The organism is Vibrio sp. SCSIO 43137 (assembly GCF_028201475.1).
In the GTDB taxonomy this organism is placed as follows: domain Bacteria; phylum Pseudomonadota; class Gammaproteobacteria; order Enterobacterales; family Vibrionaceae; genus Vibrio.
The window spans coordinates 230,686-288,356 of record NZ_CP116384.1 but is presented as its reverse complement, the minus strand read 5'-3'; the positions used below and the strand labels follow the sequence as shown (position 1 = coordinate 288,356).

The window sequence follows — 57,671 nt, the reverse complement described above, 5'->3', positions numbered from 1 at the left end:
ACCTGCTGCAAACACTCCAAAAGGTAGCAGTCCGGTAAGAGCCGCTACAGATAGCATTGTCTTTTTCATATTAATACTCTTTTGTTGATAATATCATTTGTGGAATTTATTGAATTCACTTTCTCATTCGCTCCACAAAATAATCCTATTATCTTTATTTTTAGCAAAATTAGCATCGACAACCTAAATTTAAACAATAATGCAAATATTGCTATTAACTTAAATTAGGATTGATACACTTCAAATATCAAAAAACAACAAAACCAAACAAAACACATTCAAATATCAAGCACTTAGACGTTTGAATTTAAAAGAAGACAAAGTGTAAGAATATATTTTCTCTTTATTATAATTTGCGACTGATTTATCAAAAAATATTACAATATCAGCATTTAGTAGTTACTTTATTATTGGTAACTTTTATTTACGTCAATTATTTATATTGTAAAACCAATTTATCAATCAAACAAAATCGTCTGAGCAATGCTCAGACTTTCTATACTGTATACAATACGCTAGGTTCCGATATATTCCAGGCCGAAATAAACCGTTTCACCAACCTGAATCATGTCGTTATTATCAACAGGAGTTCCGTCATTATGATAGAGCACCCAGCCGGCGGGGGTGAACATTCTCTTGAGATCTTTTCCCAGAATACTTTTTCCGACAACGGTGACTTTTCTCAAAGCGTCATGGCCGTCAAATACTGCCGCTTCAACCCTATTTATTGCTCCGGATAACGTCACGCTCACAAGTTCGTTTTTGTTGAAAGCCCCCCGACGAATAATTGAAACGGTTTTCGGAATGGTTATATCGGTTAACTTGTTAAGCCGAAATGCAGCGGCTCCGATGGTGTTTAAACCTTCGTTCAGTTCTACACCTTCCAATTGATTACTCTGGAATGCGCCATCATCAATCTTTTTAACGCTTGCGGGGATGGTAACATCCGTTAACTGATTCACATTAAAAGCATATTTGCCAATAGTCTCCAGACCATCATTAAAAGTCACCTTGGCCAACTTGTTGTTTGTAAATGCCCCCGACCCAATCGTTTTAGCGTCTTTAGGTATACTCAGGCTGGTTAACTGGTTGTTCGCAAAAGCCCCTTCGCCAATAGTGGTTAAGCTATTGGGGAGTACTAGGTTCTTCAGGTCGTTGCTGGCAAATGTATAATACCCGATTGATGTTATACCTTCTTCAATCACCAGACTGGTTAAGTCTTTACCATATTGGCTTGTGTTGGCAAATGCCTGACTTCCGATACTTTTAACCTCTACCCCATTGATACTACTGGGAATATAGATTTCCGTTCCGATTACTTGGGTGTCAGATAAAAGCTTGGTGATCATGTTGCCACTCATCAGGACGTCGCTTGCCTGAAGTATGTAGCCAACTTTTTTCATGCAAGTGACATAGTAGCCTTTACCGTCGCTAGCGAGATCCTGACCATTCGATAAACTGACCACGCCAAAAGTGTCATCAGTCACTTGAACAAGATAGCCTCTGGATAAAGGCCAGTTTTTCTGGTTATTCTTATCACTTTGCCAGACGGACTTCAGAAGTTCAGCGGTAGGCAGGGAACCCTTATCGGCACAGTAGGACTTAGCATTATTATTTTTAAACACGGCTACTGCGGGGATTGCCGGATGAGCGAAGTCAATAATGAAACCATCATGAGCAACGTTTGCCTGACTGGCCTCTTGTTCTGTCAGCGGGGCGGAATAAGCATAACCGTTATGATAATAAGGCTCCCATAGGCTCGCAGCATCCTGCCCAACGGTTATCCGTATCAACCCGGCATCAAAGCCGCCTTTATGATCGGTTACCACCGCGTTGACATAGTAATGCCCGGGACGTTCAGCTTTAAAGGTAAATTTTTTATTCTCAGGGTTAAATTTATCAGCGAGTGCCACTATTGCATCAAATGAGACCACCTGAATAAGCTGAAAACCGCTACTGTTCTCAACAGTAACATAAGGAGTAATGTCGATATTGGTACCATCAAGGGCAACCGGCTTACTGATAACAATTTTGTCCTGAATAGTGATACCTTGTGCACTTTTCTTTGATACTGCGACCACTGCAGAACCAGCCTTAACGCTACCACCACCGTTTTTCAGCGTATATAAGATACGCTTGTTACCTTCGAAATTTACATCCGGTTTGTATGTAATCGTTTTATTGTCTATATCCAGCGTTATATCTGAGGAGCTGTCTTCGGGAATCAGAACATAATCGTTCGTAAGGGTATAGTCCGTTAGATCAGTTTTGTCACCGGCAGCGGCCAGTTGTTCAGCAATTTTGATCACCAAAGTTTCGCCCTGATAACCTGATACTCCAAAAGGCACCAGCTCCGCCTGATTGGCATCTTTGGCCATCACAACACGGCTGATACCACTCTGTTTACCAACCAGTTGCCGCTTAACAAAAGCTTCATCCAGTCCCACGGTATATTGGTAGTCGCACACCATTGCTCGGTCAGGAACAATGTTAAAGCCTGCTTTATCCCTGTTCAGAGGACGGCAACTTGGATCGGAAGAGAGCACCTCAATATCTATAACTTCGATCGGCTCCCCACCCGATCGCATTACCTTTTCAGTAATATCGACCCGCACTTCTTGCTGCTCATCGCTCTGAACCACTTTATAAAAGTCCTCTGCATAAACAGAGACATACTTATTAGCCTGATTTTCATGCTCGTGCTGTATACCGGAAGAGTCCGTTCCGGACTCACCGCCACCGCATGCAGTTAAAGCAAAAAGTAGACATGGAACGACGAGAGTTTGACTCCATCTTTTTAACGTATTCGCTTTTAAATCAGGCATAAAACCACCACTTATCAATTAAGGCCGTCAGTGTGAAATGAGCAAAAGCACACAATCAGGCTTTGGATACATGGCTGCCTATTATCTTTTTTTGGCCAGTCGATTGATTAGCAAGAAGGAAGTAATACAGTTCAACTTGCTAACACGCGGGAATAATGTATTTGAAAATGCTCTTTGCTGAGCACAGCTCACTTTGCAGTGAAACCAGATACCCTGATATGTATGAAATGCACGATTTGGTGTATCAGTGGAACAGCACGCTATCCTTGCCTGCCATATAATTTTTCATCTGATACTTTAAATTTATCCGGATAAAAAAATGAAAAGAACCTCGAGTTTATGGCTTATTCTAATGTATTGTTTTTTCTCAGTTACATCTAGCTATGCTGCCGATACAAAGAGTGATCGCAGATTTACCTATTATGAAAATGACGGTGTATTTCTATACTATGAAACGAAAAATTCTGAAGCTTACCGGGAACTGCTCCCAAGTGAGTTTGATATGCCCGACAACCTCTATATCAACGCATTTATTGCCGATTTCTACAAAATGGACGCCCGGACAGAGCCCTATAAAGAAGCTTCCATCTTTTTATTAGCAAAGTATCAGGGCAGAGAGATATGGCACTGTATTTTTATGCCGGTAACAAGTGAACAGTCACGCAGAGCAGGGATCCGCAGGTTAGGGTTCCCTAAAACGATGGGAGAAATCTCTTTTTCAAGAAACGTTGCGAAATATGAAGGTAAAGCGATTACTGAAGATAACAGGGAAATGATTTTATCTGTCGACACTGATGGATATCAGATGAGCGAAGAAGAAAGAGTACTTATAGATCAACTCTCTGTATTACCAAGAATGAATATTCTTTCTGGCAATGTTATTGAGATGAAGAGAAACCGAAGAAAAAGCATACTTACTCTGGCAAACCGGGCTCCGGATAAAATCAACTTAATCGCGGGAAAAGGAAGTATAGAGTTTAAAAGCGAGAGTTCAGGCACCTCTTTTCATGCCTTGGATTTAGCAGCGGATAAGGTTCTTGCAGCTTACTATCTGAAAAACTCAATACCGTTCAGGTTAGGTAAAAAATAACGAATTATGTACGGTAGATCGCCTGTAAAATCGGGCGAACTACTATAAATTAATACGTGATTTAAGGTTAGGGAACTGGGACCTGGATACAGGAAGCTTTAAATCATTAAAACTCTTTAACGTAATATACGTTTGTCTATTAATAACTTCCGTCATTACAATATCGCTGATGTTAACGATATAACTACGGTGAATTCTGATGAAATAGTTCCCGGGTAACTTCTGGCAAAAATCATCCAGAGACATATCCGTTACGATCGTTTCAACTTGGTGCTCTTCTACTCCAATCCTAGTTAAATGTAACCGCCTGTAGCGCCCGATACCTTCAATATAAGCAATACTCTTCCAGCTTAATAGATAGTTTTTTGAGCCGTCAGATACAGTAAGGCTTTCGTTATTAAGCTGAGCTTCATTCAATAGAGTCTGTCTGATATTAGCTATTTTATTCAGGCATTGCTGAAGCCGTTCCGGGCGGACAGGTTTCATCAGGTAATCAACCGCTCTTGTAGAAAATGCATTCAATGCATACTGCTGATAGGCCGTGCAAAATACCAGATGATAGGGGTAATCGTCTGTTGAATCAGCGACAGAAAAGCCATCAGCCCCCGGCATTTCAATATCAAGAAAAACAATATCCGGCCTTTTATTATTAATCAGCTGAATCGCACTATGTGCATCACCCGCTTCTCCGACTATTTCCATCCCTCCTGTTTGCTTAACTACAGCAGAAAGTTGTCTTCGCGCAGCAGGCTCATCATCTACAATAATTACTTTTCTGACCATAAATTTAACTGTTTCTGTATCTCTTGAGGGCTGTACACTTTCGCAGGCAATTTCACTGTTACGCACCCACCTGAAGGCAGAGATTCTAACATAAAATAACTATTATCAGGATAATAGACCCTAAGGGTTTCCGTTACTATTTTAAGCCCTGTACCTAACCGTATATTTTTATCATCAAAAGATGGGCCGTTATCAGAAACCTTAATATACAAGTCATCATCAATTTTTTTAATTGAAACCCAAATCTTTCCGTCATTTACATAAGGTGCTATTCCATGAGTTATGGCATTTTCGATAATTGGAAGCAATATTAACGGTGGTACTGCCATCGTATTACAAGATGAGTCACACTCTACTTTATAGTGTAACTTATCTTCATACCTGCTTTGCTGTAAGGTCATATAGAGTTGAACTATTTCTAACTCTTCGCACAACGGAACGAGTGTATCTGTCGACATATCAACGGTTTTTCTTAGCAGGTCTGATAAGTCATAAATAAGCTGCTGACTTCTCTGTGGTGAGGTTACCGCGTCGGCCGCTATTACATTCAGGGTATTAAATAGAAAATGCGGATTACTCTGCGCTCTTAAGGCTTCACTCTCTATCAGCTTTATGTTCATTCGCATAGCAAGTTGCTTTTCTCTCTCAACCATCACATAAAGAATAGTGAGATATAGAACCACCTGTAACATCAAAAACAGTAATAAACCGACCCGAAACTCCGGATATTCCTGATTTTTCAAAAGGTATATGGTTAAATCTGACAGTAAGACTGAACATATAATCAGCATCAGATATATCATCAAATTAGAAATAAACTTATTAAATACTACCCTTCCTTGTAATAGCTTTTCAGTTATTGTTGTAAGGATAAAGAAAACAATAAATATCGACCAAATTTTAATCGCAGCGGAAACAATAAAAATAATGGAGATCTGGGTAGCCGATGCAGTAACAATTGAAATATTAACCAGATTAAAAAGTGGCCAGATCAATAGATATAGCAAAAACCTGACTTTTATATTAACACCAAGAATCGAACGTCTTTTTGAGAGAAAACTAGCCATATAAGGTGCCGTGTCATGAAAATTAACATGCTCATAATGATAGTCTGGCTATTATTGAGCTCATATTTTACCCGTTAGAATATCATTCTGTTTTTCAGATGAATACCGTAATAGCATCAGGCAAAGAGACAGATGTAAACCTGTGCTCCTTTGCACAAAATGTGACCCACCCCTGCCTCAGCGTTTATCTAATTAAAAATGGCTGGAAAATATTTATAACAAGGGCATTATCAAAGAGTTAGCATTTTTTCTAGCCGATTCTGATAGGGGTTACCGGCCAGGTTTTACTCAATAGGGGGAGTAACAAGTGATATACAAGCAGATCAAAAACCTTAACGCATCCGCTGTCGGCTTTGGTTGTTGGGCTATTGGCGGCACCTGGAATAATGTTTCCGATCAACAGTCAAAACGGGCAATAAAGGCTGCTATCGAAACGGGCATTAACTTCTTTGATGTTGCCCCTGTTTACGGCAAAGGCCACGCTGAAAGCGTATTGGGACAGGCACTGCAAGGAGAGAAGCGGGAAGAGATCATTATCGCCTCTAAGTTTGGCCTGCCATGGTCACAAGATGAACGACAAGAAGTGCGCAATGACACCAGCAGAGCCAATATTTTTAAAGAAATTGATGACTCCCTTCGCCGCCTGCAGACAGACTATATCGATCTGTATCAAATCCATTGGCCGGATCCGGACACACCTATAGCAGAAACGGCAGATGCGCTTTCAGAACTGAAAAAACAAGGCAAGATCAGGCATGTTGGTGTCTCAAACTATTCTCTGGAAATGACCAGTGAAATGATGGAGGGCGTAGAAGTGGCAAGCTTTCAGGGACTCTATAACCTGTTAGAGCAAAACCCTGAGCACTACCATAATATTCCCCTTCAATACCGTGCACGAGACGAAGCGCTGCCCTTCTGTAAACAGCATGATCTGAAGTACTTACCCTACTCACCACTGATGCAGGGCTTACTGACCGGCACACTTATGCGCTCTGGCAACTGGGATAAAAATGATGACCGCAGCAACAACCCCAAACTAAACGGAGACGCCTTCGAACCTTACTTTAACTGTGTTGAAGAGCTGAAAAGTCTGGCAAATGACGCAGGTATACCATTGGCACATCTTGCCATTCACTGGCTGGTTGCCCAGCAAGAGGTTGGCCCGGTCATCGCCGGTGCTTACACTGTAGAGCAGGTGCAGGACAATGCTGCCTTTATTCAATCATCCGCCGGCACTGAACTGCTGCAACGTGCAGAACAAATCGTTGCGAAATGGGATTTGAAATAACCTGAATAGGGGCACCAACAGGTAAAATAGAAAAAGGTCTGACCCAAAAGCCAGACCTTTAAATTTTTTGTAACAAAGATTAACTATTCACTTCTGTCAGCTTCCTGTTCTCTTTGCTGGTCATCTTAAGGCCGATAGTTAACACCATTGAAACCGCGATACCAACTAAGAAGTAAGCCAGCCACTCCATCGGGTTACCGATTACCGGCAGCATAAATACTGCGCCACCCGCGACGGTACCAATGGTTATTTTTGAAGACAAAATCAGGCCGGCAGCAATACCACCACCAATCATTTGAGCAGGGATAATACGCATTGGATCTTTTACAGCGTAAGGAATTGCACCTTCAGTGATACCACAGAAGCCCAGAATCGCAGTTGAAGGCCCCGCAAGGCGATCTTCTTTATCGAAGAAGCGTTTAAACACAACAGACATAATACCCAGAGACATACCCGGAATACATTTAGCCGCAGTAAAGGCCGCATAGAAGATAGAAGCATCACCGGCAAACTCGCCACTGGTACCCACACCAATACAGAACAGATAAGCCGCTTTGTTTACCGGGCCGCCCATATCGAAACACGCCATTGCACCAAGGATAAAGCCAAGAACTAACAGGTTACCGGTACCCATAGAAGTCAGCCAGTCAACCAAACCTGTGTTTAGTACCGCGAAGAACTTACCCGGGCCTGCGTACATAAAGATAAGGGTGGCAATACCAGCCAATAGCGGAGTGATAATAATCATCTTGACAGACTCAAGTACCTGCGGAACTTTAATCTGACGTACCAGCATAACAAACAGCGCTGCGGCTGCACCGGCAACCAGGCCACCAAGGAAACCGCCTGTCATTATTGAAATCTTGCCAAAACCACCACCGACAGCAACATAACCACCGACAAAGCCGGGAGCTAAACCAGGTTTACCCACCATACCGTAGGCAGTGAATGCCGCAAGCACACATATCAGTAACGGGTTAAAGGCTTTTAATGTACCGTAGTAAAGGAAGTGGACAATGCCCTGAAAAGAGGATTCAAATTTCGCTTTCGCCTCAGGTTCTGCAATCGCTGCGTAAACCTCTTTCTTAATGGCTCCGATTTCACTGTTCGCCAGACCTTCAGAGGCATTCAAAATACCAAGGTCAGCATAGGTTTTTCCGGTGTATTCCGTCAGTATGGCTTCATCATAAAGGTGGGTGTAATCGTAGCCAAAGAACAGGTTAAGCAAACCCACACAAAGACCACCAATAATAACAAGAGGAATGATGTGCGATACGCCGGAAAGAGCGCCTTTGTACCAGGTTTTCAGGAAGTTAACCACGATGTTATCGTTGCTCTCCTCACTTTCAGAAAACTGGTTTACGCTGGCAATCGCTTTTGCTGTAGAGCCTCCCGCTTTTACTTTCTCTTCAAGGGCATCAAGCATATCATCGGCGTTTTTAATGCCGTCTTTTACCTTACCCTGAACGGAGATGAGACCCTCAAATCGTTCAGCTTCAATCACACCAACATCAGTAGCGAAGATAATACCGTCCGCTTCCGCAACGTCTTGTGCTGTGATTTTACCATCAAGGCCGTTAGCTCCTTGCTTTTCCACTTTGATTTGCCAACCGCGGGCCGCGGCTTTCTTCTCTAGATTTTTGGCCGCCATATAGGTGTGGGCTACACCGGCGGTACAGGCTGTAATCGCTAAGATCTTCATCTGATGTTCCTTTGCGTCGTCTTGTGTCAATCGATGACTATATTGTTACCCAATTTGTTTTATTTGATCTGTGACACCCATCTCATTTGCTAGCATTCGTATTAAATTAGTATCAAAGCAAAAATTAAAATCAACAAATACAAATTAGCCCATTATTTTAGTTTGTAGTAGCCACAACAGGATAATTCCACTCATTTTTCCACATACACAAGGGAAGCATTAGTGTTAAATCTATCTTGCAGCCTTTTATTTACCAACATTACAACGAATTAACTAAGCTCTACATACTCAACTCCATCAGACGATCATTAATTCATACCTATACCAGCCATCATCATAACTCCCTCAAAAACAAAGAGAATACAAATAATAATACATATTTAATTATAAAGGCGATCAAGATCACAGATTAATTGTATTGGATTGGTATCATTTAGCCATTACTGAACAGGTACTACTCACTAATGTATTAACGGGATAAGATTATGAACCTTACCACTCTGACTAACCCTGCACTGATTAACCTGCAAACCAGCTTTGAGAGCCGCGATGAAGCCATTGAAGCTCTGGCTGATCAACTGAACCAACAAGGCAAACTTCATAGTAAAGCGGAATATCTGCAAGCCGTTTTTGCCCGTGAAGCTCAGGGGCCTACAGCATTGGGAGAAGGTCTTGCTGTTCCTCACGGCAAAACCGATGCAGTGAAAGAAGCAGCGTTCGCAGTCGCTACCCTGAAGCAAGACCTTAAATGGCAAGGACTGGATGAAGAAGAAGATGTAAACCTGATTTTCCTGATTGCCATACCGAATGCAGAAGCTGGTTCAACCCATATGCAGCTACTAACAGAACTTACCAGCACGCTAGTCGATGATGATGTTCGTGAGGCGGTGCTTAAAGCAACGACTACAGATCAAATTCTTTCCCTGTTAAATGATGAAGAGCCAGAACCTGTCGTTACTGACGAACCCGCTCCTGTAACTGAGGAAGTGATTCAGGGTACTGAGAAAAAAGGCTTTTTCGGCTCAATCGCATCCAAGATATTCGGGTAACGCCTTTTTGCCTAACCCACTAATTCAATTTAAGCCGTATAGCCAACAGTCTTTAAAAGGTACAAAACAATGACAATATCACGCGTTCATATCACTCCACACATGCACTGGGATCGCGAATGGTACTTCACAACAGAAGAGTCCCGTATTCTGCTTGTAAACAACATGGAAGAGATCATGCAGCGTCTGGAGAAGGATCCAGAGTACAAATATTACGTTCTTGATGGTCAGGCCGCCGTTCTTGAAGACTACTTCGCCATCAAGCCGGAGAACAAACAGCGCGTTAAAGCGTTGGCAGAAGCGGGCAAACTGATTGTCGGCCCATGGTACTCACAGACAGATACCATGCAGGTTTCAGGCGAGTCAATTGTACGTAATATGATGTACGGGCTACGTGACTGTCTGGAACTTGGCGAACCAATGAGAATTGGCTATCTACCCGACTCCTTCTCTATGAGCTCTCAGTTGCCGATGATCTATAACGGCTTTGGCATTGATACCGCCATGTTCTGGCGTGGCTGCTCAGAACGTCACGGCACAGACAAAACTGAGTTTTTGTGGCAGTCGAACGACGGCTCCGAAGTCATGGCACAGGTGCTGCCCCTTGGTTACGCTATTGGTAAATACCTGCCACAAGATGAAGAAGGCCTGCGCGCCCGTCTGGATAAATACTTCCCTGTTCTGGAAAAGCCATCGGTGACTAAAGACATTCTGCTGCCAAATGGTCATGACCAGATGCCTATCCAGAAAGATATCTTTGAGGTAATGGATAAACTGCGTGAAGTTTACCCAGATCGCGAATTTGTAATGAGCCGCTTTGAAGAGGTATTTAAACGCATTAGCGAAGAGCGTGACAAACTAGACACGGTAAAAGGTGAGTTCAATGACGGTAAATATATGCGTGTTCACCGCACCATCTCTTCAACCCGTATGGACATCAAGCTAATCCATGCCGAAGTTGAGAATAAAATCGTCAACATTCTTGAGCCCCTTGCCTCTATCGCATGGTCTCTTGGCTTTGAATATCACCACGGCCTGATAGAGAAAATGTGGAAAGAGAGCATGAAAAACCACGCTCACGACTCCATTGGTTGTTGTTGCAGCGATAAAGTACACGCAGAGATCCTCAACCGCTATATTCTGGCGGATGATATGGCCACCAACCTTATCAACTTCTATAAGCGTAAGATCGTTGATCATATGCCGGCGCGGGAAGATTGCGACAAACTGGCTCTGTTTAATCTCTCTCCTTATCAGCGTGAAGAGGTGATAAATACCACCATTACTATCCGTGCAGAGCAGTTCAATATCTTTGATGATAACGGCAATCCCGTTGAGTACTTTATACAAGACCAGCGCATTATCGACCCGGGTAAAATTGACCGCCAAATTGTTCACTACGGCAACTACGACCCGTTTATTGAGTACGATATTCAGCTTAACTACGCAGTGCCGGCCATGGGCTTTACCACTCTGCATATTCAGGTTAACGAAAAGGGTCGTCTGAAGTTTGCCGAGCAGAAAGAGTATCTTCTGGAGAATGAGTTCTACCGCATCAATGTGAACGACAACGGCACGCTGACGATATTTGATAAAGAGACAGAACATACTTTTGATCAGGTTCTTCGTGTGGAAGACGGTTCAGATGATGGTGACGAGTACGACTACTCGCCATCCCGAAAAGAGTGGCTAATTTATTCAGACCAGTTTACAGCGGAAACCAATATTACCCATGAAGGCTATCAATCTGTTGCCAGTATTAAGCTGCGAATGAATGTTCCAGCAAATCTGCGAGAGCGTGAAGAACGCACAGGCCAGAATGGCTATGTAGATGTAGATTGCAAAGTAGTACTTAAACAAGGTTCACGCCGTATTGAAGTGCGTATGGAGCTGGATAATCAGGCCGATGATCACCGCCTGCGTCTGCTTGTGCCTACTCCCTTTGTATCTGAGTACGTGGTGGCTGACAATCAGTTCGGCCTGATCACCCGCCCGGTTAACGACCCTGCAATGGCCGTGTGGGAAGAGGAAAAATGGAAAGAGGCGCCGGTTCCTGTTTATCAGTTAATGAACTTTGCCGCACTGGAAAACAGAACTGGTGGTATGGCACTGATGACCAATGGTCTGCGTGAGTTTGAAATCATCTCATCCAAAGGTAATGAACAGCGCGATACCTTTGCATTAACCCTACTACGTGGTGTGGGTGTACTGGGTAAAGAGAACTTGCTGCTTCGTCCGGGTCGTCCGTCTGGTATTAAGATCCCGACACCGGATTCCCAGACCCGCGGTAAGATCGCCTGTGAGTTCAGCCTGTTTGGATTCGCCGGAAATCACATCGAAGCAAACATCATGGCGGAAGCCCGCGACAATGTGACGCCAATTCAGTGCTATAACAAGATTCCATACAACGCCATGAAGCTGAATGTCGCCGAACAAGACAAGCCACTCAGCTACTCTCTGCTGCAAAAAGAGCAGAAAGGCACGGTACTGAGTGTGCTGAAGAAAGCAGAAGACGATGAAGCGCTTATTGTGCGTGTCTACAATCCGGCAGAACAAGGCATGATTGAAGACCATATCGAGTTTACTCAGCCAGTTACCGTATGGAAACAGGTGAGATTGGACGAGAAGGAACTGGATACAGAAGAAACATCACAATCATTTGGTCAGCTAAAACCCTGTCAGGCCAAGTCATTTAAAGCGAGATTTTAGGGACAGACACTTAAAGACGTTTTAAGGACAGTCACCTTTAAGGAAGTTTTAAGGACAGGCACTTTCAGAGAGCACTTTCAGAGACAACTAAACCAACTCAGCACACCCGTTACTGGTGTGCTGAGCTATTTCTGAATCATTTGCAGATCCCGCGATATTAACTGGAGCTGTTACGCAGCTTGGGGTCATCGCTAAAACCACCAACCAGTAGTAGAAATAGTTATGAAATTGAAAATGTACAATACATTATAGAAATGGAACTTGTTTATTGGTACGAACCTTCGCAAAAAGACAAGTGCAAGGTACTTAGCTTAATCTTATTGAAATTATACTAACTAATTATCCAACTGATTGATTATACGGTAACAAAATAGCACTTTTGATAATAGATCCATCCGGACAAAACTAGCGTTCTAATGCCTTAAACTCAACAATGCAACCTATCGCACATCACAATTTAACTTACGGAATAACAACTAGATATATTTACTGACATACAATCGACTGAGTCAAGTTCATGCCCATTACCAACGATAAATTAAAAAGAAGAGCTAATTCATGAAATCAAAGCTAGTGATGAGATGGTTTATTTCTCTGTTTTTCCTTTGTTACTCGGCTTTATCTATTGCCAGTTTTGCAGACATTAGATACCGAACTATCATTTACTTTTACCCACAGGAAAATGCTCCATCCATTCCCACTTCGGGCTTAATCCCAAACGGATTTACAAAGGTGAAAAAGCTGCCTGAAACAGTAGACAAGCCTTACGTTGTTCTTGATCATATAACAGATTTTTCTGAAACCTATCCGGTACCTGGCCCAAGTTACTTAGCTTATTTTGGCCGCGGTTTAACAAGCCAGCAAACTGAGCAGATTCAATCGTCAAACAAAGCACTAATGGTTGACATTGCCGTACCAATACAATCTGCGTTTGAAAGCAATAAAAAGCTAAATAACTGGATGTTCGAGTTAGCTTCAAAATACGATGCAACAATATGGGATTCTGAGACCAGAGAACTATTTTCAGCAAACGCCTGGAAAGTTAAAAGAATGGACTCTTGGTCAGAGTTTCTGCCCGTCATTAAAGACAACATTGTTATTCACTCTTATGAAGATAATGGCTCGACAAGAGCAATTACATTGGGTATGGCGAAGTTCGGACTACCTGATGTTGTTGTAAACGATTTTACCTGGTCATATTCAGACAATATAGGACGATTAGTAAATCTGACTACCCAACTCTTAGCTGAAAACCAGAAAATTGCAGACCAAAAACTAAATATAGATATCAGTAAACTCAAAGAGTCCCACTACAAAGAAGCGCTATTAGATAGCTTGTATGAAAATGCTAAAGGTCACGCCGTAATAGGTATAGGTGAAGCTAAGTGGGAAGAGGGTGACCCATATAATGAATTGATTGAGCTTGTATTCGATGATGCTGAAGGAGAAACTCTCAGTGAAAAGCATGAATCTTTCCTTACCTCAGTGTTTGGCCGTCACGATCCTCTACTTCAGGTAAAACACAATGAAGAAATCCTCGCGGCGAGCAAACGGGCAAAAACTCAGTTAAATCAATTGAGAACCAGTTTTAACGCCGGACTTGAACCTGGTGAATATATTCAGGTTAAGGCTCCCTTTTTGACGGCTGATGGTGGAAATGAATGGATGTGGATAGAAGTAGTTAAATGGGACAATCAAACGATTGAGGGGCTATTGCGGAATGAACCCTATAATGTTCCTGAACTAAAAAGAGGCTCGAAGGTTACCGTCAATCAGGGTGATGTATTCGATTATTTCCATACCTTTCCTGACGGTACCTCAAAAGGAGATGAAACTGGTGACTTGATTATGAAGTATAAAAATTAAAACAAGTACTTATTTCCTGAACAATTTCTTAAAAGAAACACCTAAAGCAAACTCAGCACATCATATTATTATTTTGATGTGCTGAGCCTAACCAACAGCAGATGTAAGAAATCAAACCTGCCGATAGTTAAATTAGTCTGCCTCACCAGTCGGCCCAACTAATCTCGGTTGCCAGTTTTCTACTACACCTTTTTCCAGACGATTGATAACAAGTCTGTGCCATGACTCTTCAAGAGGGATATCAGCTAGTTGGCTTAACTCATCATTGTCTAAGCAACCCGTAAAGATAGCACTCATAATGCGGGATAATGACCACTTCGGATAAGGTCTTTCACATAAAAAGATCTCATCACCGGAGCCTATCTCTCCTTCTTCAAGCACCCTGAAATACCAGCCGGTTCTTAACGTGTCCTGTAGCCTTTGAGCCATATCGTTCTGCTCAAACCGGACGTTAAGTTTCCAGCAAGGCATTCGTCCCTGAGAAACTTCAAGTAAGGTTGAGCCAATACGAATTTTATCTTTCAGGCACACTGCTGACTCGGTAATACCAGAACAACTCAGGTTTTCCCCGAATGCGCCTACTGATTTAAGAGCTGATTTTTCACCTATCTCATTTTGCCAGTCTGCATAATGTTCAGAAGGATAAATATGAATAGCCTTATGAACACCACCATGAAACCGAGGATCGCCCTGTTCATCATAGATAAAACCAAGGGAGTCAGCCTGCTGTCGTCCTGAAGCTACTTTCTTGTTAATGGCACTTTGGGAACCGTGAGCAAACGACTCTGTTTTTCCGGTTAAAACGGCATTGATCACACCTATTTTCTTCATATTTTATGTCTCTTTGTGTTAGCAAACGAGCTGTCATGCTCGTTAATGCCGGTTTAGAAATACCAGTGCAGATAAGCCTAATCAATCTGCTCAGTTTTTAACAGCCATTAAAACCTCTGCTATCTGGTATTTTTCCCAGTTCAACCGAAAATATGAAGAGATGTATTAACTTGATTGGTTACGCAGCTTGGGATCATCACTAAGGTACTCCACAAACTCCACTTCAAAGCCAGCCGGATCAATAAAATAGATATTCTTACGATAAGGTTCTTCAGCACCATCTTTGGCTATGGGGAAACCAGCCTGAGTCAGCCTTTCAATAACACCGTCAATGTTATGAGTGACATAAGCAAAGTGAGCCAGACCAACCTGATGGCCGGATAAATCACGGTTTTCTCCTTCACCATGATCACTCATGGCGATGTACTGATACTCATCACCAAAATGGAGCCAGTTACGTGCTTTACCGTACCACTCTCCTTTTCCTTCATCGCGCACATACCAATGGGGAAATGCCGCCTGATAAAACGTCAGCATTTCAGGGATATTCTTTACCACTAAGTTCACATGTTCTAACTGGATCATTCTTCTCTCCTTAAAGTATTTTTGTAATCCACGTCGTACATGCTAATACCTCAAGTTAACATGAGGTAAAGAGTTTTTTTAAATTAATTGAAAGTACTTTAGAAGCTTTGCCTGACTACTTATACAAACTAAACTTCTTTGTGATTGCTCTTAGTGCTTCCGTCTCTCCGAACAGGCAGATCCCCAGATAATTTAAATCAACTTCTGGCGTAGATGCGGTTACCTCTTGCTGTACGGTTGAACCACCCTCTGTCATTGTGTCGGTAAAGTCGGTGAACGTAATACCTTGCGCAATAGCCTCTTCTCTTACCTTTCTGATTTTATTGGAATTATCAGCCTTTAAAACGATAAACGGATAGTGGGATATGTTTTTATGCTGGTTTTTATCCTGATCGATATAGTCAACGTAAACGGCATCACCTTCCGGCAGAAAATCAGACAAACCAACACTAAGATGACCAAGAACATTTACCGTACGGCCAATGTCCATTTTCTTGTTTAATACGGCAACAAATCTTTTCGAAGTTTCATCCGGCAACGGCTTCATAGCTAACTCTTCCTTTGAATAAATAATCACGTAAATAGGAAAGAACACTATATACGGCTTTACGCGCAATAAAATTTATTTATATTGTTACCACAATACAAAATTCACAACATACTTTAATCATGAATAGACTTAACGACAGAATATTGCAGGAGTTAGCTAAGAGCGGCAGAATCACCAACGCAGAACTGGCACAGAAGATTGGCCTCTCTCCTTCCGCTTGTTTGCGCCGAGTTCAGGATTTAGAAAGCAAAGGGATCATCAAAGGCTATAAAGCCATCATTGATTACGCCGCACTTGGTCGCAATTTCGTTGCTTACGTAACAGTGGGGCTAGATTCCCATACCAGTGAAGCTCAGAAACAGTTTGAAAACGCTATTTCGATTTCAGATGAGATAGTGGAATGCCACAACCTGACGGGAGAATTTGAATACCTGCTTCGAGTGGAAACAGCAGACCTGAAAAGCTATAAAGCCTTTCATGCGGATACACTCGGAAAGCTTCCACATATCGCAAAAATAACAACGCACGTGGTTATGGATTCTCCTAAAGACCAGCGTGCGTAAGTTCTCCGGTTACTCTCCTGCTATGGCATGTTTATTAGTACGAATACTGGCGATAAACATGTAAATAGCTGTCGCCATCATAATGGCAAGCAGGTAAGTCATTAAGCCTTGTGTGCTCTCCATAAACCAGCCTGCGATCACGGGGCCAATAACAGAGCCAAGACTATAGCAAAACAGCATTATCTGACTCGCAGAAACTATTAAGCTCTTGTCTAACTTATCGCAGCCTAAGTTGATGGCGATGGGGTAAAGGGCATAGCTTGCCATACCAATTAACAGTAAGCTGATAGCCAATACATTATGGTGGCTATTTAAAATAACCAGACCAATTGCGAACACTCCAAGAAGACAAAACATTCCCATTAAAGGCGTGCGTCCGACAACTCTGATCAATAAGGGAATAACTGCCTGAACCAACATCCCGCCAACAATGATCAATGCCATTAACAAGCTCAGATGAGTCTGAGATACATCACGATGGGTTAATTCAAGCGGCATTAGTCCGTAAATTGCGCTCTGTATTAACCCCGCAACCGTACAGCCGATGATAGCTGCATGGCTTAGTTTAGAAATTTGCCTGAATGACAAGGTGGCAGAGTTGTGACTTTGAGGTGGCTGAGTCGGAATAAACATCATGACCACAAGTGCTGCACTCAATAAAGAGAGTATGACTACAAACGGAATCAGCCCCTGAATGCCGACAAAACCTATTCCCAGCTGACCCAATGCCACGCCACCGGTGATGGAGCACATATATAAGCCAAATCGTTTCGCCCGGCTTGCTTCATCTCCGGCAAGCAACCACGATTCAACAACAACGAAAAGACCGGCCACCGCTATGCCACCGACAAAGCGGGCAATAAACCATACCCACGCCACGGGTGCTAACGGAAGTACTACAATGGTCGCGATAAATAGTGATAAGCAGACAATAAAAGCCATGCGGTGGCCGATAAATTTCACTACAGGTTTAATGGCAGACGTTCCTACAAACAGACCGGCAAAAAACACACTAGCTAACCAACTCGCGTTATTAGCATCAATCCCATATTCACCCAGTAACAGTGGTATTAGCGTCATCAGGTAGGCTGACGCAATGGCATAAAGTGATAGCGCGGCAACGGGTACTTTAAATCCTGTTTTTACAGCGAAATCAGTTGTGCTTTCCACTCGCGTTACCTCCTTTGATGAACGTGCGAAAATAGAGTGAACTATGGGATTAGATAAGTAATTTCCGGCGAATATGAGGCTTTCAGAGGTGGTAGTAAAACGAAAAAATTTTATCTTCACGATAAAGAAAATCTATCGAATAAAAATTCGATATTCGTCCTTTAAAACAGCGCAGAAAAATCGATTGATTGGGTAGGTAACACTTTGATTTAAAGCGATTACATCACGATAAATGCAACCGCTTTTTAGAAGCATTTTTGCCTGTAGTTGACTTAGTTAAAAGAGGCTATCTGTTACGCAGGGTTCTGATTAAATAATCCAGAATCGGCGGGTTCTCTTCTTCGGTAGTATCAAACCCGTGAAACGGAGGTTTTAACCATTGCCGGTGAACCAGCTCATCGATTAAATCATGATATTTAACGCTGCATTTACCGATCAATAAATTATCTAACGTTCGGCTTTCAGATAAATGCAGCAGTTCCACAAAACCTGCCAGATATAAATGGTCTTTGGTAAAACCGCCACCGCGATAGACACGTGTCGTTATATTGAAGGCAAGCTGACTTTCAATCTCAAGCTCTTCTGTGAGGTAAGAGTAAGTCTGGAAAAAGTCCTGCTCTTTCAGCATAGAGTCCACAGCCAAAACTCGTGCCGCAAGTATCTTAAGCCGGTCCAAAGACATAAAACCCGCTTTAAACTCCGCAAGTATGGCCAGCCCTTCCTGAGTAAAGGTTGATCCCGGTAAACCCAGCCTGAATATTGAGATTGGCTGCATTCTGGCATTAAGTGTTGTTGCCATATGCACACCAAGTTCATGCTGGATAAGTCGTGCTATCTCTTTCTCCCCGTATGTCGCTCCGCTATTGAAAAAAAGCGTCGGCGGATTGGAAGAGACCATAGCTTTAGCAGCAAGGGATGCCGTTTCAGTAATCTTGCACTTCATTCCCCACCGGCTAGCCGCCTCAGAAAGCAAAGTTTTGGCGTAGGATGCCTCTTTTTCCGGTTGAGCATCGTCATCCAGTTCCTGCGCATAGAGTAAAAAGCGGGCATTCTTTAAGGCGGCAGTATCTGGCCTGCCGTGGTATTTAAGCGAGCTGTATAAGAATGAGTCTTGCCCCACTGATGTCAGCAGATCGACCTTTTCACTCAGTTTATCGATCATGTCACTGTAAAGTCCTTTCAGATCAGGGTCAGCAATCCGATCAATAGGCAACTTATAGAGCTGATGCTTAAACTCGTTTGCATTAACAGGCAACTGGCGATAGCGATAGTTGGGTTTGTAGCGTCTCGGGGCAGCAAAAAAGCGCGCCCGTTCCCGGACTAAGTTGGTCGGGTTAACGTACTTCAGCGTCTCTATTTTTTTCGCAAGCCGGAACAACGATTTGTCGACACTCAGGACAGAAGTATCGATCTGTGAGCTCAGCATATCTGCCCGTCGCACACGGGATTTAGCACTAACTTTGCGCTGAAAGTAGGCACTGGTGGCACTAAAAGCCTGTTTGAGACCAATTTGAACGGATTCCAGCACAAGGGGGAAAAGCGCTCCGCTCTGTTCATCCATAAACACCTTTTTCACTTCTGTGGGAAGCACAAGGGTTCTGTCGAAATGAGCATTGGTATGAGCAATAAGGTATCCTCTTCCCTCAAAAACAGCATCAACTTCTGCGGTGGTGCTGATGTTCGGTAAAGGGATTTTCTTCAGTTCTGAAGTAAAACGCTCAACAATCGGCCCCCAACGTTCCATATCAATCTGAGTACTGCCGATGTTAAAAACAGGCGAGGCTTTTTCAATGCGCTGATGGTTATAGGAGTGCATATCAAAAACGATAACATGGCGAAACATTGATTCCAGCTTAGTGATCAAGGCTTCATAAAGCAGATAGAACAACTCATGTTTAGAGTGGCTGATCTTACGCTGGTTTTCCGACAGTGCCTTTTTCCATACTTGTTTGTTCCATGCCGATTTGTGGTAAGTACTCAGAGCTTTGGGACGGTTAAGATCGTATTCAAACCGGGAGTCCAGACCAATAAGCGTGATGGGCTGAGACATAATCATCTGGTCGGTATACGGATCTTCCTCGAAATATCTCTCTTCCGTACTTAACTCGCACTGCTTTATCAGCTCAGGCCGCATCTGGCTGCCGGCATGGATAGCTGTACAGACTACAGGCAGATCTTCATCGATTTTAATAAAACAGCCACTGCCGGCCAGCAACCCCTGAAAGGGTTGCTCCCGGTCTATCATGCGGATCATTTCATCCAGGGTAAAAGAGGCATCAAGGTTCAATGTGAGCATCTTCCACAGCACGACGGAACACATTCTTCCTTTGTAAGATCAAATCTTTAGAAAGAACGATGTTTTCCACAAAATCAATAACCTGACGTTGTAGTCGGGTGCGGTTCAGCTTGTTAATTCGGGTAATTCCGCCCGGGCTGAGGACATTTACCTCTACCAGTTTATTGCCAATGACATCAAGGCCGGTGAAATACAGTCCGTCACGCACCAGTTTAGGACCAATGGCGGCACACAATCTTTTCTCTTCCTTAGTGATGCTGTGTTTAACAACGGTTCCTCCGGCATGGATATTCGAGCGAATCTCTCCCTGTGCAGGAACGCGCCGCATAGCCCCGATAGGTTCTCCATTTAGCATTAAAATGCGTTTATCACCCTCTTCAGCGCCTTCAATGTAGTCCTGCAGAATAACGTAGTTGCTCCGGTCACCTTCACCAATGTAAAAATCGAGCAATGAACGGAAGTTCTGGCGGGCATTCTTTTCGATAACAATAACGCCGTGACCACCGAAACCATTTAAAGGCTTCAGAATCATTTTTTCGCTCTCACTCTCTTCCAGTACCCGCTGAAGATAATCGCGGTTTTTTGACACGTGAGTCGCCGGGATAAAATCGCTGGCAATCCCCTCCATGCTGGCAGTGTAAAGCTTGTTATTGGCAATACGCAGACCTTCCAGATCATTGACAATCAGAGTGTCGTTTTTAATGGAATCAAGAAAGTTCAGGGCAAGGTTATCCAGTGGCGGATTTGCCCTCATAAAGATGACATCAAAGCCGGCCATTGGCAGTCTGGCTTTCTGAAAATCAACCTGCTTGTAGAATCTCGGTATGTTGTCCGAAATCTTTTGACCTTTTTTGATGATTTGGCAAAAACCGTAAACCGTACTGTCTCGAATGGTCAGGCCGCTGGTTGTGGTAATAGCCACTGTATGGCCGCGAACAGCGCATTCATGTACTAATCTCAGGGTGGTATCGGATTCTGGGGAAACACGCTCCCATGGATACATCAGGAAACAGATGTTCAATGATTAGCCCTCAAAGTCGGAACTGCTCTCTTCCGTTAAATCAATCAGTGACTGACTAACAGAAGGCTTTTTGCTGCTTAACGTATGGAAGTGCTTTCTTCCACGGGCATATTTAATGTACTTCAGCCAGGTTGTTTCCAGCTTGGTATTGGCTTTTTTAGGATCTTTTAGTGCCTTTAAAAAGTGCTTCTCTTCAGCATTCTCCGGTTCAAGCCGTCCTGTTTCTAAGCCATCCATAGTGTCGCCGTAATAGATCAACAGCTCTTCCTCCAGAATGGTAAAGTTTCCTGATTTCGCAAAACCACGGGGAAATGCTTTGTCGTCGTAGAAGCGTTTTTCGCCCATCCGAAGTAGAATTTCAGCCATGTCGACCTCATTGTTTTTTGTCATTGGATTGAAGCGAAAGTTAGTGGGAAACCGGGGGTTTGAAAATCAAAATATTTTTGTCGTCTCGACAATTAATTGTTGTTATGCTTCGCTGGAAATAACGTGAGATAAGAATATGGACGTAAAAGTATTCCAGACATTTCTGGAAGTGGCGAAAGAGAAGCACTTTGGCCGCGCAGCAGAAAACCTCTATATCACTCAGGCTGCGGTTAGCGCCAGAATAAAACAACTAGAATCTTTCTTTGATACCACGCTGTTTACGCGGGACAGAAATGCCATCAAGCTAACATCGGCAGGGGAGCGTTTAATTGGCTATGCCGAAGTGATGGTCTCTTCCCTTGAGCAGGCAAAATTTGAGCTGTCGCTGGAAAAAGGTAAAGCACTTCAGCTTACCCTTGGCGGAACTCCAAATATCTGGGATGCCTATCTGCAAAACTGTCTGAGTATCGTAACCGATGCGTTTGAAGGTTATGGTTTTATTGCTGAAACACTATCGCGGGAGCAGATTAACCGCAATTTGCTGGAACGTACCCTTGATATGGCGTTCGCCCTTGATCCGATCAAGTCAGACGAACTCTCCTGCAAGCATGTTGCTGATCTTGTACTGACTCTGGTATCAACAGAGCCCTGTCTGGAGCAGCAAGCGTTTGAACAGAAGTACATTTATGTTGACTGGGGTACCCGTTTTGCTTCAGAGCATGCAGAAAGGCACCCCTCAGTGCCAGCCCCATATTTGCGAACCTCTACCGCCAGAATCGCATTGGATTTTGTTTTGGAAAAAGGGGGGACGGCTTACCTCCCCACCTCGGTAGTCGAACCCTTTCTGGCGAGCGAACAACTGTTTAAAGTGGAAGACAGCGAAGACTGGTGCAGGCCTATCTATCTCAGCTACCGGAAATCAAGTACGTCAATTGAGGCAATTAAACAGGTAGAACATCTGGTCGCAGAAATCGATCCTCTTACCGGCTATAGTCTTCAACAAGCTGGCGAAGGGGGAGTGTAAAGGGCTCCAGACAGAGCCCTATAAAATACAAATTACGCATCCTTAGGTGGAGTAAATGCCGTTAGCTCTAACGCCGGGCCTGTATATTTCTCTAGCTTCACCAGCGCAGAGTTTGCTGCGCAGCCATTAGCTAAACGGGAAGTAGGAATATCCAGAGTCAGGACATTTGCTCCTCCGTTTTTGCACAAGCCCGTCTCTTTATCGAGATCTGGCCATCCGCCTTCATGAATACAAACAGCGCCTTTCTTAATTCCATCAGTCACTAAAGCCCCTGCAAGCACTTGCCCCCGGTCGTTATATACCCGAACCAAATCACCGCTTTTAATGCCTCGTGCTTTGGCATCGTCTGTATTGATGGAAATAGGTTCACGATTTGCAATCGCATACTGTTCCCTTAACCCGGCATAGTTAAACTGGCTATGCAGGCGATGGGCAGCATGTGCCGTCATCAGTTGCAGTTCATCACCCGTTGTTTTCAGGTAAAACTCGGTAGGCTCTAACCAGGTAGGGTGCGCAGGACAATCTTTTAATCGGTAACCTTCAATGGTTTTAGAGTAAATCTCAATCTTACCGCTGGGTGTACCTAAAGGATTGAGAATAGGATCATTTCTGAAGTCAGCATGGCGGACAAACTGAGCCGCTTTGTTATTGAACTTCATTTCTATCAGTTGATTGTCGTTCCAGAACTTACCGAACTTAGGCATTCTGATCCGCGCTGATTTCGCAGCTTTCTGCGCAGCATCATAAAACCCTTTCAGCCAGCCCATTTCATCTTTGCCTTCGGTAAAGACGTCGCGTCCGCCGGCTTTTAATAGTTCAGCCATGTCAGCAAAAACATCAAAGTCATTTCGGGCTTCGCCCTGAGGTTTCACGACTTGTTTCATCGGTACTAAATGCTGGTTGCTGTAGTCACCTGTCATGGTCATATCATTGCGTTCAAATGACGTAGTGATCGGCAGTACAACATCTGCGTGTTTGGCTGCGGCAGTCCAGTAGATCTCAGAGATTACAATGAGCTCCGGTTTTTGCCATGCGCTGATTAACCGGTTAGTGTCCTGATGATGAGTGAAGTTACCGCCGCCGGCCCACCAAATCATCTTCACATCCGGGAAAGTTAACTCGTGGCCGTTATGCATATACTTCTTACCCGGATTTTCGAGGGCTTCAACAATTCTGGCTACCGGGAAACTGTTTACTGCCCCCGAGATTGCCCAGTCGTTACCAGCGGAAGAACCTCCGCCAATAGAGGCAGAAATAGCAGGTAATACACCAGCATCTCTGGTCGGGTTACCACCATTTGAATAGTGATAAGAGAGGCCAAATCCTCCGCCCGGCAAACCAATTTGCCCCAGCATTGCCGCCAGAGTAGCCAGCATCCAGTGGCGCTGCTCACCATATTGCTGTCGTTGTATCCCCCAGCCGGACATTAGCATGGTTCTGTTTTCGCTGAATATTTTAGCCAGTGTTTCCAGTTGTTCGGCTGGCACACCACATATTTTCTCCGCCCATTGAGGGGTTTTCTCTACTCCGTCAGATTTGCCAAACAGATAGTCTTCAAACTTTTCATAACCGGTAGTGTACTTATCGAGAAAGGCCTTATCATGTTTTCCCTTACTCACCAGAGCATGTGCGATGCCAAGCATCATCGCGACATCGGTCATTGGATGTGGGGCAATCCATTGAACAGTTTTTCCTAAAAATTCGACCGTTTCTGAGCGCATAGGATCAATAGCAATAATGGTTTTGCCCGATTGTTTCAGTTGATGGAAGAACTCAAGCCCGGAGCAGTCAGTCGATGTCCACGCTATTTTCAGAGTGTTAAGTGGGTTCATTCCCCACAACACCACTACCTGTGAGTTTTCCAGCACCATGGGATAGGTTGTCTGCTGTTCATAAACCTCAATAGAGCCCATCACGTGAGGCATGATCACCTGAGCGGCTCCAGTCGAATAGTCACCGAGATGACCAGAATAGCCCCCCGCCATACTCATGTATCGCTGCAATAGTGTCTGCGCTTTATGTAATACGCCACTGGAGCGCCAACCATAAGAACCGGCAAAGATTGACTCCGCACCATTTTCATTACGAATACGCATATGTTGCTGGTGTATCAGCTTATAAGCTTCATCCCAGGAAACACGCACAAAATCATCGTCGCCACGCTTACCTTGCGGGTTGGAAGGATTTTCAAGGTATCCTTTACGAACCATAGGAAATTTTACCCGCGCCTTTGTATAAACCTGATCTGGCCCGGTGGTTTGCAGGCTGTTGGCAACGGTTTGCGCCAAAGCATTGGTTGAGGAAACCAATTTACCGTCTTTAACTTGACACAGTAGCGGCCCCATACGTCCGGCCGTTAACACACCTTTGCCTCTTTTGTTATCCGCAAAAGCCGGTATCGGTGTCAGTGATGTCATTGCCAGAGTGCCGGTTGCCATACCTGTGCCTTTTAAAAAACCTCTACGCGTTATCTCATTCATGGTGTTTCCCTTCTATTAGTGATTGACCACATCTTTCGCGTGGTGCTGGAAATACTTGGTTAGCAGCTCTAAATCTTCTTCAGTAATATCTGTTCTCTCTCCCATTCCTTTTGCCACTGGCCCCCACGCGTTCACTGTGTAGTGGCTGGCAGCGATTTTTGCGTGACAGGTAGAGCAATAAACGTTATCCAGTTGTTCTGCGTACTGCCAAAGTGGCTGCAGGCTATCCAACACCGGGGCGTTGACTGATGCCTTCAACATTGCACTACGCCACTCATTGCCATACTCGTCTTGCTGATAATTGCCGGTTTCAAGCATCGAAATACCCTGCTCTGACAAGGTTGCAACAATAGCCCGCTTACCTTTATCCAGATAAAGAACCTGTTCCGCCCCCTTCATTTGAAAAGCGTTGATTTGAATTTGACGTCTGCCGTCATTTTCAGAAATAACCGTTAATTTTGTAGCCGGGTTGATAAAGCCGAGATCGCCCATTGCAGTCCGTTGAATTGGATAGACAAGTTCACTGTTTTCGGGGGTGGCATTTGCTGTGCTTAACAGCTTGTCGAATGCTGCGCTGTCCAGTTCAGGTTCGGGAGCAAAATGGGCAACGCCTTTGTGACAGTCGATACAGGTTTGATTGTTCTCCTGAGCGTATTGATGCATTTTTGCGGCATCAGAAGACTGCTCAAATGTGTCCATTGCCTCGAATGTATGACAAGAGCGACAGGTGGCGGAATCATTAGCCCTGAACTGCGTCCAAACCCTTTCCGCCATCGCCATACGTTGCTGTTCATATTTTTCTTCGCTGGCTATTTTTCCGCTTACATATTCGTGGTAGATGTCTTTGCTTGCTTTGATCTTGGTGAGAATGTAACCGGGAACATCTTCAGGAATATGGCAATCAGAGCACTCAGCTCGTATCCCCTTGGCATTGCTATAGTGAATGGAACCTTGGTACTCCTCATAGGGTATCGACATGGAATGGCATGAGGTACAAAACTCACTGCCGGATGTGTAATGCATTATTGCTGCTGTACCAGCTAAAGAGAGCCAGCCTATAAAGATCCCGGCGGCAGCAATAAACATAATTGAACGTTTATTAATGACCATACATTGCTTCTTTTTTCTGAATTACTCACAGCGCAATAATAATGCTTTAGGGTCAGTGAATAGTGAGGCAGGTCTTTTGTTTACATTTTCGCCAGTTGCAGGCTAATTTTTTGGAAAAGTAATCACAATAATCTTTGCGGGAATATAAATCAGGTGATTAGCAAATGGATTAATCATCATTAATTACAATAAGTTATACTGATTTAGCTTGGGAGGGACTAGTAAAAACCTACTGAGTAATTATTTGTCAGGGGGAGTAGTAATTTTGCGTGACGTAGGCATTACCACGCAGAGCATGATAACGAGCGACATATGCACCCATACGCACAACTTAACAACAGGTGGTAAGGCCAAACAGAACATAAACAAGTACAAAAAAAGCGAGTAGCCTTTACCACTCGCTTTTTTATTTGCCTGAACAAGCCTGTTAAGTCATAAACAACCAGACACCGACGCCCATCATCAGGGTTCCGGATATGCGGTTCATAAAGCGGACATTTTGTGAGTGTCCCAGTACCCGTTTCAGGCCCTTACCGCCGGTAGCGTATAAGGTCATGCAGACAAATTCAGAGATCATAATAATGGAGACCAGCAAAACTAGCTGTAGCGGCAGGGGCTGGCTCTGATCGATAAACGGCGGCAGCAGAGAGATCATAAACGCCCAGCCTTTCGGATTAGCAATGGCGGTAATAAAGCCCTGAGCCACTAAGTCCCAGTTTTTGCCCACTTCCATCTCAACAGACTCGCCGGTTAAGGCCAGCTTTCCTTTAGAACGCCACATCTGGATACCGAGATAGAACAGGTAACTTGCACCGGCTACTTTAAAACCGACAAACAGCCAAGGGTAGTTAAGCATAACGGCGGCAATACCCACCACAGCAGAAATAGCCACAACAGCCACGCCCACCACTTCACCAGCCATCATCCACAGCGTACGTTTATAACCAATACTCATGCCCATTGAGAGCGCGAGGGTCATACACATTCCCGGTGTAATAGAAACAAAGAAAAAAGTCGGGATAAATACGCTAAGCAGAGCCAGATTCATTGGTCAACGTCCTTTTCGCTGTATTGAAGGCAAGGAGTCAAAGCTCGCATATTCAGCTATATGAAGTCAAGAGAAGTGTGCTGTAGCTCATATTTTTTCTTAATCGGAAATTACTAATCTATCATTTTCGTAAATTGGTTCCTTGCCCTCCGGCAGCAGAGCCTATGCTTATAGATATGCCGTTCTGTATCAGCAGTTTATAGTCAGTATCTAAGGAGCGTTTTATATTATGCCCGTTACTCTTCGTCTTTCTGCCTGTCGATTTCTCTCCCTTATTGTTGTTCTGCTTGTCGCCCCTCAAACAGTTCTGGCCGCAGAAAATGGTACTGATATCAGCTATCTGCCAATGAGTATCGGATTACTCGGCGGGTTAGCTATCTTTCTATACGGTATGGATAAGATGTCCAACGCCCTGAAAAGAGCCGCGGGCGACAAGATGAAGATGCTGCTGGCTAAGCTTACTTCTAACCGGATTGCGGCTGTTATTACCGGTACAGGTATTACCGCTATTATTCAGTCCTCTTCTGTCACTACCGTTCTGTTGGTGGGCTTTATTTCTGCCGGTCTGATGTCCCTTACTCAGGCTGTTGGCGTAATTATGGGTGCCAATATCGGTACTACAGTAACGGCTCAAATTATTGCCTTTAAAGTCACCAAGGCAGCGCTGGCTATGGTAGCGATCGGTTTTATGGTTCAGTTTACCTCCAAAAGAGAGGTAACTAAGCAGTACGGTAATATGCTGTTTGGCTTAGGTTTGATTTTTCTGGGTATGAACCTGATGAGCGAAGCTATGTCGCCACTGCGTACCTATCAGCCCTTTATTGATGCCATGGCACATATGGATAACATACTGTTGGCCATTTTGCTGGCGGCTTCGTTTACTGCTCTGGTTCAGTCCTCTTCGGCCACAACAGGTATTGTGATTGTGCTGGCCGGTCAGGGGTTTATCTCACTGGAAACGGGTATCGCCCTCGCCATGGGGGCCAATATTGGTACTTGTGTTACCGCCATTCTGGCTGCTATCGGTAAATCGCGCGAGGCAATGCAAACCGCTGCGGTGCATATCTGCTTTAATGTGCTTGGTGTACTTATCTGGCTACCATTGATCGGTTTTCTCAGCCAGATGAGTGTGGCTATCTCCCCCTTATATCCGGAGCTGACGGGTATTGAGAGGCTGGCTGCTGAATTGCCGCGCCAGATAGCCAACGCCAACACCCTGTTTAATGTCGCCAATACCCTGATTATGGTGCCGTTTGCCGGCAGCTTTGTCTGGTTTGTACGTAAAATCATTCCCCACCAGCCAAAGCCAGCAAAATCTGCCACCACCAAGAAATCCATAAAGTCTAAATATCTGGGTAAAGAGTTTCTCGCAACACCGGATATCGCTCTGGATCAGGCGCAGCTTGAACTGGGGCGGGTCGGACGAAGGGTATGTAATATGATGAACCTGCTACCGCCTCTGGCAAAAAACGTCAAAAATGAGCAGGAGAAAAAGCAGTTGCTGGATCAGTTGAATGAGATTGAAGCCATAGAAGATGAAGTCGACCGCCTGCATGGCCATATTCTCTCTTATCTCGGCCGGTTAAGAATGGAGCCTCTGTCCGACAATCAGAGCAGTCGCCAAATAACCCTAATTAGTATCACCGATCAGTTAGAAAGTGTGGCCGATCTGGTGGTAAATGCCATGCTGCCCCTCTCTTATAAGGCGCTCAACTCAGACATAACCCTGAGCCCTAAAATGAGAAAAACCTTAGATCAGGCGCAGGATAAGGTGACCCGTTCTATGCTTGATTGTGTAAACGCAATTCGTCGCGGAGATGAGTCCCTTGCCAAGCAGGTACTGCATGCTAAGCGTGAGCTTAACGGCCTGCTGGAAACGGTACTAAACCATCAGGCAGAGAGATTAATAGAACAGGATCCCGACAGACTTCAGATCTTCCGCTTTGAAATGGAATGGATTGAATCGCTGAAACATATCTACACCTTCAGCAAGCGCATTGCCAAGCTACAACTAAGAAAGCGTTCTGTGCTGCCTAAAGTGAAAGAGTAGCTGTTCTTTCTCAGCTACTCTTTTTCATCTATTTACTTTCAGCTATTCTTTTTCATCTATTTTTTTCGAGAAAGCCAGCCACCGTCTGCACAGGTTTAAAGCCGTCTACTCTGGTCAGCCAGACGGCTACGGCATCAGCATTTTCTGGAATACTGCTCAGATTAAAATGCCAGTTATTCTGCGAGGTCATCTGCTGTTTTTCCAGTACGATAAAGTCATGCTTCAGCGATTTACCCCTGTTCTCGCCAGAGCGGACTTGTGTGGTTTCATCCATCGCCAACAGTGCCAGATGGGCACTGTATTTCCCCTCTCCTTCATAGGCAAGGTCAAACAGAGAACCGTTTCTGGTCAGAGTCAGCTTATCAGCCGGTTTCTCACTAGCCTTAGGAAGATTCTGCCGGTAAAAGTAGCCCTGCCACTCTTTACCGTCAACAAAGAACCCCGGAGTGTAAACCGACGAGGCAGCACCATAGCTTTGATAGATTCTCTGCCTTTGGGAAAACGAAGGGTGAGAAAATTTATCCTTCCAGCCAAGGTAGTTCCAATAATCGACATGAAAGGCCAACGGAATCACCTCTTTCCACAGCTCGGTGTTATCCTGAAGTTTGCTCAGATACTTGTCTGCCGGAGGGCAGCTTGAACAGCCTTCCGAAGTAAACAGTTCAACCAGTTGCGCCGGTTTCCCTTCATGCTGCCAGCTTTGTCCGGCATTAACGGATGAAGCTGTTGCTGTCAGCAGCAACAGAGGGAGAGCTGTTACCAGCCGGGAGAGTTGAGGCATTGAGAAAATCCGCTTCATCATTCAGTTCCTTTTTTGTTCACTTACCATCCAGACCCGAACACTGATGTATAAATTTCAATGCATTTTGCCTGCGCTTCAGGCACATTACCCTCTTAAGCCCCATAATTGGTCAATAGATAGAATCAACACCGATAGCCAGCAGATGAAAATAGCCAACAGCCCGGTAACCCGACATACCTTCAACAATGTCAGCTTTTTCCTGAAACGGGACGATCAGTTGCACCCGCAGTTTGCCGGTAACAAGGCCCGAAAACTGATGTCGCTGTTAACCGGAGATTTCCCCGCTATAAAACATGTGATAGGCCATGGCTCTGCGCAGGCAAACTCACTTTACTCTCTGGCGGCACTCTGCTCACTGAGAGGCTGGAAACTGACTTTCTATGTCGACCATATTGCCGGTTACCTGAAACAAAATCCGGCAGGAAACTATCTCGGTGCTCTGGAACTGGGCGCCAATATTATTGACCTATCAGAACAAGAAAACCGACAAGGTTTACATGCAAAAGAGTATATAGCCCGAAATCATCCCCCACAGGAAGATACGCTGTTAGTTCCGGAAGGCGGCTGGTACTCTCTTGCGGAACAGGGAGTAAAACAGCTGGCCGATGAAATCCTTGAATGGCAGTCGACGTTAAATCGGCATGAGTCTGAAATTGACATTAAAGAAAAGCAAGCACTTACTATCGCACTACCTTCCGGTACGGGAACAACGGCGCTTTATCTGCAAAAGCACCTTGCCGATGCCGGTATTGAAGTACTTACCTGTGCCTGCGTAGCAGACAAGGCTTACCTGACTCAGCAGTTCAATGAGCTGGATTCAGAAGCCGCTAAGCCAACCATCCTCAGCACCACATCCGGCAGCGATAACAAGCACCACTTCGGCAAGCTTTACCGGCAGGAGTATCAGATCTGGCAGGATTTAATGCAGCAAACCGGTGTTGAATTTGAACTGCTTTACGACCCTTATATGTGGCTCTGCCTGCAAGAGTGGTTACCCCAGAACAGGGATAAAACCCTGCTCTATATCCATCAGGGTGGCGTACTGGGTAACCCAAGTATGCAAAACAGATACAGACGGAAGTTTAAAGACTAGCAACAAACAAAGTTGCTTCTTGCTAGTCTGCTTTGGCTTATCTTCTTACTCTGCCAACGGCTTAAAGTGACCACTTTTTTCTATTGCCCTTTTATAGGCCGGGCGCTGACGCATCCGCTCAATAAAGGCCTGAACATGCGGGTATTTTTCTCCGATACCCGTGCGCACTTCAGCCACCTCAAGGCAATAACCCATCACGATATCAGCGGCGGTGAGCTCCTCTCCCGTCAGCCATGTTGTTCGATGATCTGACAGTAGAAACCAGCCGCTACCGGCAAAATATCATCGTTGTAGTCGTAGTTAGGGTTGTGCAGGAAGTAACCATTCGCACCTTCTGTGCCGTTGCCGATAAATACGTAGCAACCGGATACTTTTTCAGCGAAGAAACCAAAGTCTTCAGAGAAGCTCTTTTTCTCACCGTTTGTATTTACCTTGTCTTCACCCAATAAAGTGATTGCAGCTTTTGCAGCAGCTTGTGTCTGCTCTTCTGAGTTGAAAGAAACTACAAATTCTCTGGATACCTCTACTTCACCTTTCAGCTTGTAGGCTTCGCAGGCACCTTTAACGATCTCGTTCATACGTTTTTCAACAAGATCCGTGTTTTCCGTGGTGTAAGTACGGTAATCACCCTTAATGGTGATCTCAGTTGGAACGACATTTCTCGCACCGTCTGTCAGAATTTCTGTTACTGAACAAACTACAGTTTCCATCGGGTTAATGGTGCGTGAAACAATCGACTGAATACCATGAATGACTTGTGCAAGGGCAACTACCGGATCTGCCAGCATATGTGGAGAAGAGGCGTGACCGCCTTCACCAATCAACTTAATAGTGAACAGGTTCTCACTGGCCATAACACCGCCAGAGCACATATGAATTGAGCCAGCTTCAAAGCCCGGAACATTGTGATAACCGTATACTTCATCGGTAGGGAATCTTTCAAACAAGCCATCGTTAATCATGGCCGTTGCACCCAAACCGTGCTCTTCGTCTGGCTGGAACAGGAAGTGCACCGTTCCGTTGAAGTCACCTTCAGTCGCTAAATATTTAGCAGCACCTAACAGAGAAGCAGTGTGACCATCGTGGCCACAGCCATGCATCTTACCCGGAACGCAAGATTTATAAGGGACATCGCCGGTTTCCTGAAGATCGATACAGTCCATATCCGCACGAAGAGCAATGGCTTTTTTACCTTGCCAGTCGCCCTTGCACAGCACACCAACCACACCTGATTTGCCAATTCCATGGTGAACTTCGATGCCCCACTCCCCTAACTTTTCAGCTACAAATGCAGAGGTAACCGGCAAATCGAACATAAATTCAGGATGTTCATGAATTTTATGTCTCCATTCCGCCATCTCTTTTGCCAGGTCTGAAGAAATCTTGACCATTGGATATTCCTTTTGAGTTATTAGATTTATGGTAAAACCTGACCGTATCGCCTACAAAACAGAGGCAACATAGTCGATTGTTTAATGTTTTTATGATTACGGTCTGCCGGGCTTTCTGTTGAAAAGATCAACAGACCTTAGAGTCTTCTGTTATTAAGAAGGGTAAGCACCTTCCCAGATAACTTTCTGGTAGTTAACAGGGTCGGTATTACCTTCTGTGCTCAGGATGTACACCACTGAGTTTTCGTCGAAAGCAAACTGATTCATCAATGCTTTTGCATCAGAGTTGGTTGCCAATGCGTGCAGGGCACCTACACCGATTGCACCAGACTCACCGGAAACCACTTTAGGGTCATGGGCCAGAGGGTTTGCCAGAATACGCATACCTGTTGCGGCTAAGGAGTCATTACAGGAGAGGAAGCCGGAGGCATTGTCTTTCAGGATATCCCAGCCGATAGTGCAAGGCTCACCGCAGGCAAGGCCCGCCATAATGGTATCCAGATCGTCGTTAACAAAAACAATGTCACCAGTAAGGCCGGAGCGGTAGATACAATCGGCTTTTTCCGGCTCTACGATCAGGCTGACAAGGCGTTCGATGCCGTAGTGGTTTACAAATGAACCCAGAATGGCACCCGCCATTGAACCAACACCAGCCTGAAGAATAATATGAGTCGGAACTTCACCCATCTCTTCCATCTGCTCGATACTTTCGCTCACAATGGTGGCGTAGCCCTGCATAATCCACAGCGGGATATCGGTATAGCCTTCCCATGCCGTATCCTGAACAAACTCCCAGCCATTCTTCTGAGAAGTCTCGTAAGCGATGCGAACGGTATCATCGTAGTTGCAGTCAGTAACAATAACTTCAGCGCCGAGTTTCTGGATGTTTCTGACACGCTCTTCTGCGGTACCGACAGGCATATAAATTACCGCATTCTGGCCTAGCTTCTCAGCCGACCATGCAATGCCACGGCCGTGGTTTCCGTCGGTAGCAGAGGTAAAAGTCATTGGCTCAGTAATTTGAGCTTTCAGGTTTTCAAGGCTCAGTTCACTGGCTGATAATCCATACTTGTTTCCCAGCAAGCGGGCAATGGCGTAAGATCCACCAAGAACTTTAAAAGCATTTAAATCAAAACGGTAATCTTCGTCCTTTAATAAAACTTTACGTACACCCAGTTTTTCTGCCAGCGCATCCAGAGAGTGAAGAGGTGTTTTACAATAGCCCGGTAACTGGCTGTGAAAATTGCGCACATTAAGTAAATCTTCTGCTTCAAATCCTTTACTTAAAGACGGTGCATAAGATTTATTTTCGATACTCTTTAATACGTTAGGTATTATTTTTTCAGGTAAACTCATTTTCTTACTCAATATGCGTTATTTCACAAAAGCGATAGCTTCAATTTCAACCAGCGCATCTTTTGGAAGACGGGCAACTTCAACACAAGAACGTGCTGGTGCAGCGTCTGTTCCGAAAATTTCTGTATACACTTCGTTAAAGGTAACAAAGTCATTCATGTCAGAAAGGAAACAACAGGTTTTAAGCACAGAATCCAGCGATGCACCCGCCTCTTCCAATACGGCTTTCAGGTTCAATAGAGACTGAAGTGCCTGCTCTTTAATACCACCTTCTACAAATTCCATTGTTTTAGGATCAAGAGGAAGTTGCCCTGAGGTAAATACCAGATTTTCCAGACCAGTACCCTGTGAATATGGGCCAATCGCTTTAGGTGCCAGTTCAGTATTAACTATCTTTTTCATCATCTTTTCCTATTTAGAATTACTTAATCACCGGTCTTAACCCAGCCGGCAAGGTGTAAATAGACGTTAGCAATGAGAGGGGTTTTATTTGAAATCACAAATTATCATTACCACTATGATGATTTGTCATAGTGCTATTTGATTTAAAATCATGGGGCAGATATTTTTTGTTTCTGCAGTTGGCTGTAACCATTCTCATTTAAATAAAGAAAAGCAGAGCCAATCAGGTGCCAATACTAATAAACCACATACAAACAAGTAGTTATAAGTAATCCGTAAAAATTATCGACTCGCTTTAGAGCATGAAAAAAACAGATATTTGCTTATGCAAAACGATGCTTTAGGTTGAAAATTGGGGTTAAAATCTATGTGATTTATGACCAATAAATTATTGCGTTAAGTCACAATAACGCCGCTAAATTAAGGAGAGGTTAATTTGTTATAATGTGATCTAAATACATTAAATAAGATATTGTTGGCTAATTTATAAAATTAGTATAGATTATATTATCAACAAAGCATTTATTTTCTTAAGACAGAAGATTAAATACTTATTAACTTTAATGCAACATCTAAGTCGAAATAATATAAACACAATAAATTAGACTATTATTAAATAACTAAGCGAATAGCACTTTAGTTCTATTTAAATTTTAAGCCGTTTGGGTATAGCATGAAAAACAATAACCTTAACCTATTGCGTACACTGCAAGTTTTGCTGGAGGAGTGTCATGTCAGCCATGCAGCTGAAAGACTGCACCTGACTCAGTCTGCCGTTAGCCGTCAACTCACTCAGCTCAGGGAGTTGTTCCATGATCCCCTTCTGGTAAGAGAAAAAAACCATCTTGTCCCCACTCCAAGAGCAGAACAAATTAAGCAGCGGTTAAATGATGTGCTGACAGAGTGTGATGACCTATTCCAGCCTGAAGTATTTCAGCCGGAGCTCTGGAAAGGCCGGGTCGCTATTGCTTCATCGGATCATGTCGCCCAGTACTTTATGCCGGATCTGGTAGAGAACTTCAGTGAAAATGCACCTAACCTAAATGTGGTTTACCACTCCTGGTCGCCTAAAAAGTTTGAGCAGCTCGGTGAGCTGGATATTCAGCTTGTCTCCACCACTGCACCAGAAGTGCCAGACGGTTTGTGCGGCCTTCTTACCGGAGAAGATCACCCTGTATGCGTGATGAGCACCAACCATCCACTGGCGACAAAGCAGAGCCTGAGTCTGGATGACTTTTTAAGCTATAACCATGTCTCTGTAGTGGGCGGAGGGGATAAAGACAGCTTTGTTGATATTGCCTTGGCAGAACAAGATCTGAAACGACGAATTCAGTTTACCGTGCCCTTTTTCAGTTCTGCCCTTACCACCATTTGCCGCACGGATATGTTATTGGTGATCCCCGAACATATTGCCATCAGCATGCAACGCAACTTTTCCGTTACCTATTTCCCTCTTCCGTTGCAGGCACCTAAGCAGAAATACTGGCTGATCTGGCATCCAAAATACCAGAACGATACCTCTCATCAGTGGCTGAGAGAAACGGTATTTGAAGTGATGCAACACTCACTTTCCCTGAAAGCGATGGTAAATACGGAATAGCTCATATTCAGGCTATTTTTTAGGGGCAGGCTGGCGCGACAGGTTACATTGCTGTATTTCTTATAGCGCCTGTCCTTTTATCCTCTTTTTTATCCTCTTTTATCCTGTCCCCTCTACCTTATGTAAACCTGGCATCAGAGATAGTTTATTTACCAAAACCACACTTGCTACTATAATAGCAAATACGACGTATTTTTAGCCTAAAATGATACTATAGTAGCAAAAGGAAAAGGGGATGCTGTCACTCAATACAGCCTATGATGCTCAAATGAAGCTACGGGATCACCTGAAAAAACTCAGAAAGTCTCAGAAACTGAGTGTGGATAAGCTAACGGTAAAATCAGGTGTACCTAATGCAACCATCAGGAAGTTTGAATCAACAGGCAATATATCCTTTAGACAGTTCCTGATGCTCTTTGAGGCTCTTCACAATATCGATGATATTGTAAAGCTATGTGAAACTTCTGAATCTGAACCATCCAGCATTGATGAGGTTCTAAGTAGAAATGTTAAACTCTAAACTGTACGTGTACCGCACGCTGACTAATGCTGAAAAGGTATTAGTGGGCACACTCGCAGAGAATAGGGACGGGTGCTACTTTCAATATGACGATGGCTACCTTGCTACACATTCGACCTCTCTATCTCCATTCAAGATTAAGTCTGATACATCCATCCAGAAAGCACCCAGAACCCCGCATTATGGTATTCATGGGGTATTTGCTGACAGCCTGCCGGATGGTTGGGGTTTGTATCTAATGGATAGACTATTTCGTGCAAATGGGTATAACCCGCGCAACATTAGTGCACTAGAACGGTTAGCGTTTGTAGGCAATAACTGCCTTGGCTCACTTTCCTATGAACCTGAGATTACGTTTGGCAGAACTTCAGAGTCGGATATAGATTTGATCACTTTAGGAAAAGAAGCTATCAGTGAGTTCGAGGGCACTGAGTCTCACTTAATAGAGTACCTGTGCAATACTTCGGGCTCGGGTGGTGCCCGCCCTAAGATGAACGTTACCAAGCTTGCAGATGGTAGCTATTCAACAGACCAGAGGGCAGTCGGTGAGAAACTTATTGTTAAGCTTACTTCTGATAAGTTCGACCTAAAACATTACGAAAGTTTGGTGGAATACCTTTATATGGGTATAGCTAAAAACTTGGGTTTCGAGGTAGCTGACTTTAATTTGCTTGATGCGGGTAGTGGGCACTATTGGCTGCAGCAGTCGCGATTTGATTGCACTGAACAAGGTGGTAGAAAACACATGTTGTCAGCGTGTGGACTTCTGGATGCACCATTTAGAGAGCCGTCACTGGATTACGTTGACTTGATTAAGGCAACACGGATTTTGTGTGGTGACCTTGCTTCAAAAGAGATGGTGCGCAGGGCTCTGTTTAATTACATCACCGTTAACCAAGACGATCACTCCAAGAACTTCTCCTTTATAGCCAATGATGATGACTCATGGTCTCTGTCACCTGTATACGATATCGTTTACAGTCCATCACCCTATGCTGAACACGCGACTTCCTTTAATGGCGATGGCCGAAGCCCTTTAAAAGCCTTGACGATTATGGCCAGACAAGCAGGCTATGCCAACGAAAAGTCACTACTGTCGATGGCTGAAGAAATCTATCAAGGAACCCGAAGCTTCGTGCAGGATGCTAAAGAGCTGGGTGTACCTCCGGGAGTGGCCGGAGCGATAGATAGTGATATCACCACCAAATGGCTTTCATTGAAAAGCTAATTTGAAGCCTTCGCAATGTCATTTACGGCAACTAAAACGGGGAAAACGTAATTTAATTGCTGGCAAAAACGTACACCACTAAAAAATTTATAATTATTTCCAATCCGGTGAAATAATTCCTGCCCCTCTAAGGTCTTACTTGGTTAACGAACTTTGACGGGCAGAATCTTATGGCAGACTGGATAGAAATGAGTACTAATTTACAGCAGGGGCTGGGTGTCTCCGGGCTGTTTATCTCAATTATCTTACTCTCCTATCTGCTTGAAGATCTTGCCATTGTTACGGCGGCTCTGCTTGCAGCGGACAACGCCATCTCTCCTTCGCTCTCTTTACTGGCTATCTTTATCGGTATTGCAACCGGTGATATCGGCTTGTATGCCCTTGGCATGCTGGCCGCCAGATGGAGAGCGTTGAGATACCGGTTACTAACCAACCGGGGGATGAAACTGGTCCGCCACAGACTAAAAAATAACACCATGCTGAATATCGCCATCATCCGCTTTATTCCGGGTCTGCGTACTATAGGCTTTACCCTGAGCGGTCTGTTCCGGGTCAGCTTTGTGCAATACATGACTTCCGTTATGGTCGCAACCGCCATCTGGACCGCAATCATCTTTTTCCTTGTCTATCAGTTGGGCTCTGTAGAGTGGCTACAGGACAATGAGTGGAAGTGGGTGATTGCACCGTGCGCACTATTTGCGCTGTGGAAAATTAACCGCCATTCATCGAAAAAACTATTTACTCAGAATGGCAGAGGAGTGTCAGTTTGAGCGCTATTAATACTAAACAAAAACATGTAGCCCCAACCTATCAACAGGACAATGTCGTGCCGTTAAGAAAAAATCAAACTATAGAAGAAAAACTGGGAATGCCTGAAATGGACCGCACCGGCCCTATTGTTTCCCGATACGAATTCTGGCCGACGTGGTTCTTTTACGCCCCCGTTGTTGCCCAAAGCCTGTGGCACAGCCTGAAATACCGCAGCATCAGCCTGCCGCTGATCGCTAACCCTTCTATCTGGTTAAGCGGAATGGTGGGCGAATCAAAAAAAGACATTCTCAACCTTGCCGGTAAAGAAGCTAAAAAGTGGATTCTGCCGTTTAACACTCTTAGAAAGAACAGCAGCAGCACCGAAGTTCAGCTTAGGGACGCACTGGAAGCGATGGAGCAGGAAAGGCTCAGCTTCCCTGTTGTCGCAAAGCCTGATAAAGGCTGCCGTGGTGCCGGTGTACGACTTGTGCATAATGAAGCCCAGTTGGTTGATTACATCGAACGTTTCCCTCAGGGCGCTGATTATCTGCTGCAACAGAAGTCAGATTATGATGCCGAAGTCGGTGTTTTTTACATGCGCTATCCCGGGGAGAAGAAAGGTGAAGTATTCTCTATTACACTTAAATACGCTCCGTATGTAAAAGGCGATGGCGTAAAAACACTGGAACAGCTGATAGAAGATGATCCGAGAGCAGGACAACTGGCTCATATTTATAAAGGCCGGCATTCAGGTTCACTAGACAGAGTGATCCCAAAAGATGTCGACTTCAGGCTGGCATTTGCCGGAAGCCATAGCCGTGGCAGCATATTTAAAAACGGCAATCAATACATTACTCAGGCACTGACTGAGAAACTGGATGAGATTTTTGATGATTTTGACGGTTTCTACTACGGCAGACTGGACATTAAGTTTAAAAATATCGACAGCCTGATGGCAGGTGAAGATTTTCAGATTATTGAAATCAACGGTGCCAGCAGTGAAGCGACTCATATCTGGGACAGTAAAACTCCGCTGAAGGAGATCTTCTCCACCTTGCTGTTTCAATATCGCTCGCTTTATAAAATCGGCTATTTGCAGAAAAAAGCCGGTCATAAACCACCATCGCTGAGAACTCTGTTTAAAGCTCTGGCAGAAGAGAAAGCACTGGTTAAGCAGTACCCGTCTACGGACTAATCAAGGAACTATTATGTACGACAACAAGAACCACTATTGCCCGTCTGTATCCGGGAACTTAGAAGCCATTTCTCAGGGGCTGGAGCTTTGCCGTCAGCTTGATCAAAACAGCTATAACCACAAAGCGACCCCTTATGTACAGAGCAGCATTGGTGAGCACCTGCGCCATATTAACGATCTCTACTTTGCCATTAAAAATGAAGCCAATGTTGGTGTGGTGGACTATGACCACCGCCGCCGTGGCGCGCCGGTAGAGTCTGACCTAGAGGTAGGCATTGCAGAACTTGAGCAGATCGAAAGCTGGCTAAAGCAGCTAACTGAAGAGCAGTTAGATCGTGATATTTCCATTTTGTCCGAAGCTTCTATCTCTTCTCAGCAGGTGTGTGAGATTCCGTCAAATATGCGCAGAGAGCTGTTGTTTGTCGCCAGCCATACTATTCACCATTTCGCCCTGATGCGGGTTGCGGCTATCCACTGTGACGTGGACACTAACGAGCACCTTGGCTATGCCCCTGCAACCGCAACTTATTTAAGAGGACAGGCATAATGTGTACTGCCTCATGGCTGCTTGAGCCTAAAGGTTATCAGCTGTTTTTTAACCGTGATGAACAGAAAGGCAGAGCCAAAGCCCTGCCGCCGCAGCAGTTTATCTCTGACAACGGTATCTCTTATATGATGCCGGTCGATCCGGTAGGCAAAGGCAGCTGGATTGCCACCAATGAGTTTGGCCTGACCCTCTGTCTGCTTAATTATTATCAGGGACAGACACCGCAAGGTGAGCTTATCAGCCGCGGACAACTGGTAAAATCTTTTGCCCATTACGCCAGTGCTGACGAGCTTATCAGTGACTTTGCCCGCCTGAGTTATCAGCAGTATGCCCCTTTTACTCTGGTAGTATTCGATGCAGAACTGACCGCCTATAATGGCCATGTCCGTTCCCTACAGTGGGACGGAAAAACCTTAGTGGACAGCCTTCCCCTTCCGCCGCTGATCTCCAGTGCCGTTGATGCTGACAATGTACGCAACGAGCGCAGACGCCTGTTTGCTGAGTGCAACGAAAAAGAACAGAGCATCGCCGGACGGCTGGCTTTTCATCACAGCCATGATCCGCACAAAGGCCACTTCTCGCCTTGTATGCACAGGGATGATGCCCACACCGTCAGCTTTACCCATATTTCGGTCACTGAAGGTAATGTAGAGATCAACTATCAGGATGGTTCACCCTGCCTTGGTGCTCCATATCAAAACCTGAGCCTTAGCAAACGTTCAGAGCAGATGTTTGGTTAATCATCTTGCGCCAGCAGTGACAGACATTCATTGGGGTGACTGGTAATAAGAAAGTGGCTGGCGCCCTCTATTTGACTGGTTTTACAATCAGGTAGCTGCTGGTTCAGATGATGAGCAATAGATCTGGTAACAGGGTTAGACTCCGTTCCGCAGATAATATGGAAAGGCGTCTGGCACTGTTTTATGTCTGACTTTGTTGTTCCTGCCGACAGAGTCAATTGCCAGTGACGGAGGTTGTTTTTCACCAGTGGCTCCATACCCTGCCGGATAAAGTCAGGCAGCTCTGCAAAAGCGCCCGCTCCCGCCCAGAAATCAATCACCATGCCACTGCAATCAGGCTTTTTTAAAGCTGCACTTTCACGATAGTGAGCCAGAAATTGATCCACCACCGCCACCTTCTCTCTATCCTGCATCAGATGCAGCACCCACACCGCAACGGGTTCAAACAGAGTGACTTTGCTTACAGGAACGCTCTGCTTCAGAGCCAGACTTAGGGCAACCACACCACCAAAAGAGTGGCCGATAATATGAACCGGACGATTGGTAGTATTAACAATGATCTGCTCTATCAACGACAGTTCAGTTTCTATATCCGGCGCAATAAAATCTCTGGGATCAGGCGTACCACAATGGCCGGGCAGTTTTACACAAATACAGTGATACTGTTCAGACAACTTTTCCACCATCCTTTTCCAGCTTGAAGTAGTGGCAAAAGAGCCATGGATCAGCACAAGAGGCTCTCCGCTTCCCTGCTCGGTATAGTAATCCTCAATGGTTAGCTTTTTTCCATAATCCTTATGCTGCAAAATCCTTACCTTTCTCTGTTTTTTCAACTAATTGTAGTCGAACAGCCCATAACCGCTATTCAGATAAAAGACACAGGACTTCCGGAGTAAACTTCCAGTTGCTCACAACCATTAAAGGTCATAAACAGCGCCAGCTCTTTTTTCAGCGCTGAAGCAAACTCGTCTACCTTACGCAGTGAAGGTTCCAGTACCAGGTTATGGATATGCAGTATTGAGGTTTTCCGGTCGGCTTTGCAGTCCATTCTCGCCACCAGCTTGCCATCCCAGAGAATAGGCAGACAGAAGTAGCCATACTTTCTTTTAGCCGCCGGGGTATAACACTCCAGCAGGTAGTCATAGGCAAACAGTTTTTGCGTACGTTTTCTCTGGATCAGGAGATTATCGAATGGCGACAGTATTTTTGCCCTGCTCTTTCTCAGCGGCTTATTCAGCAACTCGAGGGAGTCAGGTAACACAAAGTACTGCTCGCCAACCACTGCGACCGGCGTAATCTCACCACGTTCAAACATCTCATTCAGTGCCTGTTTTACCGGCTTTTTGCTCTCTTTCAGCAGATACGTTATCTCGCCATGGTTTCCCAGACCATTAGCTTTCAGATAGTTACGCACTAAAAAGCTGGCGTGTTCACTTTCAGTCGGTGGCTGAGTATTTAAATCATCCGGTAGCACCCTTTCGGTAAGGTCATACACTTTATGGAAGTTTTTGCGCCCGGCAATCATAAGATCACCCTGCATAAACAGATTCTCCAATGCTTGTTTAGCCGGTTTACTTCCCCAGCCCTGATGTTTTTTACCGGCGCCTTCAAAGTCCTTGGCCATCAATGGCCCTTCATTCTGGATTCGTTCCGTCACATGTTTCATCAGGGCAAGATCTTTTTTAAACCAGTGACTGCGCCGGCCGCTTTTAAGTGCCAGTTTATTGGGCAGGCTATAGCGAAAATCACGCATAGGCAGATAGGCAGCCGCATGTGACCAGTACTCGAACACCTTTTTGTCATTCACCAATTTATCAATGTGCTGTGGCTGATAGCGACTGTTTCGGTTCCACAAGGTGTGGTGATGAGCCCGCTCAATAACGGAGATAGTATCAATCTGTATATAACCCAGATGTTCAATAGCAGACTGGGTGGCTAAAAGGGCAGAGCCACTGGCTTTAACCGCCGGAAGTTGCTGAGAATGCAGTATCAGTTTGCGCGCCTGAGCCGGAGAGAGACTATCCATAATGTTGCAATTTTTCCCTGAGTTAAATAATCTCATCAAGCATAACATGCCTGTCCCCTAAAAAGTGACGGGGAAGTTTTCAGACTACTGCGGATACGACCTATGAATAGTTTTGAGCCGATGTTAAACGCCATACTCCCTTATGCAGAACAGCGGGATGTAGCGAAGAGAACTGTTTTGCTGCGTGAATGTGAATATAGCAACACTATCTTTTTTGTAAGAAGCGGCTGTCTGCGATCATGGTTTAATCAGGATGGCAAAGATGTCTCCTTTCAGTTTTTTATGCCCGGCACTTTTCTTAGCTCCTTTGAAAGTATGATGTTTAATGAGCCGAGTTCCTACACCATCGAAAGTGTACTGCCCTCTTCTCTGTATACTGTAGATAAAAAGATCTTTAAGCAGTTGATTGATGACTCTCCTGAATTAAAAGAGCTGGTATTTCAGATTGTTTGTGAGCGCCTTCGTCACTATCAGCGTTTGTTTCTGTCACGTATTAAAGATACTCCGGAACAGAGATACAAAGAGTTGACCAAAGAGTATCCTGAGCTGATTCGCAATATCCCTCAGCACTATATCGCCTCCTATCTGGGTATCACTTCCGTTTCCCTTAGCCGTATCCGTTGCAGAAAGTAAAACCGATAACATATGTTATCGTCGATGTAGTGAGTTACCCCATAAAATAACCATATTGTTCATTTATGGGGTATCCAATATGCGAGTTCTGGTTGTTTTTAATCATCCGTATCAAGGCAGTTTCTGCAACTCAATCTTAAATTCTGTAATGCGTGGGCTGGATGAAGGTCAGCATGAAATGGACGTGATCCATCTGGATAAAGAGCAGTTTGACCCTGTGATGCGCAGCAAAGACCTTCAGGCCTTTACTATTGCCAAAACTGACCCTGAGCGTGCTTATACCATGCTGGACGAGCAAGTTCTCGACTATAAGCGGCGGGTCGAAAACGCCGATCATATTGTGTTTATATTTCCTATCTGGTGGGAATTGATGCCGGCACTGACCAAGGGCTTTATTGATAAGCTGATTTTCCCCGGTATCGCCTATAACTACAAAGAGAACGGGCTGGGTATGTACAGCCTACTGAACAAACTTGAAGGGGTCACCATGATCACCACCATGAATACACCTTCGCTGGCCTACCGTCTGCTGTTCGGCAATGCTATTCAGAAAGCACTAATGATGGGAACCTTCTGGAAAATCGGCATTAAAAAACGTAAGTGGATTAACCTGACCAATGTTAAGTTCTCTTCTGATAAGAAAAGAGCCAAATGGCTCAGCGATATTGAAATGCGCTTTATGCAGCTGAACTAGCCAATTCACCCAGATTCCGGAGCTGCGCCGATAAAAAGGTTTTCAGGCGGATATAGCCCCTTATTGCAGCCGCACACCACATTCCTGCTAAGTTCTTTTCCATGCATGGGGAGAAAAGATACAGCAGGAAACCCTTTTTGTGATGATAGCGGCTCAATTGCGCCTGTTAATGTCCACTGTACGCGCAGCTCCGGCCTCACAGCTCAGCAATACGCAGATCAGAGCATAACAGCTTGGCTACATTCTGCGCTCTGAGTCAGGCTTACAGCGGTAAGCCTTGTTTCTCGCCGTTAAGCAGGTAGAATCAGCGGAAATTTTTAATAATGTACAGTTATGCCAAAACTCAATCTGCACCGTCGCGACTATGTGTCTGTCCTCGGTGGCGGTATCAGCGCAGATGAACTTCAACAAAGCCTCGCTCCCCGTTTTGATCAGCCTCTGAATAAGCTTACCCCTAGCCCATACCTGACTGAAAAGAACATTGCCCGTCGCTGGGAAAAACTCAACAGACCAGAGTTGCAGGCCGAACTTCTCGATAGCCATACCGGAAATCAGGCATCTGCTTATCAGAAAAATATTGAGCACTTTATCGGAACGGTTAAAGTGCCTGTCGGTCTGGCGGGACCACTGCGGGTAAACGGTCTGTTTGCTAAGGACGATTACCTTATCCCTCTGGCAACAACAGAAGCAGCACTGGTTGCCTCTTATAATCGCGGAGCAAAATTGCTCACTGCAGCAGGCGGAGTCAGTGCTATGCTGCTCAACGAAGGAGTAACCCGGACACCCGGTTTTGCTTTTTTCGATCTGGCCGAGGCGGGACAGTTTGTTGCATGGGCGACGACACAGTTTGATATCTTTAAGCAAATTGCCGAGTCAACCACCTCCTACGGCAAACTGACGGATATCACCATCAATATCGAAGGCAACCATGTCTATCTGGTGTTTGAATTTCTGACGGGAGACGCTTCCGGTCAGAATATGGTCACCATTGCCACTAATGCCGTATTTGAGCACATTCTTTCCAATACCCCGGTTAAACCTGAATACGCCTTTCTGGACGGTAACCTGTCAGGAGATAAGAAGGCTAACAGCCAGACCCTAAGAAGTGTACGCGGTAAAAAGGTAACGGCAGAAGCCCATATTCCGGCCAAGCTTATTGAAAAATACCTGCATACCACACCAGAAAGAATGACCCAGTTTGGCATGATGACTACCGTCGGTGGTGCCCTGAGCGGCACTATCGGTGTTAACGCCCACTACGCCAACGCCCTTGCCGCTTTATATATTGCCTGTGGTCAGGATGCGGCCTGTGTAGCGGAGTCTGCCATTGGTATGACGCGTATGGAAGTGGATCGCAACGGTGACCTGTACGCCAGTGTTACGCTGCCAAATCTGATGCTGGGTACGGTGGGCGGAGGAACCGGCCTGCCAAGTCAGAAAGCTAACCTAGAGATTATGGGGTTGTACGGTAACGGTAAGTCACAGGCGCTGGCTGAAGTGTGCGCCGGCCTCTGTCTGGCGGGAGAGCTCTCTATTGTCGGCGCATTTTGTGCCGGACATTTTGCCAGAGCCCATAATAAATTAGCCCGGTAAAACAAGATAAATATTGCTAAATGCAAATATCGGAACACAAACACGCATAAACCCATCCATGGGGCTCCACCGCGCCCTCCCTGGCGCGGAGGGTTTGCTTATCGATATTTGCTTTATGAGCGTAGAAAATGCTCAGAAGTACTGATTAATACTCAGATAACGGTCGCGGATATGCTCTATTAAAGCCTGTATCCGCTTGGCCGGGTTTCGGGTATAGGGGTAAACAGCATAGATACCCACCTCTTTGCCCACCTGATCCGCCAGCACTTCCACTAGATCCCCTTTCTGCAAATCTTCATAGACCAGACAGGTCGGTACATAGGCTAAACCATTGCCGGCCAGCGCCGCTTTTCGTAAAGCAGCAGAGTTGTCTGAAGAGAAGTTACCACTTACTTTCAGGGTATAAATGTCGCTGTTGCGCTTAAACTGCCAGTCAAAGGTACCGGTACTTTCATGGGTATACCCCAGGCAGTTATGGCGCAGTAGATCTTTCGGTTTTAGCGGCTCACCAAACTCTTCGATATAACCCGGTGTGGCGCAGATAACCCAGCGTGAGTTGAAAATATAACGGGCGATAAGACTGGAGTCTTCCAGATAACCGGTTCGTATCACCAGATCGTAGTTATCGGCAATCAGGTCAACAAACTCATTATCCATCGACATATCTATGGTCAGCCCCGGATGCTGCTGACAGAAGTCCGATACCGCTTCCGCCAGTAGCAAGTCACCTGAAATGGTGGGAACCGACATACGGATATGACCGGACAACACCTCATTGTAGCCATTAATGGCATTGAAGGCTGAACGGGCGATATCCTTGATATCTTTTGCCCGGTTATAGAGTACTTCTCCCGCTTCCGTCGGTGAGAGGTTTCTGGTTGTACGGTAAATAAGCTGAACTCCCAGCTTATTCTCCAGTTTGCTTACTCGTTTACTTACTACCGATTTAGTGATCCCGTTCAGATCAGCTACCTTGCTAAAGGAACCATTCTCTATCACTTGGGTAAACAGCACCAAATCATCAATATCAGGCATAACAAGAAGTACTCAATAATTTCAATTACATATCATCAATAATAATATAGCTGGCAAATACAGGACCGTGAACACCAACCACTTTTATTAACTCAATATCTGCCGTAGAACTCGGACCGGAGATAAAGTTAACACAAGATGGAATACGCTCGCCATCAGCCGCTTTTTTATGCAGCTCTGCCGTTGCCTGAGTAAGGCGCGCTTTAAGGGTACTCTTAGCAACAATAAACACCGATGCTTCCGGCAGCAAACTAACGCTACGCCCCTGATTCGGCTGGCTGTACAGCACCATAGTGCCGGACTCTGCCAACGCCTGCTCAGCAAACACCACACCGACTTTGGCACGTTCAGCCAGTTCGATATTGCGTTGATAGCCAACAGAAGCTTCCCAGCTATTTACATCGTAAAGGGACGACTCAATAGAAGCCTCACTCACCAGATCCTGCAATCTTGCATCTGAAGAAAGAAACACTTCGGCTTTGTTAGCCGGTGCTTCTTCACCTTCCGCAACAACACAATAACCTTCACATACGGCTTTTAATGCTTCTGCTACCTTCTCTCTGGTGGTGACTACGGCCTGAGAAGCCAGATTATTTTCGGTATAACCAATCAACACCTCTTTCAACTCATCCTGAGAAAACTCCGCCATGACTTCATGGTGGCAGTTATGTCTCAGAGCCGGGCGTACAACACCAGTGGTTCTTTTTTCACGTCCAAGTTTCTTGGCAATATTATCCAGAAATGGGCTGCGATTATGAATCCGTTCCGGATCTACATTTAGTACTGAATCAGACATTATCTTCGCTCCTATTTCTTTTTATGATTTTTAAACCAGCTACGGAAGGATTCACCATCCGGCTGAGGCAGATCCCGCGCTTCGGTCCATTCACCTGTCGCGCCGATATTGATTGGCATCTTGCCGTTTTTAATCAGACTGCTGGCCACAGAAGCACCAACTTTCACCGTGGTATCCCACAAAATCGGTCTGGCGTTAATAAAGTTAAATGCACCCACCGTAAGCCTTTCACCCGCCGGAGTGATCTTCTCTTCCGCCATTTTCTGACGGTGCTTAAGCAGAAGATCAGATAATGGAATTTTAACGGGACAGACATCGTGACACGCTTTACACAAACTACAGGCGTAAGGTAGATCCTTAAAGTCGTCATAGCCGCCTAACAGAGGAGAAAGCACAGCACCAATCGGGCCGGAATAGATAGAGCCGTATGACTGACCGCCAATATGACGATAAGCAGGGCAAGTGTTCACACAGGCCGCACAACGTACACAGCGCAGAATGTCTTTAAACTCAGAGCCAAGAATGTCAGAACGACCGTTATCAACGATCACCAGATGGAACTCTTCAGGGCCGTCACAGTGCTCATCTTCACGCGGGCCGGTCAAAGCCGTTACATAGCCTGTCATCGGCAGACCAACAGCACTACGACACAGCAGGCTGATCATGATATCCAGCTCTTCAAAGGTAGGAACCATACGCTCCATACCCATCACGGCAATATGGGTCTTCGGCAGACTGGTCGCCAGACGGGCGTTACCTTCGTTGGTCACAAGGCTGACGGTACCCGATTCAGCAACAGCAAAGTTACAACCGGTGATACCGATATCCGCTTCAAGGAAATCATGACGGATATAATCGCGAACAAAACGGGTCATCTCTTCCGGATCATCAGTACCCTGATACCCGATCTTATCTTTAAAGATATCGCGGATCTGAGTTCGGTTTTTGTGCAAGGCCGGCACAACAATGTGAGACGGAGGATCACAATCATCCACCTGAAGAATGTATTCACCAAGGTCGGTTTCAACCACTTCACAGTTGTTTCGCTGAATCACACGGTTAAGGTCAATCTCTTCCGTTACCATGGATTTAGACTTAACTACTTTCTTGGCATTCTTCTGCTGAATAATACCTTCGATGTAATCTGTTGCTTCCTGCGCGGTGGAAGCGAAGAAAACATGGCCGCCGTTGCGGGCAACACTTTCACTCAGTTGATGCAGGTAGTAGTCAAGGTTTTCCAGCACATGGTTACGGATATCCATTCCCATGTCGCGCCACTCTTCCCAGTTACCCAGTTTATCGGCCGCAATCTGACGGTTGGCGAACATACGCTCCTGCGCATTGGCCACCGACTGACGCATAAATTCATCTTTCATTTGAACGTTAAGTCTGTCGCGGAACTTAACGTCACTTGTTTTCATCGACATACTACTTCACCTCACCACTTAACAGCACATCAACAATATGCATTACTTTAATAGGCTTACCTTCGCGGCTAATACGGCCGCCAATGTTGATAAGGCAACTGATATCGGCACCAATCAGGTAGTCCGGCTCTACATCAGAGATATGACGAACCTTTTCAATTACCATCTCGCCGGAAATTTCAGACATCTTCACGGAGAAGGTACCGCCGAAACCGCAGCAGGTTTCCTGATTTTTTATCGGTAACAGCTCCAGACCTTCAACCTGTCCCAGCAGTTTAAGAGGCTCTTCACGCACACCAAGTTTACGGATAAGGCTGCAAGACGGATGATAAACTCCGCGCCCTTCCAGCTTGGCACCAAGGTTCTCCACCTTAAGTTCATTGACGATAAACTGAGTCAGTTCAAACAGACGATCGGCGACCTTTTGTGCACGGGCTGCCCACTCAGGCTCATCAGCAAGATATTCAGGATACTTTTTAATGGATGCGGCACAGGAACCGGCCGGGCTGACAATCGGGTAATCATTGCCTTCAAAGGACTCGATGATGTTTTTCATCGCAGGCTTGCTGCCTTCGATGTATCCACTGTTTAGCGAAGGCTGCCCGCAGCACCCTTGTCTCTCAGGGAATATCACTTCACAGTTAAGTTGTTCTAACAGCAGGACTGTTTTTTTGGCAACTTCCGCTTTCACCATGTCACCCAGACAAGTGGCAAATAAGTTTACCTTCATTATATTGCTCCCATTACCGCAATGCTGAATGCGCATTGTTTATTATTAAATGACGTATCGCATTTAATATTGGATTAAATTTATTTCTTGGACTTTTTATACCCAAGTGACCCTAAATATGTAGAATTCAGAGCAGCATCAAGATGTTCAGTTCAAGGAAGATAACTGTAGGAATGGCACTCCCTTTCAAAGTTATCTGACACAGAAATGGGCATCTTGATGCGCTCCCGAAGGGCGAGTTATATTGGCTCCTGCTCTGTGTTACTGATTCTCACCGTAGAATAACTATGGCTTCAAATCAGTGCCTTGATCAGAAGCCAATATATTCTCGCTGAAAAAACATATTTAGGTTACTTGGGTATACTTATAATTATTTTCGTAATTAACAATTACCCTTTAATTAATTGCAAGACTAACCTGCTAAGTAATCGCTATTACTAAATATAGTTTATCCGTAATTAAAAATGACGCCATGGCTAATTAGTCGAGTATGATTAACCTTCGTAAATCATTTGTGATACAGATCGGTTACAGAAGGTTAACTAGGAACATAAAACCCTTATATAACAATAAATAAGCGATTATCAGCTGATAAAGCAGGCACTTATTGAGTCACTTTTGGAAACAATAATTCTTCGATTGTGCGGCAATCAGTCACATATGTGCACAGTTGTGCGGTGCCTGTCCCTAACTACTCTAACTACTAGTAGTGCCTGTCCCTAACCACTAAGTATTAGTCAGCAGATAAGTTTTCAGAAAAAATATTAAACTGTTATTAAAGGATATGAATAGGATATATTAATCCGTGATGAGAAGAGATATCATTTAGGACGGGAGAATTATTTAATATCTATACTTTAATTTTTAACCAAGCAGATAAATATCAAAAAATAACTAGTAAATATCCTGCTTGATTTAATTGTACTCAGTAAGTCCGAAAATTTTTTGATTCAGAATGAAATTTTTCCCCTCGTCATCCGCTCTACTATCTCAACACTGCCGGAACAAACAAATACCTATGGAGAGTAACGACAATGAACAAGTGGATTAGCGGAGTATTACTATTTGCAGCACAGGCACTGTTTAGTGCATCTGCATTCGCAGCAGACCCGATTTATACCGGTTTCTTTAGTAATAAAGCACTGGATGGCTATGATACCGTTGCTTACTTTACTCAGGGTAAAGCCGTTGAAGGTAGTAAAAGGTTTAAGCTTTCCTACAAGGGTGCCGACTGGTACTTCTCAAGTCAGGAAAATCTGGACAAGTTTCAGGCTGACCCGGAGAAGTTTGCCCCTCAATACGGCGGTTACTGTGCATGGGCCATTGCCGCTAAAAATGATTTTGCACCGGGAGACCCTAAGCAGTGGAGCATTGTTGATGACAAGCTATATCTGAATTACGACAAGTCTATTAAAGATATGTGGCTGGAAGATGTACCGGGCTTTATCTCTCAGGGTGATAAAAACTGGCCTTCACTGATTAACTAATCCTGCCTTTAGTCAACTAATAACGAATAGCATAAAGCCCGCAAAAGCGGGCTTTATTGTATCTAACCGATAATGACTAACCGGCCTTACCTCTGAACGGACTATAACTAATTACAGATTTCCAGTTTTACCTGGCTCTGATCAATTACTTCCTTAATATCATCCGGCGGCATCTCATCAGTAAAGAACACTGTTGCTTCGCTGATATGCCCAAGCTCTATGGAGCCTTTCGGAGTGTATTTGGTTGAATCCAGTGCAACAAACACATTTCTGGCAGACTTAATTACTGTCTGAGAAATAGCGGTCTCATTTAGATCATACTCAAGCAGAGTGCCGTCAGCATCTATTGAACCGGCGCTGGTCACCAGATAATCAAACCGGAAGTTGCCGATAAAGTCGATAGCTTCCGTACCAACAATGCCACCATTCGATGCCCTGATTTTTCCGCTCGGAATTAACACATCAAAACTTTTGTTACTGTGAAGTACATTGGCAACCCGCAACGAGTTCGTAATCACCTGAAGATTATTCTTCTTAAGCAGGTGGCTGGCAATCACTTCAGTTGTAGTACCGATAGTCAGAAACACAGTAGAGTTATCGGGAATCATCTCCGCAATTCGCTCGCCAATGGCGTTTTTCTCTTCTGTTTCTGATACTTTACGGATTTCATAGTCCAGGTTTACTGTGCTGGATGGAGAGCTTGCTCCTCCGTGGTGACGAACGATCATACGTTTGTCACTCAGCTTTTTAATATCCCGGCGAATAGTCTGCGTAGAAACCTCAAGGGCTTCTGCTAACTCCTCAACGGTACAGTAACCTTTATCTATAACTAACTGCAGTAATTTGTCTTGTCTTGGATTAGTCATGATAAACCTTATTATTATACGGCGATATCAGCGTCAACGGTTTGTCTATCCGGAATCCCCTCGCGCCCGCCTAATTTTGTACATTTTAACGCTGCTACCGTATTCGAGAAAATAACCGCATTACGTGTTTCCATCTCTTCAGAAACGGCGACAGCAAAAGCACCGTGAAATACATCACCAGCTCCGGTGGTATCAACAACAGCTACTTTTTTACCTTGTTGATGCATCAGCTCACCATTCTCCAGCCAATAGCATCCTTTGGCGCCGACAGTAACATAAACCTTGCCATTTGTCCTTTTTTGAGCAATTTCTAACCCTTTAATTGGGTCTTCTGTCTCAGTAAAACGAGCAAGACCAGGTTCAGAAAAGGCAACGTGATCAGCAAGTTCAACCAGTTTATCAATTGGTTCCGGAGATAAATCTGCATCAAGAACTGATGGAATGCCGTATTTTTTTGCCTGTTTAAGAGCATATTCTGCCCCTTCCGGCCAACGTACATCACACAAGATGGTTGAGTATGTAGAGAAGTCGACAGATTTCAGCGGTTCTATATCCCGGCTCAATGAAGGATCCTGATAGTTAATGATCATACGCTCCCCTTCGTCATCAACCAAAACAGCTGAAAATGATGAAGAGGCAGCAGAAATCCGCACAGAGTTATTAACGTTAACGCCATACCCTGCAAGCTCTGACAGCATGATATCAGCAACAGAATCACCGCCGACACGTCCGATAAAATCAACCGGCTTACCTAATTTAGCCACTGCCACTGCAGCAGTAGCCGCAGGACCGCCACCAACTTCAAAGTAATCGGTAGCGACATACTTGCCTCCGCTGGACGGAAGGGCCTGAACGCGCTGAATTCTATCTAATACGGTTATTCCTACACATGCTATTGGCATTGCTCTAATCTCTTTCTGGTTATGTACCGCCTTTATACTGATTCAGGCAGCAGCTGGTCAACATTTCCGTCTATTATAAGAAAAATGACTTATTTGGCTGAGATTGCAATCACAAAACAACATCAAATGACACAAAACAACATTATGTGACATTGATTACAGTAGTTCCTGTCAAAAACGTTATAGTTACACTCAAGTAATCTCAAACTGTTAATAAGGAAAAACTCATGTCTACTATCGGCTTTATCGGTCTTGGCCAAATGGGCAGCCCAATGGCTTCAAATCTGATTAAAGGTGGTCACTCCCTTAAGGTGTTCGATATCAGCAAAGATGCTGTAGCAGCACTAACAGAGCAAGGCGCCGTTGCTGCCAGCTCTCCGTCTGAAGCCGCACTGGATGCAGAATTTATTGTCACTATGCTTCCCAATGGTTCTCTGGTTCGTAACGTTATCTGGGGCGAACAAGGTATTACAGAATCCATGAGCAAAGATGCTCTGCTTATTGATATGTCTACTATCCATCCTTTTGAAACCGACGCGTTAATCAAAGAGATGAAAGAAAACGGCTTTGACATGATGGAAGCACCTGTTGGCCGCACATCTGATCACGCGGTACGCGGTGAACTTCTTATCCTTGCCGGTGGCACTAAAGAGCAGATTGCTAAAGCTCAGCCACTGTTCGACTGCATGGGCAGTGAAACCATTGACGCCGGCGGTGCAGGTAAAGGCAGCCGGGTAAAAATCATCAATAACTATATGAGTATTGCACTAAATGCTCTGTCTGCAGAAGCGGCAACACTTGCTGAAGCCATCGGCCTTGATTTCGAAACTGCACTTGCAGTTATGCAAGGCACTCCGGCAGGGAAAGGTCACTTTACAACAACCTGGCCGGGCAAGGTGTTAGCGGGCGATCTCTCTCCGGCATTTATGCTTGATCTTGCCCATAAAGATTTAGGTATTGCCCTTGACCTTGCTAATCAGGTTAATGTACCTATGCCGTGCGGTGCAGCATCCCGTGAACTGTATAGTATTGCCCGTGCTGCAGGCCGTGGCCGTCAGGACTGGACTTCCGTTCTTGAACAGCTACGTGTTACTTCAGGTCTGGAAGCGAAAATCAAATAAAAGGCGCTAACGTGAACTTAACAATGACTCCATGGGGAATGGTTGAAGGACAGGATAAGCCAGTTCAACTGTTTACTCTGCAAAACAGCAAAGGGATGAAAGTATCGGTCACTAACTATGGTTGTATCGTCACTTCCATCGAAACGCCTGACCGCAACGGTGAAAATGCAGATGTGGTTCTGGGTTATGAAAATCTGGAGAAGTATCTGTCCGGTCACCCCTTCTTTGGTGCGATTGCCGGCAGATACGCCAACCGTATCAAAGATGGTAAGTACTCGCTGGATAATGTTGAGTTCCGTTTAGAAACTAACGAGCCACCGACAGTTCAGCACCTGCACGGCGGCACTAGAGGCTTTGATAAATACGTCTGGGACTATTCAGTAGAGCAGAGCGAAACTGGTATCTTTATTCACTTTTGTCGCGTATCGCCGGATGGTGAATCGGGTTACGGTGGCAATTTGAACGTAGTGCATACGGTCGGGCTGGATGAAGATAACCAACTGCACTTCAGGTTTAAAGCCACTACCGATAAGCCAACGGTTATCAATCTGGTTAACCATAGCTATTACAATCTGGCTGGCCATGATTCAGGCACAGTAGATAACCATCAGCTCAGGTTACATGCCGATTTCTATACTCCGGTAGCAGAAAACCTAATCCCGACGGGTGAGATACGCTCCGTAAAAGGCAGTGGTCTGGACTTTACTTCTGTAACCCGCATTGGGGAGAACGGACAGAAAATGCCGGATCAGGGCTTTGATCATAACTATGTGCTTAACAGGCTGCAGACCGAAGGCGAGTACGCACTTGCTGCTGAGCTTTATGAACCGGAGTCCGGACGCTATATGACGGTACTGACCACCCAGCCCGGGGTTCAGTTTTACAACGGTTTTAAGTTGTCCAACAAACCATGGTTTGGCCGAAACGGTTATAAATACGAGTCCCGTAACGGCATATGTCTGGAAACTCAACACTTCCCGGACAGCCCGAATCAGGCTCACTTCCCTAGCACCCGCCTTAATCCGGGTGACGTGTTTGAGGAAAAAACCATTCATCGGTTTGGTGTCAGATAGGTCAAAAAGGACTATTTAGGCGCTCGTACTGAGCGCTTTTTTTATGAGCATCTAAAGCTATTTTACTAGCTCCAACGCTCAAAAATGTCCATTTATGATTATTATTGTCACAAAGTGATACATAACTAACAGAATTAAACATCATAGGCTGATAGATTTACTATCAATCAACAATACTTTGAAAAATTGTTCAGTAGCAAGAAACAATATAGAGGAATTTGAGCATGAAGTGGATTAATACCCGATCCCATAACTCTTGGTTAGAAACTGAAACAGACAGAATTTTTGAATTCGGCAGAAATGCTGTAGTACCGAACGGTTTTGGCTGGATTGGTAACAACGGCAATGTACGTGAAGAGATGGGCACCCGCCTGTGGATCACATCACGCATGCTGCACTGTTATTCTCTGGCAGCCCTAATGGGTCGCCCGGGCGCTATGGATCTGGTTGAGCACGGTATCGCAGCGCTGGAAGGTCCGCTTAAAGATAATACTCATGGCGGCTGGTTTGCCACTATCGATAACCAAGGCGAAGGCATTATGGATTCGTCTAAGCAGGGTTACCAACACGCATTCGTACTGCTTGGTGCTGCCAGTGCGGTAACAACTGGTCACCCACGTGCTCAGGCTCTTCTGGATGAAGCGATTACGGTTTACGAAAAACACTTCTGGGTAGAAGAGAAGCAGATGTGTTACGAGTCATGGGATCAGGCATTCACTGAAACGGAAGATTACCGTGGCGGTAATATGGCGATGCACTCAGTAGAAGCTTTCCTTATCGTTTACGATGTCACTAAAGACAAAAAGTGGTTGGATCGCGCGCTGAACATCACCGAGTTTATGATCCATAAAACAGCAAAAAGCCTGAGCTACCGTGTAAACGAGCACTTTGATTCTGACTGGAATCCGCTACCGGATTACAACAAAGAGACACCTGCCAGCCACTTCCGTGCCTACGGCGGTACGCCGGGCCACTGGATTGAGTGGGGACGTCTGATTTGTCACCTTCGCGCAACGCTGATGGAAATTGGTGCTGAAGCTCCTGAATGGATGCTGGAAGACGCAATCGGCCTGTTCGACGCAACAGTGCGCGATGCATGGCATGTAGATGGTGCTCCCGGTTTTGTTTATTCCGTAGACTGGGATGGCAAGCCGGTTGTACGTGAGCGTATCCGCTGGGCACCAGTTGAAGCAATTGGTACTGCTTATGCCCTTTACACGGTTACTGGTGATGAGAAGTATCAGGAGTTCTATCGCCTGTGGTGGGATTACTGCCGCACTTACTTTATCGACTATGAAGGTTGCTCATGGTGGCAAGAACTTGATGTAAACAACCAAGCTGGTACCAGCGTAGTATGGGATGGTAAACAAGATATCTACCATCTGATGCACTGTCTAGTTATTCCTCGCCTGCCGTTGACTCCGGGCCTTGCTCCGGCACTGGCCGCCGGTCAGCTTGATGTCCATATGGAAAAATAAGTTGACCGAAAGGCAAGTTAACCTGATAACAAAAAATGGCAGCCCGTGGCTGTCATTTTTTTCGGCACATTTTTTTCGGGGACATACACCTCAAAAAGTATTGCAAAAAGTATTGGGACATACACCTAACAAAAAAGTATTGAAAAAAGTATTGGGACATACACCTAAAAGTAGGGACATACACCTAAAAGTATTAGAACCGACTGATCTTGTGATAACTCGATCGTGACTTTATAACTGAATCATTGTCGCAACGACTTCATTGAGTAACCTCGGTTTGTCACTCATTATCCGGTTACTTTCTATGACAACAGCCAGAAAACAGCTCGTCTCACCTGAAGCAACTCCTTACTATCATTGCGTTTCGCGTTGTGTCAGGCGCAGCTTCCTATGCGGAGAAGATCCTGTTACCCAAAAAAGCTACGAACACCGAAGAGATTGGATTGAGCATAAGGTCTACGCTCTTTCTCAGGTCTATTGCATTGATGTCTGTGCTTACGCAGTGATGAGCAATCACTATCATCTTGTTCTTCATATCAACAAAGAAGAAGCCTTAAAACTCAGCGAATACGAAGTGGTTGAACGCTGGCAACAACTTCATAAACCCCCTTTACTTGTTCAAAATTGGCAGGCCGGAAAACTGACCAGTGATGCAGAGAAAAAGGCTGCATCTTCGATTATCGAATGCTGGCGAAAGCGGCTCTGGAACCTGA

The 57,671-nt window shown here is 44.9% G+C and carries 51 protein-coding genes and 1 pseudogene (2 of these 52 only partly in view); 24 read left to right on the top strand and 28 right to left on the bottom strand.

All coding sequences use genetic code 11. The features are described 5' to 3' along the window. Both PK654_RS17100 and PK654_RS17095 read right to left on the bottom strand, forming a co-directional pair. Nucleotides 1–57, bottom strand: partial view of a hypothetical protein gene (locus PK654_RS17100; protein WP_271700215.1) — the start only. The gene continues 528 nt to the left of window position 1, outside the view; 57 of the gene's 585 nt are visible here — the first part of the coding sequence; its start codon is at nt 55–57; its stop codon lies beyond the left edge, outside the window. A gap of 458 nt (nt 58–515) precedes the next feature. Then, a complete protein-coding gene (locus PK654_RS17095; RefSeq protein ID WP_271700213.1) occupies nt 516–2,825 on the bottom strand; it encodes a leucine-rich repeat domain-containing protein in 2,310 nt (769 codons plus the stop codon). Between the two features lie 319 nt (nt 2,826–3,144). On the opposite strand from PK654_RS17095, the gene PK654_RS17090 reads away from it, so the two are divergent. Further along, entirely contained in the window at nt 3,145–3,915 is a 771-nt protein-coding gene (locus PK654_RS17090; RefSeq protein WP_333909668.1) for an acetoacetate decarboxylase family protein, read from the top strand. Nucleotides 3,916–3,957: 42 nt separating this feature from the next. On the opposite strand, the gene PK654_RS17085 is transcribed toward PK654_RS17090, so the two are convergent. Continuing rightward, nucleotides 3,958–4,698, bottom strand: coding sequence for a LytR/AlgR family response regulator transcription factor (locus PK654_RS17085; protein WP_271700211.1), 741 nt, complete (start codon nt 4,696–4,698; stop codon nt 3,958–3,960). Then, nucleotides 4,683–5,765, bottom strand: a complete 1,083-nt coding sequence (locus PK654_RS17080; protein ID WP_271700210.1) for a sensor histidine kinase — start codon at nt 5,763–5,765, stop codon at nt 4,683–4,685. The genes PK654_RS17085 and PK654_RS17080 overlap by 16 nt, the downstream gene beginning before the upstream one ends. 307 nt (nt 5,766–6,072) lie before the next feature. Between PK654_RS17080 and PK654_RS17075 the strand changes: the two genes are divergently transcribed. Beyond that, nucleotides 6,073–7,053 carry an aldo/keto reductase gene (locus PK654_RS17075; protein ID WP_271700209.1) on the top strand — a complete coding sequence of 327 codons (981 nt, stop codon included), beginning with the start codon at nt 6,073–6,075 and terminating at the stop codon, nt 7,051–7,053. A 79-nt stretch (nt 7,054–7,132) separates the two neighbouring features. On the opposite strand, the gene PK654_RS17070 is transcribed toward PK654_RS17075, so the two are convergent. Beyond that, complete coding sequence (locus PK654_RS17070) at nt 7,133–8,755, bottom strand: PTS fructose transporter subunit IIC (RefSeq protein ID WP_271700207.1); 1,623 nt, start codon at nt 8,753–8,755, stop codon at nt 7,133–7,135. Nucleotides 8,756–9,240: 485 nt separating this feature from the next. Between PK654_RS17070 and PK654_RS17065 the strand changes: the two are divergent. The 3 genes and pseudogenes from PK654_RS17065 to PK654_RS17055 form a co-directional block, all read left to right on the top strand. After that, nucleotides 9,241–9,729 (top strand): annotated as a pseudogene (locus tag PK654_RS17065) (fructose PTS transporter subunit IIA); the annotation flags it as partial. A 144-nt stretch (nt 9,730–9,873) separates the two neighbouring features. After that, on the top strand, nt 9,874–12,513 hold the full coding sequence (gene mngB, locus PK654_RS17060) for a mannosylglycerate hydrolase (protein WP_271700206.1): 2,640 nt from the start codon (nt 9,874–9,876) through the stop codon (nt 12,511–12,513). A gap of 558 nt (nt 12,514–13,071) precedes the next feature. After that, on the top strand, nt 13,072–14,379 hold the full coding sequence (locus tag PK654_RS17055; RefSeq protein WP_271700204.1) for a DUF2314 domain-containing protein: 1,308 nt from the start codon (nt 13,072–13,074) through the stop codon (nt 14,377–14,379). 132 nt (nt 14,380–14,511) lie between these two features. On the opposite strand, the gene PK654_RS17050 is transcribed toward PK654_RS17055, so the two are convergent. The 3 genes from PK654_RS17050 to PK654_RS17040 form a co-directional block, all read right to left on the bottom strand. Further along, nucleotides 14,512–15,210, bottom strand: a complete 699-nt coding sequence (locus PK654_RS17050; protein WP_271700202.1) for an MOSC domain-containing protein — start codon at nt 15,208–15,210, stop codon at nt 14,512–14,514. A gap of 165 nt (nt 15,211–15,375) precedes the next feature. Further along, nucleotides 15,376–15,795, bottom strand: coding sequence for a VOC family protein (locus PK654_RS17045; protein ID WP_271700200.1), 420 nt, complete (start codon nt 15,793–15,795; stop codon nt 15,376–15,378). A 115-nt stretch (nt 15,796–15,910) separates the two neighbouring features. Further along, entirely contained in the window at nt 15,911–16,342 is a 432-nt protein-coding gene (locus PK654_RS17040; protein ID WP_271700199.1) for a DUF2000 domain-containing protein, read from the bottom strand. A 122-nt stretch (nt 16,343–16,464) separates the two neighbouring features. Between PK654_RS17040 and PK654_RS17035 the strand changes: the two genes are divergently transcribed. After that, nucleotides 16,465–16,908: an Lrp/AsnC family transcriptional regulator gene (locus PK654_RS17035; RefSeq protein WP_271700198.1), complete on the top strand. Its 444-nt coding sequence runs from the start codon at nt 16,465–16,467 to the stop codon at nt 16,906–16,908. Between the two features lie 9 nt (nt 16,909–16,917). Here the strand turns inward: PK654_RS17035 and PK654_RS17030 are convergent, their stop codons facing one another. The 4 genes from PK654_RS17030 to PK654_RS17015 all read right to left on the bottom strand — a co-directional run bounded on the left by PK654_RS17030 (nt 16,918) and on the right by PK654_RS17015 (nt 21,761). Continuing rightward, nucleotides 16,918–18,078, bottom strand: coding sequence for an MFS transporter (locus tag PK654_RS17030; protein ID WP_271700196.1), 1,161 nt, complete (start codon nt 18,076–18,078; stop codon nt 16,918–16,920). A gap of 286 nt (nt 18,079–18,364) precedes the next feature. Beyond that, nucleotides 18,365–20,374, bottom strand: coding sequence for a flavohemoglobin expression-modulating QEGLA motif protein (locus PK654_RS17025; protein WP_271700194.1), 2,010 nt, complete (start codon nt 20,372–20,374; stop codon nt 18,365–18,367). After that, nucleotides 20,355–21,395, bottom strand: a complete 1,041-nt coding sequence (gene gshB, locus PK654_RS17020; RefSeq protein WP_271700193.1) for a glutathione synthase — start codon at nt 21,393–21,395, stop codon at nt 20,355–20,357. Before gshB ends, PK654_RS17025 begins: the two co-directional genes overlap by 20 nt. A 3-nt stretch (nt 21,396–21,398) precedes the next feature. After that, nucleotides 21,399–21,761 (bottom strand): DUF413 domain-containing protein, encoded by a 363-nt coding sequence (locus PK654_RS17015; protein WP_271700192.1) that lies wholly within the window; start codon nt 21,759–21,761, stop codon nt 21,399–21,401. 136 nt (nt 21,762–21,897) lie between these two features. Here PK654_RS17015 and PK654_RS17010 point away from each other — a divergent pair, with 136 nt between their 5' ends. Next, entirely contained in the window at nt 21,898–22,785 is an 888-nt protein-coding gene (locus tag PK654_RS17010) for a LysR family transcriptional regulator (protein WP_271700190.1), read from the top strand. A gap of 32 nt (nt 22,786–22,817) precedes the next feature. On the opposite strand, the gene PK654_RS17005 is transcribed toward PK654_RS17010, so the two are convergent. The 3 genes from PK654_RS17005 to PK654_RS16995 form a co-directional block, all read right to left on the bottom strand. Continuing rightward, the gene (locus PK654_RS17005; RefSeq protein WP_271700188.1) at nt 22,818–25,265 is read right to left on the bottom strand and encodes a trimethylamine-N-oxide reductase 2; all 2,448 of its coding nucleotides are present in this window, start codon (nt 25,263–25,265) and stop codon (nt 22,818–22,820) included. 15 nt (nt 25,266–25,280) lie between these two features. Then, the gene (locus PK654_RS17000) at nt 25,281–26,375 is read right to left on the bottom strand and encodes a NapC/NirT family cytochrome c (RefSeq protein WP_271700187.1); all 1,095 of its coding nucleotides are present in this window, start codon (nt 26,373–26,375) and stop codon (nt 25,281–25,283) included. Nucleotides 26,376–26,802: 427 nt separating this feature from the next. Then, a complete protein-coding gene (locus PK654_RS16995) occupies nt 26,803–27,423 on the bottom strand; it encodes a LysE family translocator (RefSeq protein ID WP_271700186.1) in 621 nt (206 codons plus the stop codon). 229 nt (nt 27,424–27,652) lie between these two features. On the opposite strand from PK654_RS16995, the gene PK654_RS16990 reads away from it, so the two are divergent. After that, nucleotides 27,653–29,473, top strand: coding sequence for a Na/Pi cotransporter family protein (locus tag PK654_RS16990; RefSeq protein WP_271700185.1), 1,821 nt, complete (start codon nt 27,653–27,655; stop codon nt 29,471–29,473). A gap of 52 nt (nt 29,474–29,525) precedes the next feature. Here the strand turns inward: PK654_RS16990 and PK654_RS16985 are convergent, their stop codons facing one another. After that, nucleotides 29,526–30,275, bottom strand: a complete 750-nt coding sequence (locus PK654_RS16985) for a DUF1223 domain-containing protein (RefSeq protein WP_271700184.1) — start codon at nt 30,273–30,275, stop codon at nt 29,526–29,528. Between the two features lie 142 nt (nt 30,276–30,417). Here PK654_RS16985 and PK654_RS16980 point away from each other — a divergent pair, with 142 nt between their 5' ends. Continuing rightward, on the top strand, nt 30,418–31,368 hold the full coding sequence (locus PK654_RS16980; RefSeq protein ID WP_271700710.1) for a 1-aminocyclopropane-1-carboxylate deaminase/D-cysteine desulfhydrase: 951 nt from the start codon (nt 30,418–30,420) through the stop codon (nt 31,366–31,368). A 45-nt stretch (nt 31,369–31,413) separates the two neighbouring features. Here PK654_RS16980 and PK654_RS16975 read toward each other — a convergent pair whose 3' ends face one another. From PK654_RS16975 to PK654_RS16960, 4 genes are all read right to left on the bottom strand, one after another. Continuing rightward, a complete protein-coding gene (locus tag PK654_RS16975; RefSeq protein WP_271700709.1) occupies nt 31,414–31,563 on the bottom strand; it encodes a hypothetical protein in 150 nt (49 codons plus the stop codon). Nucleotides 31,564–31,595: 32 nt separating this feature from the next. Then, a complete protein-coding gene (locus PK654_RS16970) occupies nt 31,596–32,759 on the bottom strand; it encodes a M20 aminoacylase family protein (protein WP_271700182.1) in 1,164 nt (387 codons plus the stop codon). A gap of 153 nt (nt 32,760–32,912) precedes the next feature. Then, a complete protein-coding gene (gene dpaL / locus PK654_RS16965) occupies nt 32,913–34,115 on the bottom strand; it encodes a diaminopropionate ammonia-lyase (RefSeq protein WP_271700181.1) in 1,203 nt (400 codons plus the stop codon). Nucleotides 34,116–34,133: 18 nt separating this feature from the next. After that, the gene (locus PK654_RS16960; protein ID WP_271700180.1) at nt 34,134–34,517 is read right to left on the bottom strand and encodes a RidA family protein; all 384 of its coding nucleotides are present in this window, start codon (nt 34,515–34,517) and stop codon (nt 34,134–34,136) included. Nucleotides 34,518–35,190: 673 nt separating this feature from the next. On the opposite strand from PK654_RS16960, the gene PK654_RS16955 reads away from it, so the two are divergent. The 7 genes from PK654_RS16955 to PK654_RS16925 all read left to right on the top strand — a co-directional run bounded on the left by PK654_RS16955 (nt 35,191) and on the right by PK654_RS16925 (nt 41,097). Beyond that, nucleotides 35,191–36,117, top strand: coding sequence for a LysR family transcriptional regulator (locus PK654_RS16955; RefSeq protein ID WP_271700179.1), 927 nt, complete (start codon nt 35,191–35,193; stop codon nt 36,115–36,117). A 235-nt stretch (nt 36,118–36,352) separates the two neighbouring features. After that, nucleotides 36,353–36,637: a transcriptional regulator gene (locus PK654_RS16950; RefSeq protein ID WP_271700178.1), complete on the top strand. Its 285-nt coding sequence runs from the start codon at nt 36,353–36,355 to the stop codon at nt 36,635–36,637. After that, a complete protein-coding gene (locus tag PK654_RS16945) occupies nt 36,624–37,865 on the top strand; it encodes a type II toxin-antitoxin system HipA family toxin (RefSeq protein ID WP_271700177.1) in 1,242 nt (413 codons plus the stop codon). Before PK654_RS16950 ends, PK654_RS16945 begins: the two co-directional genes overlap by 14 nt. 188 nt (nt 37,866–38,053) lie before the next feature. After that, nucleotides 38,054–38,635, top strand: a complete 582-nt coding sequence (locus PK654_RS16940; RefSeq protein WP_333909667.1) for a DedA family protein — start codon at nt 38,054–38,056, stop codon at nt 38,633–38,635. A gap of 98 nt (nt 38,636–38,733) precedes the next feature. Further along, entirely contained in the window at nt 38,734–39,810 is a 1,077-nt protein-coding gene (locus PK654_RS16935) for a D-alanine--D-alanine ligase (protein WP_271700708.1), read from the top strand. A gap of 13 nt (nt 39,811–39,823) precedes the next feature. Then, nucleotides 39,824–40,357 (top strand): DinB family protein, encoded by a 534-nt coding sequence (locus tag PK654_RS16930; protein WP_271700175.1) that lies wholly within the window; start codon nt 39,824–39,826, stop codon nt 40,355–40,357. Beyond that, on the top strand, nt 40,357–41,097 hold the full coding sequence (locus tag PK654_RS16925) for an NRDE family protein (protein ID WP_271700173.1): 741 nt from the start codon (nt 40,357–40,359) through the stop codon (nt 41,095–41,097). Before PK654_RS16930 ends, PK654_RS16925 begins: the two co-directional genes overlap by 1 nt. On the opposite strand, the gene PK654_RS16920 is transcribed toward PK654_RS16925, so the two are convergent. Both PK654_RS16920 and PK654_RS16915 read right to left on the bottom strand, forming a co-directional pair. Then, nucleotides 41,094–41,903 carry an alpha/beta fold hydrolase gene (locus PK654_RS16920; RefSeq protein ID WP_271700172.1) on the bottom strand — a complete coding sequence of 270 codons (810 nt, stop codon included), beginning with the start codon at nt 41,901–41,903 and terminating at the stop codon, nt 41,094–41,096. The two genes, PK654_RS16925 and PK654_RS16920, sit on opposite strands and share 4 nt — an antisense overlap. Before the next feature lie 59 nt (nt 41,904–41,962). Continuing rightward, a complete protein-coding gene (locus tag PK654_RS16915; protein ID WP_271700170.1) occupies nt 41,963–43,123 on the bottom strand; it encodes a winged helix-turn-helix domain-containing protein in 1,161 nt (386 codons plus the stop codon). Nucleotides 43,124–43,225: 102 nt separating this feature from the next. Between PK654_RS16915 and PK654_RS16910 the strand changes: the two genes are divergently transcribed. The 3 genes from PK654_RS16910 (at nt 43,226) to PK654_RS16900 (ending at nt 46,043) form a co-directional block, all read left to right on the top strand. Then, on the top strand, nt 43,226–43,756 hold the full coding sequence (locus tag PK654_RS16910; protein WP_271700169.1) for a Crp/Fnr family transcriptional regulator: 531 nt from the start codon (nt 43,226–43,228) through the stop codon (nt 43,754–43,756). A 79-nt stretch (nt 43,757–43,835) separates the two neighbouring features. Further along, on the top strand, nt 43,836–44,450 hold the full coding sequence (locus PK654_RS16905; RefSeq protein ID WP_271700168.1) for an NAD(P)H-dependent oxidoreductase: 615 nt from the start codon (nt 43,836–43,838) through the stop codon (nt 44,448–44,450). 333 nt (nt 44,451–44,783) lie between these two features. Next, the gene (locus tag PK654_RS16900; RefSeq protein WP_271700167.1) at nt 44,784–46,043 is read left to right on the top strand and encodes a hydroxymethylglutaryl-CoA reductase; all 1,260 of its coding nucleotides are present in this window, start codon (nt 44,784–44,786) and stop codon (nt 46,041–46,043) included. A 132-nt stretch (nt 46,044–46,175) separates the two neighbouring features. Here PK654_RS16900 and PK654_RS16895 read toward each other — a convergent pair whose 3' ends face one another. Genes PK654_RS16895 through PK654_RS16880 form a run of 4 tightly spaced genes read right to left on the bottom strand, consistent with a single transcriptional unit; the run spans nt 46,176 to nt 50,031 of the window. Next, on the bottom strand, nt 46,176–47,078 hold the full coding sequence (locus PK654_RS16895; protein WP_271700165.1) for a LysR family transcriptional regulator: 903 nt from the start codon (nt 47,076–47,078) through the stop codon (nt 46,176–46,178). Between the two features lie 25 nt (nt 47,079–47,103). Beyond that, nucleotides 47,104–47,874: a LutC/YkgG family protein gene (locus PK654_RS16890; RefSeq protein WP_271700163.1), complete on the bottom strand. Its 771-nt coding sequence runs from the start codon at nt 47,872–47,874 to the stop codon at nt 47,104–47,106. Between the two features lie 11 nt (nt 47,875–47,885). Beyond that, a complete protein-coding gene (locus PK654_RS16885) occupies nt 47,886–49,301 on the bottom strand; it encodes a LutB/LldF family L-lactate oxidation iron-sulfur protein (RefSeq protein ID WP_271700162.1) in 1,416 nt (471 codons plus the stop codon). A gap of 1 nt (nt 49,302) precedes the next feature. After that, nucleotides 49,303–50,031, bottom strand: a complete 729-nt coding sequence (locus PK654_RS16880) for a (Fe-S)-binding protein (RefSeq protein WP_271700160.1) — start codon at nt 50,029–50,031, stop codon at nt 49,303–49,305. 1,034 nt (nt 50,032–51,065) lie between these two features. Here PK654_RS16880 and PK654_RS16875 point away from each other — a divergent pair. Beyond that, nucleotides 51,066–51,518, top strand: a complete 453-nt coding sequence (locus PK654_RS16875; RefSeq protein WP_271700158.1) for a YHS domain-containing (seleno)protein — start codon at nt 51,066–51,068, stop codon at nt 51,516–51,518. Between the two features lie 107 nt (nt 51,519–51,625). Here the strand turns inward: PK654_RS16875 and PK654_RS16870 are convergent, their stop codons facing one another. Further along, nucleotides 51,626–52,384, bottom strand: a complete 759-nt coding sequence (locus PK654_RS16870; protein ID WP_271700157.1) for a DeoR/GlpR family DNA-binding transcription regulator — start codon at nt 52,382–52,384, stop codon at nt 51,626–51,628. 14 nt (nt 52,385–52,398) lie between these two features. Continuing rightward, nucleotides 52,399–53,286 carry a PfkB family carbohydrate kinase gene (locus tag PK654_RS16865; protein ID WP_271700155.1) on the bottom strand — a complete coding sequence of 296 codons (888 nt, stop codon included), beginning with the start codon at nt 53,284–53,286 and terminating at the stop codon, nt 52,399–52,401. 227 nt (nt 53,287–53,513) lie between these two features. Between PK654_RS16865 and yihU the strand changes: the two genes are divergently transcribed. From yihU to PK654_RS16845, 4 genes are all read left to right on the top strand, one after another. After that, a complete protein-coding gene (gene yihU, locus PK654_RS16860; RefSeq protein WP_271700154.1) occupies nt 53,514–54,407 on the top strand; it encodes a sulfolactaldehyde 3-reductase in 894 nt (297 codons plus the stop codon). Between the two features lie 11 nt (nt 54,408–54,418). After that, the gene (locus PK654_RS16855; RefSeq protein ID WP_271700153.1) at nt 54,419–55,480 is read left to right on the top strand and encodes an aldose epimerase family protein; all 1,062 of its coding nucleotides are present in this window, start codon (nt 54,419–54,421) and stop codon (nt 55,478–55,480) included. Nucleotides 55,481–55,704: 224 nt separating this feature from the next. Further along, nucleotides 55,705–56,958 carry an AGE family epimerase/isomerase gene (locus PK654_RS16850; protein ID WP_271700151.1) on the top strand — a complete coding sequence of 418 codons (1,254 nt, stop codon included), beginning with the start codon at nt 55,705–55,707 and terminating at the stop codon, nt 56,956–56,958. Between the two features lie 304 nt (nt 56,959–57,262). Further along, nucleotides 57,263–57,671 carry the 5' portion of a transposase gene (locus PK654_RS16845; protein WP_271700149.1) on the top strand. The gene runs 554 nt beyond the window's last position, so only the first 409 of its 963 coding nucleotides appear in the window; it begins with the start codon at nt 57,263–57,265; its stop codon lies off the right edge, out of view.

Coding starts and splice junctions, on each gene's coding strand:
- PK654_RS17095 (WP_271700213.1), bottom strand. CDS start 2,825: ATGCCTGATTTAAAAGCGAATACGTTAAAAAGATGGAGTCAAACTCTC.
- PK654_RS17090 (WP_333909668.1), top strand. CDS start 3,145: ATGAAAAGAACCTCGAGTTTATGGCTTATTCTAATGTATTGTTTTTTC.
- PK654_RS17085 (WP_271700211.1), bottom strand. CDS start 4,698: ATGGTCAGAAAAGTAATTATTGTAGATGATGAGCCTGCTGCGCGAAGA.
- PK654_RS17080 (WP_271700210.1), bottom strand. CDS start 5,765: ATGGCTAGTTTTCTCTCAAAAAGACGTTCGATTCTTGGTGTTAATATA.
- PK654_RS17070 (WP_271700207.1), bottom strand. CDS start 8,755: ATGAAGATCTTAGCGATTACAGCCTGTACCGCCGGTGTAGCCCACACC.
- mngB (WP_271700206.1), top strand. CDS start 9,874: ATGACAATATCACGCGTTCATATCACTCCACACATGCACTGGGATCGC.
- PK654_RS17055 (WP_271700204.1), top strand. CDS start 13,072: ATGAAATCAAAGCTAGTGATGAGATGGTTTATTTCTCTGTTTTTCCTT.
- PK654_RS17050 (WP_271700202.1), bottom strand. CDS start 15,210: ATGAAGAAAATAGGTGTGATCAATGCCGTTTTAACCGGAAAAACAGAG.
- PK654_RS17045 (WP_271700200.1), bottom strand. CDS start 15,795: ATGATCCAGTTAGAACATGTGAACTTAGTGGTAAAGAATATCCCTGAA.
- PK654_RS17040 (WP_271700199.1), bottom strand. CDS start 16,342: ATGAAGCCGTTGCCGGATGAAACTTCGAAAAGATTTGTTGCCGTATTA.
- PK654_RS17035 (WP_271700198.1), top strand. CDS start 16,465: ATGAATAGACTTAACGACAGAATATTGCAGGAGTTAGCTAAGAGCGGC.
- PK654_RS17025 (WP_271700194.1), bottom strand. CDS start 20,374: ATGCTCACATTGAACCTTGATGCCTCTTTTACCCTGGATGAAATGATC.
- PK654_RS17015 (WP_271700192.1), bottom strand. CDS start 21,761: ATGGCTGAAATTCTACTTCGGATGGGCGAAAAACGCTTCTACGACGAC.
- PK654_RS17010 (WP_271700190.1), top strand. CDS start 21,898: ATGGACGTAAAAGTATTCCAGACATTTCTGGAAGTGGCGAAAGAGAAG.
- PK654_RS17005 (WP_271700188.1), bottom strand. CDS start 25,265: ATGAATGAGATAACGCGTAGAGGTTTTTTAAAAGGCACAGGTATGGCA.
- PK654_RS17000 (WP_271700187.1), bottom strand. CDS start 26,375: ATGGTCATTAATAAACGTTCAATTATGTTTATTGCTGCCGCCGGGATC.
- PK654_RS16995 (WP_271700186.1), bottom strand. CDS start 27,423: ATGAATCTGGCTCTGCTTAGCGTATTTATCCCGACTTTTTTCTTTGTT.
- PK654_RS16990 (WP_271700185.1), top strand. CDS start 27,653: ATGCCCGTTACTCTTCGTCTTTCTGCCTGTCGATTTCTCTCCCTTATT.
- PK654_RS16985 (WP_271700184.1), bottom strand. CDS start 30,275: ATGATGAAGCGGATTTTCTCAATGCCTCAACTCTCCCGGCTGGTAACA.
- PK654_RS16980 (WP_271700710.1), top strand. CDS start 30,418: ATGAAAATAGCCAACAGCCCGGTAACCCGACATACCTTCAACAATGTC.
- PK654_RS16975 (WP_271700709.1), bottom strand. CDS start 31,563: ATGGGTTATTGCCTTGAGGTGGCTGAAGTGCGCACGGGTATCGGAGAA.
- PK654_RS16970 (WP_271700182.1), bottom strand. CDS start 32,759: ATGGTCAAGATTTCTTCAGACCTGGCAAAAGAGATGGCGGAATGGAGA.
- dpaL (WP_271700181.1), bottom strand. CDS start 34,115: ATGAGTTTACCTGAAAAAATAATACCTAACGTATTAAAGAGTATCGAA.
- PK654_RS16960 (WP_271700180.1), bottom strand. CDS start 34,517: ATGAAAAAGATAGTTAATACTGAACTGGCACCTAAAGCGATTGGCCCA.
- PK654_RS16955 (WP_271700179.1), top strand. CDS start 35,191: ATGAAAAACAATAACCTTAACCTATTGCGTACACTGCAAGTTTTGCTG.
- PK654_RS16950 (WP_271700178.1), top strand. CDS start 36,353: ATGCTGTCACTCAATACAGCCTATGATGCTCAAATGAAGCTACGGGAT.
- PK654_RS16945 (WP_271700177.1), top strand. CDS start 36,624: ATGTTAAACTCTAAACTGTACGTGTACCGCACGCTGACTAATGCTGAA.
- PK654_RS16940 (WP_333909667.1), top strand. CDS start 38,054: ATGAGTACTAATTTACAGCAGGGGCTGGGTGTCTCCGGGCTGTTTATC.
- PK654_RS16935 (WP_271700708.1), top strand. CDS start 38,734: ATGCCTGAAATGGACCGCACCGGCCCTATTGTTTCCCGATACGAATTC.
- PK654_RS16930 (WP_271700175.1), top strand. CDS start 39,824: ATGTACGACAACAAGAACCACTATTGCCCGTCTGTATCCGGGAACTTA.
- PK654_RS16925 (WP_271700173.1), top strand. CDS start 40,357: ATGTGTACTGCCTCATGGCTGCTTGAGCCTAAAGGTTATCAGCTGTTT.
- PK654_RS16915 (WP_271700170.1), bottom strand. CDS start 43,123: ATGGATAGTCTCTCTCCGGCTCAGGCGCGCAAACTGATACTGCATTCT.
- PK654_RS16910 (WP_271700169.1), top strand. CDS start 43,226: ATGAATAGTTTTGAGCCGATGTTAAACGCCATACTCCCTTATGCAGAA.
- PK654_RS16905 (WP_271700168.1), top strand. CDS start 43,836: ATGCGAGTTCTGGTTGTTTTTAATCATCCGTATCAAGGCAGTTTCTGC.
- PK654_RS16900 (WP_271700167.1), top strand. CDS start 44,784: ATGCCAAAACTCAATCTGCACCGTCGCGACTATGTGTCTGTCCTCGGT.
- PK654_RS16895 (WP_271700165.1), bottom strand. CDS start 47,078: ATGCCTGATATTGATGATTTGGTGCTGTTTACCCAAGTGATAGAGAAT.
- PK654_RS16890 (WP_271700163.1), bottom strand. CDS start 47,874: ATGTCTGATTCAGTACTAAATGTAGATCCGGAACGGATTCATAATCGC.
- PK654_RS16885 (WP_271700162.1), bottom strand. CDS start 49,301: ATGTCGATGAAAACAAGTGACGTTAAGTTCCGCGACAGACTTAACGTT.
- PK654_RS16880 (WP_271700160.1), bottom strand. CDS start 50,031: ATGAAGGTAAACTTATTTGCCACTTGTCTGGGTGACATGGTGAAAGCG.
- PK654_RS16875 (WP_271700158.1), top strand. CDS start 51,066: ATGAACAAGTGGATTAGCGGAGTATTACTATTTGCAGCACAGGCACTG.
- PK654_RS16870 (WP_271700157.1), bottom strand. CDS start 52,384: ATGACTAATCCAAGACAAGACAAATTACTGCAGTTAGTTATAGATAAA.
- PK654_RS16865 (WP_271700155.1), bottom strand. CDS start 53,286: ATGCCAATAGCATGTGTAGGAATAACCGTATTAGATAGAATTCAGCGC.
- yihU (WP_271700154.1), top strand. CDS start 53,514: ATGTCTACTATCGGCTTTATCGGTCTTGGCCAAATGGGCAGCCCAATG.
- PK654_RS16850 (WP_271700151.1), top strand. CDS start 55,705: ATGAAGTGGATTAATACCCGATCCCATAACTCTTGGTTAGAAACTGAA.